General features: G+C 70.1%; 40 protein-coding genes and 1 pseudogene (1 of these 41 cut by a window edge). 22 read left to right on the top strand and 19 right to left on the bottom strand.

Annotation, left to right across the window (positions count from 1 at the left end; genetic code table 11):
• Positions 1 to 31: 31 nt before the first annotated feature.
• From WME96_RS05685 to WME96_RS05675, 3 genes are all read right to left on the bottom strand, one after another.
• Positions 32 to 1,273 carry a pectate lyase family protein gene (locus tag WME96_RS05685; RefSeq protein ID WP_437289151.1) on the bottom strand — a complete coding sequence of 414 codons (1,242 nt, stop codon included), beginning with the start codon at positions 1,271 to 1,273 and terminating at the stop codon, positions 32 to 34.
• A gap of 53 nt (positions 1,274 to 1,326) precedes the next feature.
• On the bottom strand, positions 1,327 to 2,553 hold the full coding sequence (locus WME96_RS05680; RefSeq protein ID WP_437289150.1) for a pectinesterase family protein: 1,227 nt from the start codon (positions 2,551 to 2,553) through the stop codon (positions 1,327 to 1,329).
• Between the two features lie 226 nt (positions 2,554 to 2,779).
• Positions 2,780 to 4,516: a hypothetical protein gene (locus WME96_RS05675; protein WP_437289149.1), complete on the bottom strand. Its 1,737-nt coding sequence runs from the start codon at positions 4,514 to 4,516 to the stop codon at positions 2,780 to 2,782.
• 134 nt (positions 4,517 to 4,650) lie between these two features.
• Here WME96_RS05675 and WME96_RS05670 point away from each other — a divergent pair, with 134 nt between their 5' ends.
• The 7 genes and pseudogenes from WME96_RS05670 to WME96_RS05640 all read left to right on the top strand — a co-directional run.
• Positions 4,651 to 5,286: an RNA polymerase sigma factor gene (locus tag WME96_RS05670; protein WP_437289148.1), complete on the top strand. Its 636-nt coding sequence runs from the start codon at positions 4,651 to 4,653 to the stop codon at positions 5,284 to 5,286.
• On the top strand, positions 5,283 to 6,578 hold the full coding sequence (locus tag WME96_RS05665; protein ID WP_437289147.1) for a FecR domain-containing protein: 1,296 nt from the start codon (positions 5,283 to 5,285) through the stop codon (positions 6,576 to 6,578). Before WME96_RS05670 ends, WME96_RS05665 begins: the two co-directional genes overlap by 4 nt.
• Before the next feature lie 15 nt (positions 6,579 to 6,593).
• Positions 6,594 to 7,601, top strand: a complete 1,008-nt coding sequence (locus WME96_RS05660; protein WP_437289146.1) for a hypothetical protein — start codon at positions 6,594 to 6,596, stop codon at positions 7,599 to 7,601.
• Between the two features lie 210 nt (positions 7,602 to 7,811).
• Entirely contained in the window at positions 7,812 to 9,302 is a 1,491-nt protein-coding gene (locus tag WME96_RS05655; RefSeq protein WP_437289145.1) for a pectate lyase family protein, read from the top strand.
• A gap of 468 nt (positions 9,303 to 9,770) precedes the next feature.
• Positions 9,771 to 10,436: a DUF4360 domain-containing protein gene (locus tag WME96_RS05650; RefSeq protein WP_437289144.1), complete on the top strand. Its 666-nt coding sequence runs from the start codon at positions 9,771 to 9,773 to the stop codon at positions 10,434 to 10,436.
• Positions 10,437 to 10,764: 328 nt separating this feature from the next.
• Positions 10,765 to 11,355, top strand: a complete 591-nt coding sequence (locus WME96_RS05645; protein WP_437289143.1) for a hypothetical protein — start codon at positions 10,765 to 10,767, stop codon at positions 11,353 to 11,355.
• Positions 11,310 to 11,567, top strand: a pseudogene (locus tag WME96_RS05640) (hypothetical protein); the annotation flags it as partial. The gene WME96_RS05645 and the pseudogene WME96_RS05640, both read left to right, overlap by 46 nt.
• Here WME96_RS05640 and WME96_RS05635 read toward each other — a convergent pair.
• From WME96_RS05635 to WME96_RS05625, 3 genes are all read right to left on the bottom strand, one after another.
• Entirely contained in the window at positions 11,525 to 11,956 is a 432-nt protein-coding gene (locus tag WME96_RS05635; RefSeq protein WP_437292278.1) for an SRPBCC family protein, read from the bottom strand. The pseudogene WME96_RS05640 and the gene WME96_RS05635 sit on opposite strands and share 43 nt — an antisense overlap.
• Positions 11,957 to 11,991: 35 nt before the next feature.
• The gene (locus WME96_RS05630) at positions 11,992 to 12,612 is read right to left on the bottom strand and encodes a TetR/AcrR family transcriptional regulator (RefSeq protein ID WP_437289142.1); all 621 of its coding nucleotides are present in this window, start codon (positions 12,610 to 12,612) and stop codon (positions 11,992 to 11,994) included.
• A gap of 159 nt (positions 12,613 to 12,771) precedes the next feature.
• A complete protein-coding gene (locus WME96_RS05625; protein ID WP_437289141.1) occupies positions 12,772 to 13,371 on the bottom strand; it encodes a hypothetical protein in 600 nt (199 codons plus the stop codon).
• Positions 13,372 to 13,744: 373 nt separating this feature from the next.
• Here WME96_RS05625 and WME96_RS05620 point away from each other — a divergent pair, with 373 nt between their 5' ends.
• Positions 13,745 to 17,005, top strand: a complete 3,261-nt coding sequence (locus WME96_RS05620; RefSeq protein WP_437289140.1) for a protein kinase domain-containing protein — start codon at positions 13,745 to 13,747, stop codon at positions 17,003 to 17,005.
• 37 nt (positions 17,006 to 17,042) lie between these two features.
• Here the strand turns inward: WME96_RS05620 and WME96_RS05615 are convergent, their stop codons facing one another.
• Positions 17,043 to 18,428 (bottom strand): hypothetical protein, encoded by a 1,386-nt coding sequence (locus tag WME96_RS05615; protein WP_437289139.1) that lies wholly within the window; start codon positions 18,426 to 18,428, stop codon positions 17,043 to 17,045.
• Positions 18,429 to 18,912: 484 nt separating this feature from the next.
• Complete coding sequence (locus tag WME96_RS05610) at positions 18,913 to 20,781, bottom strand: hypothetical protein (RefSeq protein WP_437289138.1); 1,869 nt, start codon at positions 20,779 to 20,781, stop codon at positions 18,913 to 18,915.
• 158 nt (positions 20,782 to 20,939) lie between these two features.
• On the opposite strand from WME96_RS05610, the gene WME96_RS05605 reads away from it, so the two are divergent.
• On the top strand, positions 20,940 to 22,325 hold the full coding sequence (locus WME96_RS05605) for a sigma 54-interacting transcriptional regulator (RefSeq protein ID WP_437289137.1): 1,386 nt from the start codon (positions 20,940 to 20,942) through the stop codon (positions 22,323 to 22,325).
• Positions 22,326 to 22,366: 41 nt separating this feature from the next.
• Here the strand turns inward: WME96_RS05605 and WME96_RS05600 are convergent, their stop codons facing one another.
• The 4 genes from WME96_RS05600 to WME96_RS05585 all read right to left on the bottom strand — a co-directional run bounded on the left by WME96_RS05600 (position 22,367) and on the right by WME96_RS05585 (position 27,182).
• Entirely contained in the window at positions 22,367 to 22,999 is a 633-nt protein-coding gene (locus WME96_RS05600; RefSeq protein WP_437289136.1) for a hypothetical protein, read from the bottom strand.
• 570 nt (positions 23,000 to 23,569) lie between these two features.
• The gene (locus WME96_RS05595) at positions 23,570 to 24,730 is read right to left on the bottom strand and encodes an epoxide hydrolase family protein (RefSeq protein WP_437289135.1); all 1,161 of its coding nucleotides are present in this window, start codon (positions 24,728 to 24,730) and stop codon (positions 23,570 to 23,572) included.
• A 120-nt stretch (positions 24,731 to 24,850) separates the two neighbouring features.
• Complete coding sequence (locus WME96_RS05590) at positions 24,851 to 25,540, bottom strand: helix-turn-helix domain-containing protein (protein ID WP_437289134.1); 690 nt, start codon at positions 25,538 to 25,540, stop codon at positions 24,851 to 24,853.
• A gap of 100 nt (positions 25,541 to 25,640) precedes the next feature.
• Positions 25,641 to 27,182 (bottom strand): MYXO-CTERM sorting domain-containing protein, encoded by a 1,542-nt coding sequence (locus WME96_RS05585; RefSeq protein ID WP_437289133.1) that lies wholly within the window; start codon positions 27,180 to 27,182, stop codon positions 25,641 to 25,643.
• A 313-nt stretch (positions 27,183 to 27,495) separates the two neighbouring features.
• Between WME96_RS05585 and WME96_RS05580 the strand changes: the two genes are divergently transcribed.
• From WME96_RS05580 to WME96_RS05570, 3 genes are read left to right on the top strand one after another with little or no spacing between them, the layout of a single operon-like run.
• Complete coding sequence (locus WME96_RS05580; RefSeq protein ID WP_437289132.1) at positions 27,496 to 28,998, top strand: phytoene desaturase family protein; 1,503 nt, start codon at positions 27,496 to 27,498, stop codon at positions 28,996 to 28,998.
• 31 nt (positions 28,999 to 29,029) lie between these two features.
• Complete coding sequence (locus tag WME96_RS05575) at positions 29,030 to 29,692, top strand: fused MFS/spermidine synthase (protein ID WP_437289131.1); 663 nt, start codon at positions 29,030 to 29,032, stop codon at positions 29,690 to 29,692.
• Entirely contained in the window at positions 29,689 to 31,230 is a 1,542-nt protein-coding gene (locus WME96_RS05570) for a methyltransferase (protein WP_437289130.1), read from the top strand. Before WME96_RS05575 ends, WME96_RS05570 begins: the two co-directional genes overlap by 4 nt.
• A gap of 206 nt (positions 31,231 to 31,436) precedes the next feature.
• Here the strand turns inward: WME96_RS05570 and WME96_RS05565 are convergent, their stop codons facing one another.
• The gene (locus WME96_RS05565; RefSeq protein WP_437289129.1) at positions 31,437 to 33,992 is read right to left on the bottom strand and encodes an RCC1 domain-containing protein; all 2,556 of its coding nucleotides are present in this window, start codon (positions 33,990 to 33,992) and stop codon (positions 31,437 to 31,439) included.
• A 1,184-nt stretch (positions 33,993 to 35,176) separates the two neighbouring features.
• Between WME96_RS05565 and WME96_RS05560 the strand changes: the two genes are divergently transcribed.
• On the top strand, positions 35,177 to 35,350 hold the full coding sequence (locus tag WME96_RS05560; protein ID WP_437289128.1) for a helix-turn-helix domain-containing protein: 174 nt from the start codon (positions 35,177 to 35,179) through the stop codon (positions 35,348 to 35,350).
• A gap of 281 nt (positions 35,351 to 35,631) precedes the next feature.
• Here the strand turns inward: WME96_RS05560 and WME96_RS05555 are convergent, their stop codons facing one another.
• The 3 genes from WME96_RS05555 to WME96_RS05545 all read right to left on the bottom strand — a co-directional run bounded on the left by WME96_RS05555 (position 35,632) and on the right by WME96_RS05545 (position 44,975).
• Complete coding sequence (locus WME96_RS05555; RefSeq protein ID WP_437289127.1) at positions 35,632 to 35,970, bottom strand: hypothetical protein; 339 nt, start codon at positions 35,968 to 35,970, stop codon at positions 35,632 to 35,634.
• 149 nt (positions 35,971 to 36,119) lie between these two features.
• Positions 36,120 to 43,163, bottom strand: a complete 7,044-nt coding sequence (locus WME96_RS05550; protein ID WP_437289126.1) for a polymorphic toxin-type HINT domain-containing protein — start codon at positions 43,161 to 43,163, stop codon at positions 36,120 to 36,122.
• Between the two features lie 1,239 nt (positions 43,164 to 44,402).
• On the bottom strand, positions 44,403 to 44,975 hold the full coding sequence (locus WME96_RS05545; protein WP_437289125.1) for a hypothetical protein: 573 nt from the start codon (positions 44,973 to 44,975) through the stop codon (positions 44,403 to 44,405).
• Between the two features lie 226 nt (positions 44,976 to 45,201).
• On the opposite strand from WME96_RS05545, the gene WME96_RS05540 reads away from it, so the two are divergent.
• Both WME96_RS05540 and WME96_RS05535 read left to right on the top strand, forming a co-directional pair.
• A complete protein-coding gene (locus tag WME96_RS05540) occupies positions 45,202 to 45,789 on the top strand; it encodes a PH domain-containing protein (protein ID WP_437289124.1) in 588 nt (195 codons plus the stop codon).
• Positions 45,790 to 45,834: 45 nt separating this feature from the next.
• Positions 45,835 to 46,053, top strand: a complete 219-nt coding sequence (locus WME96_RS05535; RefSeq protein WP_437289123.1) for a hypothetical protein — start codon at positions 45,835 to 45,837, stop codon at positions 46,051 to 46,053.
• A 27-nt stretch (positions 46,054 to 46,080) separates the two neighbouring features.
• On the opposite strand, the gene WME96_RS05530 is transcribed toward WME96_RS05535, so the two are convergent.
• Both WME96_RS05530 and WME96_RS05525 read right to left on the bottom strand, forming a co-directional pair.
• Entirely contained in the window at positions 46,081 to 46,434 is a 354-nt protein-coding gene (locus tag WME96_RS05530; protein ID WP_437289122.1) for a DUF2325 domain-containing protein, read from the bottom strand.
• Between the two features lie 519 nt (positions 46,435 to 46,953).
• Positions 46,954 to 47,283 (bottom strand): DUF2325 domain-containing protein, encoded by a 330-nt coding sequence (locus WME96_RS05525; protein ID WP_437289121.1) that lies wholly within the window; start codon positions 47,281 to 47,283, stop codon positions 46,954 to 46,956.
• A 257-nt stretch (positions 47,284 to 47,540) separates the two neighbouring features.
• On the opposite strand from WME96_RS05525, the gene WME96_RS05520 reads away from it, so the two are divergent.
• From WME96_RS05520 to WME96_RS05500, 5 genes are all read left to right on the top strand, one after another.
• The gene (locus tag WME96_RS05520) at positions 47,541 to 48,512 is read left to right on the top strand and encodes a DUF455 family protein (protein ID WP_437289120.1); all 972 of its coding nucleotides are present in this window, start codon (positions 47,541 to 47,543) and stop codon (positions 48,510 to 48,512) included.
• Entirely contained in the window at positions 48,485 to 49,414 is a 930-nt protein-coding gene (locus tag WME96_RS05515) for a hypothetical protein (protein ID WP_437289119.1), read from the top strand. The genes WME96_RS05520 and WME96_RS05515 overlap by 28 nt, the downstream gene beginning before the upstream one ends.
• Before the next feature lie 401 nt (positions 49,415 to 49,815).
• Positions 49,816 to 50,448: a hypothetical protein gene (locus WME96_RS05510; RefSeq protein ID WP_437289118.1), complete on the top strand. Its 633-nt coding sequence runs from the start codon at positions 49,816 to 49,818 to the stop codon at positions 50,446 to 50,448.
• A gap of 219 nt (positions 50,449 to 50,667) precedes the next feature.
• Entirely contained in the window at positions 50,668 to 52,317 is a 1,650-nt protein-coding gene (locus WME96_RS05505; RefSeq protein ID WP_437289117.1) for a DNRLRE domain-containing protein, read from the top strand.
• 190 nt (positions 52,318 to 52,507) lie between these two features.
• Positions 52,508 to 53,530, top strand: a complete 1,023-nt coding sequence (locus WME96_RS05500) for an SMP-30/gluconolactonase/LRE family protein (RefSeq protein ID WP_437289116.1) — start codon at positions 52,508 to 52,510, stop codon at positions 53,528 to 53,530.
• Positions 53,531 to 53,721: 191 nt separating this feature from the next.
• Here WME96_RS05500 and WME96_RS05495 read toward each other — a convergent pair whose 3' ends face one another.
• Positions 53,722 to 55,383, bottom strand: coding sequence for a glycoside hydrolase family 43 protein (locus WME96_RS05495; RefSeq protein WP_437289115.1), 1,662 nt, complete (start codon positions 55,381 to 55,383; stop codon positions 53,722 to 53,724).
• A gap of 483 nt (positions 55,384 to 55,866) precedes the next feature.
• Between WME96_RS05495 and WME96_RS05490 the strand changes: the two genes are divergently transcribed.
• Positions 55,867 to 56,355, top strand: a complete 489-nt coding sequence (locus tag WME96_RS05490) for a hypothetical protein (protein WP_433933855.1) — start codon at positions 55,867 to 55,869, stop codon at positions 56,353 to 56,355.
• 344 nt (positions 56,356 to 56,699) lie between these two features.
• Positions 56,700 to 57,671: the 5' portion of a DUF5924 family protein gene (locus tag WME96_RS05485; RefSeq protein ID WP_437289114.1), read on the top strand. It continues 573 nt past the right edge of the window; 972 of the gene's 1,545 nt are visible here — the first part of the coding sequence; the start codon lies at positions 56,700 to 56,702; its stop codon lies beyond the right edge, outside the window.

Raw genomic sequence — 57,671 nt, 5'->3', positions numbered from 1 at the left:
AGCGTGCCTGCCAGAAATCGGCGCCGGGGGCTCATCGTCCGAGCTCGGGTCTTGGGCCCGCACACCTGGCGAGCAGGGCTTCGAGCTCGTCGGCGGGATCGAGGGAGTACTCGTAGAAGTCGCTCGGATCGAAGAAGGAATACGTGAAGCCGCTCGACTCCTTGGTCCCCGTGGTGGAGCGGTAGATGTTCCCGGTGGCGACCAGCGTGCCGTCGTCATGATAATGGGGACGATTCACCGTATCGAACACGCTGTTCTCGAGCACCATGTTGGTACCGCCGCGCGCGTAGTTGCCGTAGGAGTCGATGCGCTGGAGCCAGTTGTTGTAGAGGTGGGCACGGAGCACGTTGTCCGTGCTGGGATTGCGCTGGTTCAGGTCGCGGAACCAGTTGTGGTGGATGGTCATCTGCGCGGTGAGGTTCTCCGTCCAGCCGATCCCGAACGCCTTGTTGTGGTCGCTCAGGATGCTCCAGGACACGGTCAGGTAAGAGGTGTCCTTGCGGCTGTCGATCATGCCGTCGCCGATGTGGTGAAGATGGCAGTGATCGATCCAGACGTGGTGGGCCGTGTCCATCTGGATCCCGTCGAAGTCCTGCGTCTTTCCTTCCCAGTCTCCCTCGACGAAGGTGTCGCCGATGGTCAGGTTCCGCAGGATCACGTTGTGCACTCCGTCCCCCAGGAAGAACCCGCCCTGGGAGATCTCGGCCGTCGCGCCGACGCCCACGATGGTCTTGTTCGACGCGACCGAGATCTCCTTGCCCTTGGGGGAGATCGTGATCTTTCCCTGCACCCGGATCACGTAGGGCTCGGACGCGCGGGCGTATCGTTCAAGATCCGCCTGGGTCGTCACGGTGACCGTCTCTCCGTCTCGTCCGCCGTATGTCCCGTCCTGGCCGTCGCCGCTCACGCTGGCAAAGCCCTCCAGGGTCAGGGGACAACCCTCGCTGTCGACCGCGCCGTCCGTGCCTCCGGTGCCGCCGCCACCCGTGCCCCCCGAACCGGCGCTCGAGTCGCCGCCAGCCGCTCCCCCCGAGCCGCCCGTGGATCCGCCGCCACCCGTGCCTCCGGGGCGCGGATCTCCACCCGTGGCCGAGCTCCCTGCGGCCGAGCTTCCTCCGCTCGCCGCAGCTCCCGTCGTCGCGCTCGTGCTCCCGTCATCTCCTGCCGTCGAGTCAACATTCCCCGAGGCGCCGGGCTCGGAAGTCCCGCAGGCAAGGGCAAAGCCGAGAGGAGAGACAGCGAGGAGGAAGGAGGCGAAGAGGTTCTGCTTCATGGATCCATGAACTTTCTGTTGTCTCGAGCGACAAGGATCGACGAGGGGCGCTCTCAGTCCGCAAAGGAGGGCGTCCAGGGCGCGAGCATGTTCTCGACCGTGTAGCTTGCAGCCTCGGCCGCGCTGAGCTGCCTGGACTCGCGGGCTCGCTCGCTCGGCCTCGCGCCGGGTCCCGTGGTCATGTGCTCGGCGAAGCGCGCGGTCGCGAGCGTGTTATCGCCCATGCGGACCCAGCCGATGGGCGCGATGTGCGCGCCGAGGTCGGTGCCGAGGTAGGTCGTTGAGCCGTAGGGTCTCCAGTTGCGACCGAGGGCGACCGACCCGGACCTGACCGATCCGGCCGCCGTGGCCTGCCCTCCGAGGAACACGATCCCGAAAGGCACCGATTCATCCGTGCTCGGCGCCGTGACCGCCGACCCGCCAGCGACGTTGTGGATCGTGCAGTCCTCGAAGACGGCCGTCGCGCCTCCGAAGATGAAGTCGACGCTGCCCTCGACGTGGCAGTCCCTGAAGTACTGCGTTCCGTTCTTCACGTAGAGCGTGTCCTGGTAACCGAGGAACCGGCAGTGACGGAACTGCACGCGGCTGCCGGAGACGAGGAGAGCCACGGCCTGCACACCCGGGCCCGTGCTGTTGGCGATGGTGATGTTCTCGGCCGAGACGTCGCTCGCGGAGATATTGACGCTGAAGCTCCCCGAAGTGCCCAGCTCGCCCCCTGCCCCGTTCGGGGTTCTCGCGCTGTCGCCGTAGGTGAGCACGGTCGCCTCGGCCTGACCTGTCTGGCCGCAGAGCGTCACATGGGGACGGTCGACGATGAGCTTCTCGGAGTAGGTCCCGGGGGCGATGCGAATGATGGTGGGCGTCGTGTTGGACCTGGCGACGCTGTTGATCGCGGCCTGGACCGTGGTGAAATCGCCCGATCCATCCCGGTTCACCTCGATGAGCGCCCCGCCCGTCGCGCTGTTGCAGTCGGACGTGACGCTGCCGCCGTCCGAGCCGCCGGCGCCTGAGCCGCCGCCGCCGGTCCCCGAGCTTGCATCGACGGGCGCGCCGGCGCCTCCGCCGGTGCCTGCGCCTCCCGAGCCGCCGGGCGACGCCGTGCCGCCGCTCCCCGTCGTGCCATTCGATGTCGTGCCACTCGATTGCCCGCCGGTGGCCGCGGACGAGCCGCCTCCGGCGGGCGAGGCCGGATCATCGGCGGCCTGCTCGCTCGAACAGGCGAACGAGCAAGAGAGAGCGAGAAGGGAGGCGAGCGCGAGACAGGAGCAAGGACGCAGCATGGGGAAGCTCTCCGGGACGCAAGAAGGGGCGAGCAGGGGGCCTGTCAGGTGCACCTCGGCGGACGGATGGAGGGTCGACTGCCGCCGGATTGGCGGAAGGGCGCGCTGACGGGAAGCACGAAGGAGGGTTGTTCGTGGGGGGTCGGACCCGTCAAAAAAATGAGGGCGCGCGGCGACCCCTGCGCGAGCCGCTCCCCCGGGGGCGGCCCGCTCCCGCCCCGCCTCATCACTCGCGCGCGAGCGGCAGCGCCCAGGGCCCTCCGGCTCCGGACCGAGACATCACCTGGGGCAAGGCGTCGCTCGCCCGCTCGGGCGCGTAGGCGTAGGGGGGCGTGAAGACGTCATCGGCCGGCTCCTCGCCCCCGCCGCCCAGGTGAACGCCGCTCCCGTCGCGGTAGAGGTTCGATCCAGGGACGGCCAGGAGGAGCCCGAGGCTCGTCGAGCCGCTGCAGTCCGAGCGCCGCGTCGCCGCCTCGACGTTCTCGAACACGCTCGCCTCGAGCAGCACCTGCCCCTCACAGGAAGAGCCGACGGCCCAATCAGAGATGTTCGAGAACACATTGTTGAAGAGGTGGACGCGCGCCCGGGATCCGACAGCGAGGGGGGCGCGCGTGCTCACCTCATCGAAGCGACAGTGGTGCATCGTCACCTCGGCGTCGGTGATCGTGGAGGCCCAGCGCTCGCGGCCGCCGCACTCGGCCTCTGTGTCGCCGTCGAAGTGGACATAGGAGAAGGTGACCCCGCTCGTTCCGGCGAGGATGTCGGCGAAGGCGTCGCTGATCCACGTGACGGTCGCGTGGTCGATCCAGATCCTGGAGGGTTGTGTCAGCGTGAACGCATCGCCCGCCTCGAGCAGGCTCGCGTTCAGATCGTAGAGGGCGATGTTGCGGACGATGATGTTCTCGCTCTCGTCGAGATCCATGGTCACACCCGGCAGCGCCGCGCCGCGCCCGAGCCCGACGAGGGTCTTGTTCGAGCCGAAGCGGAGGATACGATCGTCCCGCGTCGCGCCGACGAGCGGAAGCTCGCAGGTCGAATCCCCGGTCAGGACCTGATAGAGCGTCTTCTCGGGATCCTCCGAGCAGGCGCTGGGGCAGACCTCGATGTCCGCGACCTCCGATCCCTTGCGGCGGAAGTCGTGGACGCCTTCGGCGAGCAGGAGCACAGCCGGCTCGTCCGAGCCGGCGAGCCGCGCGAGATCGGCCCAGTCCGAGACGAGCACGGGCGTCGCGCCCGCGCCCCCCGTGGTGCCCTCGCCAAAGCCGATCGGCTCGATCCGTATCACTTTCCGGAGGGCGATTGGCCCCCTCGTCCCGGGCGCGGGCCCGATCCAGCGAGCCGTCGTGTTCGAGGGGAAGCGCGCCTCGGGATCGCAGCCCGGCAGATCTCCAGCGCTCCCGAGCTCGCGCGCCGCCGTCCAGCCGCTGTCGTCATAGCCAGGCGCCGTCCAGTCTCCGTCCGGCGCCGTGCTCAGCTTCCAGTCGCTGCCGCTCCCGTGGCTGCGCTCGAGCTCATCGAGGTGGAGGAGCGCCGCGGGGGTCCCGGCCGCGGCATGGACGCTCACGGCGATCACGTTTTCGCCTGGAAGAAGCGAGAGGGGCACGAAGAGCGGCGTGCGCGCGGACTCGCTCTCGGCGACGAGGTCACCATTGACGTGGACGCGGAAGGTGTCGCGCGCCGTGATGGAGAGACCGGGGCCCTCGAGCGCGCCATAACTCGTGCTGACGAGCGGCGAGCTCGCGAGCTCCTCACCCTCCCCGAAGGCGGCGCCCGGAGGGAGCTCGTTCTCGGGCGGCTCGCCCTCGCAAGCGAGGTCCGTGAGGGTGGGAGAGCTGCCGCCGACACCCGCGTCCCCCGGGAGCCGGGTGGCCGTCTGGATGAGCTGGTCCTCACAGGAAACCCCCCAGGCCAGAGCGGAGAGCGCGGCGACTCCGAGGAGCCAGGTGCTTCGGGAAAGGCGCATGGGAACGAGGCAAAGCTGGGAGGCCACGCCGCAAAGCGCAAGCCCAATGCTCCGCGTCGCCTGCGTCGATCCCGCGCTCTGGCGGCGAATGAATTTTTCTGGCGGCTCGGGATGCCCCCAAGTTACTGGATGGCGTGGCTCACCCCGCGCGCTCCGTCCCCCCGCCCGGACCCACCGTGGCCCGCTTCCCCGCCGAGAGGCGGTCGGATGCGAGTCTGGTCGCCGGCGTGGCCGCCGGAGAGCGTGAGGCACTCGCCATCATCTGGGACAGGTACTCGGGTCTCGTGCGAGGTGTGCTCTACGGCGCCATTGGTCCCGATACGAGCCTCGAGGATCTGGTCCAGGAGGTCTTCCTGGCGCTGATCCAGGGAGCCGCGCGCATCCAGGATGGGCAGGCGCTCCGTGGCTATCTTGCGTCCGTGGCGGCGCGGCAGGCTGCGCTCGAGATCCGGAAGCGCAAGGTACGCCTCTGGGTGGGACTTTCCCCGAGCGGGGAGCTCCCCGAGCGCGCCGTCGAGCGCGTCGACTTCGAGCATCGCGAGGTGCTCCGCGCCCTCCACCGCGTGCTCGGCAAGCTGAGCACGCGCCGGCGCATGGCCTTCGTGCTGCGCCACGTGCAAGGCCTCGAGATGCTCGAGACGGCCGCGGCCCTCGGCGTATCCGAGTCGACGCTGCGCCGGGAGCTCGAGAGCGCGCGCGAGTTCTTGCTCAAGGCGCGCGAGCCAGCCCTCCAGGAGTTCCTGTCTCGGCGTGAAGGACTTTGGCCATGAGCGACCCCGAACGACAGCTCGATCCCCTTGCGGCGCTCCTCCAGCGCGCCGCTCAGCTGAGCGAGCCGGAGCGCGTCGAGGCGCGGGCCGCCTTCCTGCGCCGCGTCGACGAGGAGCAGGCTCGCGCGAGCAAGACGCGGGTGGTCGCGCGCTGGGCAGCGCCGCTCGCCCTCGCCGCGAGCGTGCTGCTCGCCCTCTTTCTCTGGCTACCGGAGCGAGGTCTCGGCTACGTCGTCGAGGGGGCGGAGGACGAGAGCGGTTATGTGCGCGTGCCGGCCGATCACCAGGCCGCCATCACCTTCCCCGATCGGACGCGGATCCGGGCGGCGGCAGGGGCGCGGCTTCGCATCGACGAGACCAGGAATGAGAGCGGCGCCCGCATCTCGGTCGAACGCGGCCGGGTCGAAGCCGAGATCACGCACACCGGACACAGCGATTGGCGCTTCGTGGCGGGTCCGTTCGTCGTCCGCGTGACGGGCACACGCTTCGAGCTCCTCTGGGACGCCGAGCGCGAGCGGCTCGAGGTGATCCTGCACGAGGGCTCGGTCGAGGTGGAGGGCTACGCCGGCTCCGGCGCCGTGAGCGTGCGCGCGGGGCAGCGCTTCGTGGGGGACGCTCAGGCGAGGACGCTGCTCGTCAGCGACACGGCGGCGCACGGCAGCGACACGGCGGCGCACGACAGCGACACGGCGGCGCACGGCGCCGAGCCCGCGCCTCCCGCAGCTCAGGGACAGGCAGCCGAGGTCGCGCCGGCGCCGCCGGAGGCCGCCGCCTCTCCGGAGCCGAGCTCCCCCGAGGCCCCGGCGCCCCTGGTCGCCCCGCCGAGCAACAAGCCGTCCTGGGCCAAGCTCGTTTCCCAGGGCGAGTTCCGGCGCGTCGTCCAGGAGGCCGCGGCGCGGGGAACCCAGGATTGCCTCGCCTCCTGTGACGCCGCCGATCTGAACGCCCTGGCCGACGCCGCTCGTTACGTGGGGCAGAACGAGCTCGCCGAGCAGGCCCTGCTCGCCCTGCGCGCGCGCTACGCGAAGACCGCGGGGAGCCGTGCAGCCTTCTTGCTCGGGCGCCTGCACGAGAGCCGCGGCGCCGCCGCGCGCGCCAGGACCTGGTACGAGACGGCGCTCCGCGAGGCGCCGAGCGGCGCCTTTGCCGCCGAGGCGCTCGCGGGCAAGATGCGCGCGGTCCAGATCCTCGAGGGGCCCGCCGCCGCGCGCGTGGTGGCGCAGGAGTACCTGCGCCTCTATCCGAGCGGGGTCCACGCCAAGACGGCTCGACAGCTCGCCGCTCCGCCCTGATCCATGGTCCAGCCGGTGCGAACGCTCGTCGTCGTGCTCCTGCTGCTCGTCTGCCCTCGAGTGGCCTGGGCGCAGCGTGTGCTTGTCGTGAGGCCGCCGCCGCGCGACTCCACCCTCTTCGAGGCCTTCGGTCGGCTCTGCGCCGAGCTCGAGCTGCAGTCGTTCGAGGTGGTCGTGCTCGGGGGCTCTGCGCGCTCTCCCGGGGCCGAGGAGCTCGAGCGAGAGGCGCAGGAGAGCGAGGCCTTCGCCGCGGTTGCGCTGCGGCGCGACGGCAGCGGCACGGCCGCCGAGGTGTGCATCGTGGACCGCGTGACCGGCAAGACCACCACGCGCAAGCTCCTCATCGACCCTTCGAGCGATGGTCCGATGCTCCTCGCCGTGCGCGCCGTCGACCTCCTGCGCGCGAGCCTCCTCGAGCTCGGCTCGGGCCAGGCTCCCGCTCGGGACGTGCTCGGCGTCGAGCCCCAGCCGCCCGCCCCCGAGGTGCTCCGCTTCTCCCAGGACCCGCCCCGCTTTCACGTGCGCACGGGAGGACTCGTCCTCTTCACGCCGCCGGTCGGCGGCGGCGTCGGCGTGCAGATCGGGGCGCACGTTCGCCTCGACGAGAGCTTCCGTCTCGGCCTGCTCCTGGGCGGTCCCCTCTTTGGCGCCGAGTTCCGCGCAGGAGGCGGGGCTGCCCGGGTGCGCCAGGAGCTCGCGCTCCTCCGGGCGAGCTGGAACCTCGGGCAAGCGGCCGCCGGTCCTCACTGGGAATGGGGGCCGCTCCTTGGCATCGGCGCCTATCACCTCCAGGCCACCGGCGACGTCGAGCTGCCGCTCGTGGGGCGCAGCGAAGACTTCTTCAGCCTTGCCGCCGACGCGGGGCTGAGCGTCCAGTACTTCTTTCATCCGAGCGTGAACCTCGGTCTCGAGCTCACCTGTCTCACGCTCCTGCCGCGTCCCATCATCGCCGTCGAGGCGGAGCGCTCCCCTCCCCTCGTCGCTCAGGCCCTGGGCGCGCTCAGCCTGGGGGCCTCGTTCTGAGGGAGCGTGGCGAGGGGCTGCTCGAACGGCGCCGCCAGCGCCCCGCTCCCTGACCCCCGTGCCCCCTCGCCTGGACGGCGCGCTCGGGATCCGATTTCTGACAGGTGGAGGGCGGCGCGGACAACCATCACGGCGATGATCGTTTCTGACTCGTCCGTTCGCGGTATCCCCTTGCACTCGAGCCGGAGCGCGACCCCGGCTGGTCTCCTCGTGCTCGCGGCGCTCGTCGCGCTCGCGTGCGGTGACAGCGGTGGCAGCGGTGGCAGCTTATCGGGATCAGGCGCGGCTGGAGGGCCCGCGGACGGCGGCGCCGGACCCGGGAGCGGTGGTGGCGGCTCGGGCTCGGTCACCAGCGCCGCCTCGGGCGCTGGTGCCTCGGGGTCCGGCGGGGCGATGGTCGTCGGCAGCGGAGGCTCCTCGGGCGGCGGCGCCCCTGACGATGAGCACGCTGCCGTTGCGGGTGCCGGCAGCGGCGGGGCTCCACCGAGCGGCGAAGTGCTCGCGTTTCCGGGCGCTCAGGGGTTCGGGCGACACGCGACAGGCGGGCGCGGCGGCGACGTCGTGCACGTCACGAACCTGAACGACTCCGGGCCGGGTTCGCTGCGCGACGCGATCAGCCAGCCGAACCGCACGGTCGTGTTCGACGTGGGCGGCGTGATCAAGATCTCGTCCCGCCTGGTGTTCAAGAGCCACCAGACGATCGCTGGTCAAACCGCCCCGGGTGGCGGTATCACGATCTACGGCAACGGCACCTCGTTCTCCGGAGCGTCGAACACCATCGTACGATTCATCCGCTTCCGCATGGGCGCCGGGGGCGATTCGGGCAAGGACACCGTGACCATGGCGAACGGGCACGATGTGATCTGGGACCACTGCTCGCTCAGCTGGGGGCGCGACGGCACGTTCGACCTCAACCAGGAGAGCGGCGCCGAGCTCTACAACTTGACGCTTCAGGACTCGATCGTCGCGCAGGGGCTCCAGCCTCACAGCACCGGCGGTCTCGTGAACACCGCCGGCACGTCGATCATCCGCTCGCTCTACATCGACAACAACTCGCGCAACCCGAAGGCGCGCGGCACGCTGCAGTTCATCAACAACGTGGTCTACAACTGGGTCGTGTCCGGCTACATCCTGGGCGACACGAGCGGCCGTTCGGACGGCTTGATGCTGGGCAACTACCTGATCACCGGCCCGGAGACGGGAGGCGGCACCCTGGACAGCCCCACGCCCGCCTACAACCTTCACGCCGACGGCAATTACTATGACAGCGACAAGGACGGCACGCTCGACGGCAGGCTCCTCGGCAAGGGCGACTTCGGCTCGGTCACCTGGCTGGACGCGCCTTCCGTCGATTTCCCTGCCGTCCCCGCCATGACCGCACAGGAGGCGTACGCCTACGTCAGCGCGCACGCCGGCGCATCGATCCATCGCGACGACGCGGACCGCTATGTGCTCGATGAGCTGGCCTCGCTCGGCAAGCGGGGGGCCACCATCCGCGACGAGTCGAGCCTTGGCTTCGCGGACGGTGTCGGCACCCTGCCCGGGGGCCGCGCTCCGAGCGACGCCGATCAGGACGGCATGCCGGACGCGTGGGAGAGCGCACGAGAGCTCGACCCGTCGAACGCGGACGACCGAAACGGAGACCGCGACGGCGACGGCTACACGAACCTCGAGGAGTACCTGAGCTCCCTCGTGCCGTGAGCGCAGGCGGCTGGGGATCCCGCAGCGCGTCCCGACCGGCTGTCATGCCGCGTGGGTGCCCGCGGCCGCGCTGAACTGCAATCGGCCACCCAGCGGCAAGAGCACGTCGGCTTCCAGATGCCGGTTCCACCGGCGCACCCCAGAACGCCAGGAGCGCGACCACGGATGATTTCGTCGCGGCAGGAAATGCCACGCTTCGGTACAGGGCGAACCCGCTCGTGACCGCATCATCACGCGGCGGACAGGCGAACGGGCTGACCACGCCCTGATCAAATAATCTGAAGGGCTGGTCCCCGTCGCGCCATCAAGTCCATGAGCTGCCCGGATCCGGGAGGCGAGGGACGGACGGCCGCGCGACGCACCGCGACGGCACAATCTCCCACGGTCCGCGGGCGACGTGTGTCGCACGAACCGAGAGCTCAGAGCTGCATGTCGCACCGGCCTGTCCGGTCACCATGAGAGGACGTTATGGGACGATTCCAACTTACCAACGAGCTTTTGAACCGTCGTGTTCTGTCGTGTCTTGCGATGCTGATTTGTTCCTCGCTGTGCGTCGCGTGCGCCGACACCTCCGACGAAGTCGAGATGGTGGAAGGCCAGCCGGCCGCCCTCGGCGACGGCGACGGCGACGTGCCTGACCCGAGCCAGGTCTCGGTCAAGGCAACGGCCTCCGGCTGCGGAACCATGAATACGCAGGTGGGGGCTCTCAACAAGGAATACGCGTTCACGTTCGATGAGGCTCGCGGGGGCCGCGACGACTTTGGCACGTACGACGTCGCTTGCGACGTCGAGGTCACCTATAACTTTCCAGCGGGCTACACGTTCGACGCGCCGTCCCTGGACGTGTTCGGCGACGTGTACACCGAAGACGCAGCCGTCGTCACGGTTCAAGCAAGCCAATCACTGGCCGGCACGGCCAGCGCCTCCAAGACGTTCGAGAACATCGACACGGACGTCGAAGGGGTGTTCGAGCTGCTCTCCATCCCTGCCGGGGGACAAGCGGGCAGCGCCCCGTGCGGCGCCACCTCGGCCACGGTCAACGTGCAACTCCGCGCCACGATCGGCGGCACGGGAAGAGCATCCGTCGAGTTCAACTACATCGATGGGCTGATCCCCTGGCGACGCTGCCAATGAGCCGACCCAGGGCCTGCCGTCGCGCGATGTCGGACCGAGCCGCCAGGCCGAGCGGGTTGCCTGCGACCGTGACGCGCTCGAGCGCCGGGAGGTGATCCAGGAGAGCGCCGCCCTCCGCCTGGACCCCACGCACCTTCGCGCCTCGCTGCCGGAACCGTGCTGGGCCACCCCCGAGGGCGTGCATCTAGCTTGATCGCCCCGTGCGTGAGTGAGATCCTCGACGCCTGCTTATCACCAGCCCGGCTGGCCTCACCCCGCATCGGAGGTCCGGCCGGCCCACGGCGCGTTCGCCAACGTCAGCGAGGGTATCATGAAAGGAACCGGCACCTTGGCCGCAGCGATCCTGAAGCTCGAGCCGCCCTCCTCGCGGTGTGGGGACACCCGCGCGGGAGGCAGCTGGCGCGGACGCGCGGTGTTGCGCGCGGTCGCCGCCGGGACGGGCCTCCTCGCGCTCGCCGCGCTCATCGCCGGATGCCCGTTGTGCAACGGCACGGACGTCGGTTGCGAGGATGGCGCCCATATCTCGGGGCCTATCGGGCTCTCCGTGAACGCGTCGGCGCACATCGAGGTCCGGGCCTGCTGGAACGGGCGCTGCGGGGAAGCGACGCTCAGCTCGGCTCCGGGTACCAACAACGCGAACGCCGTCGTCGACGGCGGGCGGTTTGGCTTCTCGCTCTTCGACCTCGACCCGACCAACGCGCAGTGGGAGCTCTCGATCGGTTTCTCGGCGGACGTCGACACGGAGCTCAAGGACGGCGACGTCTATTCGGTCAGCGTCATCGACGCCGACACGGAGCGCGAGCTCGTGAGCTTCGAGCGCGACGTCGTGTACGGTGAACTCCAGCCCAACGGCGAGGGCCCCGCCTGCACGTCATGCGACACTGCGGACATCAAGCTTCCTCCGCCCGCTGCGCAGTGATCACGAGTCGCACCGCCGATCCGCTCGCACACTGGCTCAGAGGGCACCCAGGCATCGCCTTTGTAACGCGGGACCGCACCGAGACGTACGCGCAGGGCATCCGTGATGGAGCGCCGAAAGCCGTGCAGGTGGTGGGCCGGTGGCACCTGCTCGAGAACGTCGGCACCCTTCACGATGGCTCGCGCTCCAGGTTCTCGCGCAGCTTGCGCAGTCCGTCGCGCGCTCGGCCGCGCATCACGCGGCGCAGGAGGGGGACCACGAGCCAGCGAAACCACCACCGCGGATTGCGGCTGACCATGCGCCACTCGACGCGCGTCTCGTCGTCGGAGAGCGCCGCGAAGTCCACGCTCATGCGGGGCAAGAGGAAGCCCTCCCCTTCGGTCATCAGACGCTCCCCGACGCGCGCCTCCTTCACCTCGATGTCGATCGTGCCGGTGCGACCGAAGGGCATGCGCACGGTCTCCCGGTAGCGCTTGCCGACCTGCCCGTGCTCCAGCGTGTCGAGCTCGCGCATGGCCGCGACGCCCGGGAACCAGGTCGGGAAGTTCTCCATGTTGGACACGTACGCGAACGTCTCGCGCAGGGGCCGGCCGATATCCACCGAGCCCTGCGCCAGGAGCTCCGGCTGCGCGCCGCTCACGACCGCCTCCTCGGCGCCGTCCTGGTCGCCACCGGCCTGAGCAGGCTCTGCTCCACGCTCCGACGCATCGCACGGACGTAGCGCGGCCGGGACCAGCTCCGCTCCTCGATGAGCTCCTGCCAGTTCCCGATCGAAAGAATGGTGGCCAGGAAGTCCGCCGCATCCGACGCCGACCATCCGTCGGCCAGCGCGCCTTCGGCCTGAAGCCGCGCCACGAAGCCCGCGCAGACGCCCGTGAAGCCGCGCATGCGGTCGCGCCACGCGAGCTCCGCGTCCTCGTCCGCGGCCCGCGCCGCCTGCATGGCCCGCGCCACGTCGGTGATGTGGGCGACGTAGTCCGCCCACGCACCGATGAACTCGGAGAGGATCGCGCGCGCGTCGGGGGCGCGCTCGCACTTCCGAACCATGTCGGCGAACCCGTGCACCTCGTCGACGTGACGCACCAGCGCGACCAGGAGCTGGGTCCTGGTCTCGAAGTGCAGATAGACCGCCTGGCGCGACACCCCGGCCGCCGACGCGATCTCCGCCATCGAGACGCCGCGACGCCCCGGCTCGGTCACCAGCCGGCGCGCGGCCTCGAGGATCACGGCGCGGGTCTCCCCGTCCTTGCTTGACATGGTGTCAACATGAGGCGTAGTTTACACTGTGTCAAGTACGACGGGCGCGCCGGCATCGCGGTGCGCGCGGGCGACCGCGGAGGGCTCGGTGGACTCCGCCGCCGGAGGCCAGGTGAAGCGGGATGAGCGGCCTGGTCAGCGTCGCCCCGCTCGCTGCGCTCAACCGAGCGACTGCAAGATCGAGCTGAACCCGTGCTGGCCGGGGCGGCTGCCCTGCGGGGACAGCCAGGCTTCGTAGGTGTCGCCGCCCGGCGAACGGAGCTGGATGAACTCGAGGCTCACGAGAGGGTTGAAGGGGTTGCCGGGGGGAGAACCGATGTCCTGGCCGGGGTACGCCGCGTCTCGGCTGAAGGCGCGGGTGCCCTGATCGAGGGCGGCGAGGTGCTTGTAGTTGCCGCGTTTGCCGAAGTCGCTGTACTCGCGAGAGACGAGGACGCGGCCCCTGTTGGTGAGGCCGACGTGGACGTTGGGAACGTAGGTGGAGACGCCGATCACGGCGGCAGATGCGGCGTTGAGGGCTCCGCCGGCGATGCGGCGGGCCGCGCCGGCGGGCGCCTGGTACTCGACTCCACTCCAGTTGCCGATGATGCGCTCGTCGGGCTGGAGCTCGTAATAATGAGCGTAGAAGTCGCTGAATTGCTGCTCGATCTGCTCCGGGGTCATGCTGGCGGCCTCGGCCAGGGCCTTCTTGCGGGCGTACATCGAGTACGCGAAGCCGGCCGCCATCAACACGAGCGGGAGCAAATAAACCATCTGCATGACCATCTTCTCCTGGAGGACCCACGCTCCACTCGGGAGCCACCGAAGGCGATGGTTACGCGGCGGCGCACGCCAGGTCAAGCAGGGCGCGCCTCGATGGATCACCCAGCGATTGAATCACCATCGACACGCAGCGGAAAGACGAAAGCGGGTGGGATGCATACGCCCTTCCGTGTGCCGGGATCTCTGTTGCTGACTCGCGCAGCCCGACTGCCAGACGCCGCGCTCGTCCGCGGGCTCAGTAGGATACAGCGATACGGTAGGATGCCCTCCGCTCGTCGACGCAGGCGGTGGGCGTGGGGGGACGTCGCGGCGTGAAAGCGTGGACCGTGGCAGGAGCGCCAAGGTATCCTTCCGCCGAGGGAATCGCGCGATGTCCGTCAAGGTGGTCGAGGGGGCGATCTTCGCCGGTCGTTATCGGCTGGTTCGCCGCCTCGCCGCCGGCGCCATGGGCGCGGTGTACGAGGCGCGTCACCTCGGGACCGGTCGCCGGTCGGCGCTCAAGGTGATGCTCTCCCACATCATCGAGCGCCCCGAGCTCCGGAGGCGGTTCGAGCTCGAGGCGCGGGTGACCGCGCACGTCGAGAGCCCGTTCATCGTGGAGGTCTTCGACGCCGGGGTCGACGACGCGACCGGGGTGCCGTTCCTCGTCATGGAGCTGCTCCGCGGCGAGGAGCTCGGCCGGTGCCTGCGGCGCGTGGGGCGGTTCTCGCCCGAGGAGACGCTCGCGTGCCTGCACCAGACGGCGCTCGCGCTCGACGAGACGCACCGGGCGGGGATCATCCATCGCGATCTCAAGCCGGCAAACCTCTTCCTCAGCGTGCGCGCGGACGGCGAGCGCCGCGTCAAGATTCTCGATTTCGGCGTGGCGAAGCTCGTCGCCGAGAGCACCGCCGGCGGGGGCGCGACCCAGACCGTGGGGACGCCGCTCTACATGGCGCCGGAGCAGTTCCGGGGCCGGCGCGTCTCGGCGGCGACAGACATCTACGCGCTCGGGATGATGGCCTATACCTTCCTCGTCGGCGAGGCATACTGGGCCGGCGAGAGAGGGGAAGATGACAACCTCGTGGCCTTCGCGCTCAGCGCGGCGTACGGCCCGGTGGAGCCGGCGAGCGCGCGCGCGGCCAGGAGAGGCGTCCTCCTGCCCGGCGGCTTCGATGCATGGTTCGCGCGGGCGACCGCCGTCGATCCGGACCGGCGATTCGCCACGGCGACCGCGGCGGCGCGCGCGCTCGGCGACGCGCTCGGGATCGCCGACATGGCTCGCCTCGACCTGCCCCATCCGGCCCTCGTCGGCAGCGCGGACGAGTCCCTGGCGGAGACGATGGCGGCCGCGGAAGCGGACGGCGTCCTCGAGGACGGCGGGGCGCGACCCGGACCCCCGGAGCGCGATCCGGGAGAGACCGAGTCGGCGTTCCCCGAGGGCTCGACGGCGACACGTACGGCGCCGGAGGTCGAGCCTGCGGCGCCCGTCGGAGCGGGAGGACAGTCGGCGCCAGGGACCTCGGCGCCCCCGCTGCGCGCGGAGCCGCCGCCCGGCCGGCCTCGAAAGGTGGGAATCGGGCCGCTGGCGCTGACGGGCGGCGTGCTCCTCGCGGTCGCCGGCGCATGGGTCCTCGAACGGCAGATCTCCGCGCGCGCCGCGCCTCCTCCCCCGTCGGCCGCGCCCTCTCCCGCCTCGCCCCTGCGACTGCCGTCTTCGGTGCTGGCGTGTCCGCCCTTCGACGCGTCGGGCGTCGATGCGCCCTCCGGTTGGCTGGGCGCTGCCGCCGCATCCCTCTTCTGCGAGCGAGCGCGCGTCCTGCTGGGAGGCTCCTCCGGGCGGACGCTCATCCCTGCCGAGCTCCTGGCGCTCCCGGCGCAGCCCGTGGACCGGTTCCCCGAGGATCCCTACGCCGCCCCCGGCGCACGCGCGAAGGCGATCGCGGAAGCACACCGGCGAGCGGCCGCGTACGTCGACGGCGCGGTCGCCCGGGAGGGCTCCGGCTTCCGGATCACGGTCACCCTCCGCCGCCCCGACGGGGCCGAGATCGACAGCGCCGCGGGCGCCGGGCGAGCCCTCTACGAGGCCGTACGGGACGCGATGGATCCGCTCGCCGAGCGGGGCTCGCTCGCGGCGGCGCCCTCCCTCGACGCCACCATGGCCGACCTCTGGCGCGCTCGCGACGTCGGCGGCGCCCTCGCGCTGTTCGACCTCACCGCGGCCATGAGCAACAACGCGGGCGGTCTCCCGGACGCGTGCTCCCGCGTCGCGGCGAGGAGCGCCGACCTCGGGGAGATGGGGCCCGCCGAGGCGCGCCGCTGCGCCTACACGCTCGGCCTTCCGCTTCCGGAGGTGGCGCTGCCGCCGCGCGGCGATCCCGCGTCGTCGGGCGAGCTCGCCGCGCGCGCCCGCGTCGAGCACGTGGCGCTGCGCAAGGACGATCCGGCCACGATCGCCGAGCTCGAGGGCCGCTTCGCGCGCGAGGCGACGCCGCTCGGGCGCTCGACGCTCGCCACGACGCTCTCGTGCCTCCTTCAATCGTCCGAGCCGAGGCGGGCCGCGGAGATGGCCCTGCTCGCGGTGCAGGCGGAGCCGAGGAACCCGATCGGCGAGGGCTGCGCGCCCTGGCTCCAGCTCCTCGCGGTGACGTATGGCACCGCGAGCGCAGGGGCGACGCTGCGCGGGATGCAGGCCTGGGTTCCCTGGAACAGCTATGGCTGGCTGTTCCAGGCGAAGGGCACGGGCGACAGCGCCCTCGCGCTCGCGTACGCCCGGCGCGCCTATGCCCTCTCGCCGCTCGACACGTCCGTGGCCGGCGCCCTCGCGGACACGCTGCTCGCCTCCGGCGCGCGCGAGGAGGCGCGGGGCATCGCTGTCGCGCTCGCGACCGGGGGTCATCCGGTCCACCGCGTGGGGAGCGACCTGCTCCTCGTGCGCATCGAGGCGAGCGAGGCTCGGTTCGGCGCCGCGCTCGCGCGCGCGCGGCGGGCCATGGTCGTCTCGGCGGACGACGCCGGCTGGCTGCGGGTGCAGCGCCTCGAGATCGCCTGGCGCGCGCTGCAGCTCGCGCTCGTCCTCGGCCGCGCGCAGGAGCTCGCCGATCTGATCGTGGAGCGGTTCCTCGATCCCGAGCCCCCGCCGCTCGACGGCGCGTACCTCGACGTCCCGCTCCGGCTCCCCGCCATCTGCGCGCACGCCTCGCCCGCTGTCTCCCGCCGCTGCTTCACGCGGATCCGGGAGCTCCGGGGGCGCCTGTCGTACAGCGCGCTCCCGGACGCGGACGCCTTCACCGAGGGCGCCGAGCGTTACGCGAAGGGAGATTTCGCGGGCGCGGCGCGGGCATTCCGGCCCCTGCTCCGGACGCCGGGGCCGTTCGTCGAGGTGCTGGCCGAGCCGATGGTGGAGACGTTCGAGCGCACGGGGGAGAACGAGCTCGTCGCGCGGCTGGAGGCGGCGATCGCCGATCGCTCCTCGGAGCTCAACGGGGCGAGCCTCGCGCTGGTGCGCGCCGCGCGCCGCGCCGCTCGGCGGGGGGAGGACGTCCGGGCGCGGGAGCTCGCGAAGCAGGTGCTGGACGCGTGGTCGGTGGCGGACGAGACGGTGCCCGCGGTGGCGGAGGTGCGGCGGCTTGTCGAGGCGCCGGCGCGGTGAGCCGGGGGTCGTGGGCGTCGGTCAGTCAGTCAGTCAGTCAGTCGCAGGCCATCGCGCACACGGTCTTGATCTGGTCGACGCAGAGCCCGTCCCAGGCCGTGCTGCAGCAGTAAGGGTCCCCGGCGCAGATGAGCTTCACGCAGCCGGAGGACGTGAGGGGCGGGACGTCGCAGCCCGAGTCCAGCCTCTCGCCTTCCGCACAGAGCGCGTGGTCGCAGCGCCCGACGGTGCACTTCAGGCTGTTCGCCACGCTCAGGACCTCGTTGACGCAGAGGCCGTCCCACTCCGTGTCGCAGCAGTAGGGATCCACGGCGCAGACGCTCGTCACGACAGAGCTACACCCATCGGGGAGCGGCGCGCCGGGCGAGCACTCGTCGTGCGGGGAGCACACGATCGCGGAGGCCGCCGGATCGCTGGAGATATCGTGGGGATCGTTGAGAAAGACGGTGACGCCCTCCCATACACGAGCGCCGCCCTCGCACTTCGCGTAGACCTCCTCTGGCATCGCGTCCCACCCGTGCGCGCAGACGTCGAGACAGGCGGCGTGTCCGCCGATCGCGTCGCAGCTCGCGTCGCTCGGATCTGCGCACAGCCGATCGGCGAGGTATGCTTTCCCCGTTCGCCAGAGCTCGCTGTGGCAGACGTATCCGAGGTCCTCGCTCGATCCGGAGAAGATGTCGCCGTAAAACGCGCCTTCGGGATAGGTGAACACCTCGCGCTCCCCGGCGGGATAGGTGAAGGTGTCGCTGGATCCCGCGATGATGGGCTTGGCCGGGAGGGCCCTCCCAGGGAGCGGCGCCACCATGAGGCTGAAGTAGGTATGCCCGGGTCGGCCGCTCGGGCCGACGCCCACGTCGTCCGGGCACTCGAACTCGATGGCCTGGCTCGAGGCGAACTGGTCCACGAAGCCTGCGTAGGGTCGAGACCCAGGGTAGCCCGGGACGAGCCGGTCCTTTTCACAGCCGTGGATGCCCTTGCACACGCGCACCACGCTCGCGCCGTTGCGCCGCAGCGCCACCGCCTCGCCCCGCCTGCAGATCCCCACGAAATCGGCTTGCCAGCCGCAGCTATCCGTCGGGCCCGCCGCGCCGGGGGCACAGGGATCGAGGCTCGTGATCTTCGTCCCATCGCGGAGCGTGCCCTGGACCCGGACGCTGGGCGAAGGCTCGAACTCGCCCCGGGGGACGTGGATCGAGATGGGCACCTGCCTGTCGAGCTTGTTCATCCGCGCGAGGACACAGGCGGAGACGAGCTCGAGGCAACGCTGCGTGGGCGGGGCGTCTCCCCAGTTCCCCAGCGACGCGGGCGCCGCGCTGCCGCAAAGGCCGAACTCACCCCTCCACTCGAACGGCGGGGCGGCCGGGCTGACGGCGGCCGTCACGATCTGCGTCGCGTCGAGCGCGCAGGAGACGATGTCCTCCATGAGCCGCTCGGCGCTCGGCGCCGTCCCCGTGGAGAAGAGGCCGGCGACGCCTGGCAGATCTAATATCGCGTCGAGCCCCGCATCGTCGAGCGTCGACCGCTGCAGCGCCGCCAGGAGCGCCCTGTTGATCCTGGCCGCGTCCGGATCCAGCCCGTTCTGGGGCATCTCGAACCTCGGATTGCGCAGCGCCTGCCGCGTCGAGGTGGTGACTTCTACTTCCAGCACATCGTCAGACCAGCACCCCAGGGCGAGGGCGGCGGGCACGAGGGCGAACGAGGCGAGGGCGTGTCGAAAGCTCATGCCCACGCCCCTACAAGACCCGTGCCGCCCCCGTCGAGCGCCCATCGCGGCTCGCGGCCTGCGGGGCGCAGGTTGCAGGGTTGCACCCCTGTTGCGCCGAGCGCCCGATCGCGCCGCGGTGGCGGCGATGCGGCGGCGGGTCGAGGCGCGCGGCGCCGCGCGGTGAGCGGAGCGCTGCTCGGGATCAGCGGCAGGTCTGGCGGCCCACGGTCTGGACTTCGCGCACGCAGAGGCTGTCCCACGCGGTGGTGCAGCAGTAAGGATCCACGTCGCAGATGCTCGTCGCGAGCGAGCTGCAGTCGGCGGAGAGCGCTGCTCCGGTCGCGCACTCGTCGTGGGAGCACGTGGCGAGCGCGCACACGCTCGGGACTTCGTTCACGCAGATGCTGTCCCAGGCGCTCGCGCAGCAGTAGGGATCCGTCGCGCAGATCCTGGCCACGCAGCCAGGCGAGGAGAGGGTTGGCGCGTCGCAGCCGGGGGTGAGCGCGCCGCCTGCCGTGGAGAGCGTGTGGCCGCAGGTGCCTTCGACGCACTGCAGGCTCCTCGCCACGGTCTTCACCGCGGTGACGCACCGGTCGTCCCAGCGGCTACTGCAGCAGTGGGGCTCCTCGGCGCAGACGCTCTCCACGACGGGGCTGCATTCCTCGTCGAGCGCGGCCCCCGTGGTGCACTCGCTGTGGGCACACCCGTTCGCCAGCAAGCAGAGCTTGCTGTCGCTCGAGAGGGCGCAAGGGTCGCTGAGAAAGACGGTGATCCCGTGCTGCCACGGAGGACGGACACGTTGCTCCCCTTCGCAGTCGAGGTACGCCGAGCCGGGAGCCTCGCCTTCGCCGAAGCAGAGCTGGGTGTAAGCGGGCGCGGTGTCCGCGTCGCCGTTCGGCGCGGCTCGACAAGGATAGGGCTCGTGCAGGAAACACCCCTCGTCGCTGGGGCCTGCGCAGAGTCGATCGGTGAGGTGTGCCTTCCCGTGGCTCCAGATATCGCTGTAGCAGGCGTATCGATCCTTCGGCCCGCGGAAGATGTCGCCGAAGAACGAGCCCTCGCGGTACGTGAAGACCTCCTCCTCCCTGGCGGGATATTTGGCAGGGGTGCCGGGAGAGGGGTGCACGTCGAGCTCCGGCGGCGGCTTCTTGGGGTCCGGCGACGCGAGCATGACGCTGAACAGGCCACCCGGTGGGCAAGGAAAGGAGATCTTCTCTTTCTCGGCGAAGCCTGCCACGAAGCCTGCATAGTAAGGTAGGGCCCGGGAGCTCGCGACGTCCGGTTGTTCGTGATTGCAACCGTAAATGCCTTTGCACACACGCACCATGGCCTGATCCTCGAACAGGGGCTCACGCTCCAGCGTCACGGAGAATTTGGGCTCGCACCTGCCCACATAGGCCGCCTCCCAGCCGCAGTCGCGCTCCTCCCTGCCGTCGGTGCCGCCGGCCTTGCACGCCTCGAAGCTGGCGATCGGCGCCCGGTCGCGGAGCTCGCGCTCGACCTGGACCCTGTCCCGGAGCACGAAGAGGCTGGCATCCTGGCCGCGGATCGAGATGGGGACCTGCCTCTTCAGGGCGTTCATCCGCGCAAGGACACAGCTCGAGACCGCTTCGAGGCAGCCTTGTGTGGGTGGTTCTTGCCCCCAGCTACCGAGCGGGGACCTCTCGCCGCAAAGGCCGAGCTTGCCCCGCCAGGCGAGTTTTTCGTCGTGGATCGTGGCCTCCACGTCCTCCTCGGGATCGAGCGCGCACGAGACGATCACCTCCATGAGCTCGTCGGCGTCGCCTGCGCCTGCATCGAGGAAGAGCTCGGCCATGCGGGGGGCGGTCGACAGGATCGTTTCGAGCGCCGTGGTGCTGAGCTTGTGGTCCATCAGCGCCGCCAGCAGCGCGTCGTTCCGGGAGAGCGCGCTGGGCTCGAGCCCATTCTGCGGCATCTCGAACTCCGGGCGCCTCAGGGCCTGCCGCGTCGAGGCGGTCACTTCGTCATCCATCCTATCTCCGGTCATGCACCCCATGGTGACGGCGGCGGGCACGAGGGCGAACAAGGCGAAGGTGCGTCCAGGGCTCATGCCTGGCGCCCTTACAAGACCCATGCCCGCCCCGGTCGACCCCCCTTCGGGGCTCTCGGTCTGCGCGGCGCGGGTTGCAGGATCGCACCCCTGTTGCGCCCAGCGCCCGGTCACGCCTCGGCGACGCCAGCCCGGAGGTGGTGTATGTACAAAATGCGATGATCGACGGTCCGGATACCGGGACGCTCTCCTCCACCGAGGAGGTCAAGGAGCTCGGCGACGCTCACCACCGCCCGCACCTGTTCATCGTCCTCGAGGCGCACCGCCCGCTCGCCCCTCCCCTGCGTTTGTCGCTCGCGGGGCTCGACGAGGTCGTCATCGGCCGCGGGGCCGGCCGGGAGATCCAGGCGATGGCCGGCGCTCGCCGGCTCGCGGTTCGCACCGACGATCGCCGCATGTCCTCGACCCACGCGCGCCTCGGCAAGCTGCTCCAGCGCTGGGTCGTCGACGACCTCAACTCCAAGAACGGCACGCTGGTCGACGGCGCGCGGACGACCCGGGCCGAGCTCGAGGACGGCGACCTGATCGAGCTCGGGCAGACATTTTTCCTCTACCGGGAGGCCATTCCCTGCGATCCGGACGATCCTCGCGTGCTCGACCTGGCTTCCGCGCAAGCGGAGGTCCCGGGCCTCGCGACCGTGCTCCCTCAGCTCCGTCGCGTGTTCGACAGGATCGTCCCGATCGCGCGCTCGACGGTGTCGGTGATCCTCGAAGGCGAGACCGGCACCGGCAAGGAGGTGATGGCGCGCGCCCTCCACACGCTCTCGGGGCGGACCGGCGAGTTCATCGCCGTCAATTGCGGCGCGATCCCGAAGGATCTCGTGGAGGCCGAGCTCTTCGGCCACAAGAAGGGGGCTTTCTCGGGCGCGACCGAGGATCGCCTCGGCCTCGTCCGCAGCGCCGACCGGGGCACGCTGTTCCTCGACGAGATCGGCGATCTGCCGGCGCCCGCGCAGGCGGCCTTGCTCCGGACCCTGCAGGAGCGCGAGGTCCGCCCGATCGGCGGCGCGCGCTCGGTCGCGGTCGATCTCCGGGTGATCGCCGCCACCCACCGATCCCTCGAGCGGATGGTCGAGGGCGGCGCGTTTCGCGCCGATCTCTGGAATCGCCTCGCCGGCCACCAGGTCGAGCTGCCGCCGCTCCGCGCGCGCCGCGAGGACCTCGGCCTTCTCACCGGCGCGATCCTCGCCCGCCTCCCGCCGGAGCACGCCGCGCGGGTCCGGCTCCACCCGCGCGCGGCGAGGGCCATGCTCCGCCATGAGTGGCCGGGGAACGTGCGGGAGCTGGAGAAGTGCCTCGGGACAGCGGTCGTGCTCGCGGGGGACGAAGGGCAGGTGGGGCTGGAGCACCTTCCCCCTGCGGTGCAGCGCGCGCTGGAAGGGCTGAAGGCAGGGGACGCCGCGCGGCAGGAGGAGCTCGTCCGGCTGCTCGGCGTGCACAAGGGGAATGTCTCCGCCGTGGCGAGCGAGATGGGCAAGGCGCGGATGCAGATCCAGCGCTGGCTGAAGCGGTACGGGATCGACGCGGAGCGGTTCCGGAGATAGCCGCGGTCCCCAGCCATCGGAGCGCGCGTGACTCCGGACGCTCAGAAGCAGACGTCGCCCATGTCGGGGCAACAATCTCCGTGGTATTCACAGGAGCGGTCGCATTGGCATGCGGCCTCTGTGTTGTACTGGCCGCAGCGATTCAGGCAGCTATTGGCACGAACGAGCGACGGCTTTTCGTAGATCTTGACGAGGCATGCTCCGTTCCAGATGTTGTCGCCTCCGGCGCTGTGGTCGAGCTTGACTTCCGCGCGGCAATCGGTGGGATCGCCCGGGCTGAGCCAGCCCGCGAAGCTGCAATTGCCGTTGCCCGATGTCTTGACGACCGATACCGAGCTTCGCTCGTAGCCATCGCTGCATCGTCCGCTGCGACTGATGCCTGGAACCGTGGTCGGATCCGGATGCTCATCCGTGGTGCTCCAGGTGGGAACGATCTCGTACGAGGCATACTCGGACCACGCTCCCCGGATCTTCAGCTCCTGTCGGGCGTACAGACGAGTGGACAGACTTTCCTGCGCGACGCCGATGCCTTCGGCTTCGCCATCGACTTCGACTTCGACGTCACCTTCTGGGGCCTTGTCATCCATCGGAGCGCATCCGATGAGCGTGGCTGCCGCCATGACGGCGGCCCACAGAGGCCATGCGCACCGAGTCCCGTGACTTGCTTCGATCATGTCGTCTCTCCTTGTGGTGTTGTGTAGCTCTCGCACTGAAAAGAAATGATTGCGAAAAAACCGGCCGCGTACGACGATTACATGGCGCTGCGCGCAGGACGTCAGCGCCCGAGCTCTGCAAGGGCTGCTTGCCGATCTACAGAACCAAGACGAACGACGCCGATGGGTCGGCGCCACGGCAGCGGGCGCTCTTCGGCGCCCCGGTTCATCGCGTCGTCGCGACGCAAGACCGTTTAGCAACCGCCGCGCCAGGCTAGAGATCGGCCATTTCCCCGCGGTGCGCCGCCGCGCGCTGCGACAGCGCGGGGGCGGTCGCCTCCGGCGGGTGCAACACCGCAGGGCCACGGGGGCGCGCCGCGCCAGAGCACCGAGGGACGCCCCGCTCGCCCCTGGCCTGCTCCGGCGCATTACTTCGTGGTCGCCACGCTCGTGGAGGTCCTCCGCCGCGGCGGACCGGCCTGGGTGCAACCGGGTGCAACCGGGTGCAACACCGCCGCTCCCCGCGCGGCGCTCGGCCGGGCCGCGACCGCGACCGGGGCGAGCCTCGACCCGCCCGGCTCCCGCGAGAGGCTAGGACAGCGAACCGAAGAACTCCCGCACATCGACGGCCAGCGCCATGGGCGTCTCCGTCGCCAGGAAATGCCCGCCGCGCGCCAGCTCGGTCCAGCGCACGATGTGGTGGTCGCGTTCGGCCAGCCGGCGCACCGCCACGTCCTGCGTCAGCGACACGGCCACGGCCATGGGCACGGTGCCGCGCGCCCTGGGCGCCCAGGCGGACGGGTCGTTGAAGGCTTCATAGTACAGGTTGGCCGAGGTCCCGCTGGTGCCGGTGAACCAGTACAGGCTCACGTTGTCCAGCAGCGTGTCCAGGCCCACCGCGTCCTCCGGCAGCGCGGCCGCGGGATCGGTCCATTCCTTGAACTTCTCGACGATCCAGGCCAGCTGGCCCACCGGCGAGTCGTGCAGCCCGTAGCTGAGCGTCTGCGGCCGCGTGCCCTGGATGTGCGCGAAGCCCATCATCCGGTCGCGGAAGTTCTGCAGCCGCTCGAGGCGCTGCTGCTCCGAGGCCGTCAGGCCTTCCAGCTCGGCGGGGTCGCCGGATGGAAACGTCACCAGCGCATTGCAGTGCAGGCCTCTGACATGCTCGCTGTCGGTGCGGCCCAGCTCCACCGCGATGAACGCGCCCACGTCGCCGCCTTGCACGCCATAGCGTGTGTAGCCCAGGCGCTGCATCAGCGCCGCCAACGCACGGGCACAGCGGCCGTGGTTCCAGCCGGCGTCGGCCAGCGGCATCGAGAACCCGTGACCCGGGATCGACGGGATCACCAGGTGGAAAGCCTGCGAGGGGTCGCCGCCGTGGCGGCGCGGGTCGGACAGCGCGTCCACCACGCGGTCGAACTCGGCAAAGCTGCCGGGCCAGCCGTGCAGCAACAACAGGGGCTGCGCGTCCGGCTCGGGCGAGCGCAGGTGCACGAAGTGGATCGTCTGGCCATCGATCCGGGTGGTGAACTGCGGGCGGCTGTTCAGGTGGGCCTCGCAGCGTCGCCAGTCGTACTGGTGCTGCCAGTGCGCGGCCAGCCGCTGCAGGTAGGCCACCGGCACGCCCCTCACCCAGTCGCCGCCCGGCAATTGCGCCGGCCAGCGCGTGCGCGCCAGGCGTTCGCGCAGGTCGTCGATGTCGGCTTGCGGAATGTCGATGCGGAAGGGGCGGATCTCGGCGTCGCAGTGCATGGGAGTCCTCGGGTTGGTCGATATCGCCGGTGCGAGCCGGCGGCGCCACCGTATCCACCGGGGTGAACCCGGTCTTGGAAGAAAACGACAGGCCCGGGACTCGACGGACCGTCTGGGCCCTCAGCGCCTGGGCCCGGGCCGGGCCGCAGCCCGCACCACTTCGCCGGGCGTCCTGCCCATGATCCGCTTCAGCGAATTGCCCAGGTGCGCCTGGTCTGCATAGCCGCAGATGGCAGCCACGTCGGCCGGCGCGTCGCCACGCATCAGCCGCTGCAGCGCCGCCTGCGCACGGTGGATCTGTGACAGCTGCTTCGCCGTGAGACCGGTGGCGCTCAGGAACCGGCGCTGCACCGAGCGCAGGCTGGTGCCGGCGGGATCGCCTTGCAGCACGCGGAACACCACCGGGTCCGCGACCAGCAGGCCGGCCCCGATGAGGCGTGCCACCAGATCGTCGGCGTTCTCGAGGTCGGGCACCTCGAAGGCTTGCGGCCCCAGCAGGAACGAGCGCGGGTTCGCCAGCGGGCGCAGCACGCCCTGGTCCAGCATGCCCATCGCCGGCACCCCCGGCATGAACACGCCTGGCCGGAAGGCGATGCTCAGGTACTCGTCGCCGGTCTCGTAGCCCAGCGTCACCGGGTGCGTGATCAGACCGGTATGCAGCACCTGCAGCCGGCCGCGGCGCTTCATGAACACCAGATCCCAGCAGCCGTCGGGCAGGGACTCGTCCTGCGCGTCGTCGCCATAGGCGACGTGCGTGATCCGCTGCACCAGCGCATGGTCGCTGCCGCGGATGGAGAGCGTGGTCCTCATGGGCAGCTTCCCTCCTTCATGCTGTGCCCCGGCGCGGCGTATGGCGACCCTGGCTGCGGTCCACCGCGAGCCCGGGTGGAGCGTGGTCGCCCCTCTCCACCTAGCTGGCGTTGCTCCGCGATGAAGAGGCCTGTCGTCGCCGGAGGGCGAGCGCGGCGAGGACCGCCGTCAGCAGGCCAAGGGTGTCATCCCCGCCGACGCCCGCGACGCGGCAGCCGCAGCCCTCGCCGTCACTGGAGGCGTCGCCGCCCCCGCCGGCCGCGCCGGCGCCGCTGCCTGCGCCCTCGCCCGCACCGCCTGTGCCGCCCGCCTCACCCCCGCCCGCGGCTCCGGTGCCGCTGCCCATCCCGCCCGAGCCGGTGGTGCCCCCGCCCGCGCCCCCTTCGCCGGAGGGCCCCGGCGGTGGCACTGTCGCGCAGTCGCCCAGCGAATGTTCGAGCGCGCCGAGCGTGAAGCTCCCGCTGCCCGGCCGCCCGCGCGCGCAGTAGTCGTCGGTCACGTCGGCCTCGGCGGGCGCCTCGCCGACGAGCGACGCCACATCCCCTTTGAGGTGCAGGTCGCCGAGATCTGGATTCTCGTACCACGTTTGAAACGTCGCGAGCCCTACCTCGGCCAGATTATCACTCTCCTGATGCGTGCCCCCGTCGCGGTCGCGGATCTTGCCCGTGAGCACGTTGCCGCGCGCGACGCCGCTGGTCGTCGCGAAGCGGAAGTCGATCCCGCTCGTCGCGATCAGCGTGTTGAAAAGAAGCCGCGTGTCCGCCGCGCGGTTCAAATAGATCCCGACGTCCGAGCAGCTCGCGATGATGTTGTTCCGCATCGCTCCGCCGGTGTGCTCGACCTCGCAGGGCACGTCGGGGTCGTAGGCCGGGGCGCAGTACTGCGCCCCCGTGCCGCCGCCGCCGAACGACAGCCCGATGCGCACACCGTCCGGCGAGCCGCTGGTGGTGCAGACGACGAGGTTGCGCTCGAAGAGCCCGTCCGAGCCGCCGCTCTTCATGAACGCGGCGTAGCTGACAGCGTCGCCGCCGTCTTTCTGGAAGTCGTGCAGGTAGCTGTCGCGCACGCTCCAGCGCTTGCCGCCGTCGATGTTGATCTTGGTGACGGGATTGCTGGTCCTGCGCGGGTGGGTGTCGAACAGCTCCGATCGCTCGATCAGCCCGTCGTCGGGGGCCGTCCAGACACCGTCCACCTGCGCGGCGTTGACCTTGAGCTGGGCGTTGAAGTCCCGCACCTTCGAGCGGCGGAGGGTGAAGCGGCTCGCAGCGCCGACCACGTGGAAGGCGTGCTCGCAGTCCGAGTCGTCGGCGCAGACGCCGCGGATGTCGAGGTCTTCGAAGTGCCAGTTCGGGCCGCTGACCTTGAAGCCCTCGAGGCCCGACAGCTCGATGATCGCGCCGAGCGGCTCGGCGGCGCGCACGACGATCGGCGCGGCCTCGGTGCCTGCGGCCGCGCAGGAGACGCCGTCGAACGCGTAGGTGCCCGAGGCGAGGACGATCTCGTCGCCCGCCTTGGCCGCGCCGATCGCGGCGACGAGCTCGTCGGTGGTGCCGACCGGCACGACGGCCGCCGCGGCGGGGGCGGCGAGGAGGAGAGAGGTGAGCAGGGCAAGCGGAGCGATGGGCGCGCGGCGTGGCGACATGGCTGCCAGAATGCGCCGGTGCGCCCGTCCGTCAAGACGGCTTGTGCGACGTGTGACGGGCGTGCGCGACCTTCTCCCCAGACGGGCTGGACTCATCAAGCTCACGTCGCCGAGCGCGACATGGGAGAGCGTCGAGCTGGCGGTGTTGAAGCGCATCACGCCTTCCTTGTCGGTCGCGCTGAGCACCCCGCCGTTGTTCCAGGAGGGGTTGGAGATCGTCGCCGTGCCCGGCCGATCACGGCCGAGCCCGCGGCCCGTCGCCGCTGCGGAATTTCATTCCCGTCCACCCCGCGATCGGGTACCGCCTTCTCCCATGCCGGCTGCCCCGGGGACTCGCGCCTTGGATGCCGTGGTGATCGGGGCGGGACCGAACGGGCTCGCCGCGGCCGTCGCGCTGGCCGGGGCCGGCCTCCAGGTGCGCGTGATCGAGGCGCGCGCCACCGTGGGCGGCGGCGCGCGCACGGCCGAGCTCACCGGGCCCGGCTTCCGCCACGACGTCTGCTCCGCCATCCACCCGACCGCGGTGATCTCGCCCTTCTTGCGGACGCTGCCGCTCGAGGAGCACGGCGTCGCGTGGATCTACCCCGAGGCGGCGCTCGCGCACCCGCTGCCCGACGGGCGGGCCGGCGTGCTCTACCCCGATCTCGATCGCATGGCCGAGACGCTGGGCGAGGAGGACGCGGCCGCCTGGCGCGACCTGCTCTCGCCGCTGCTCGCGGGCGAAGGCGCCCTGTTCGAGGAGCTGCTCGGCCCGCTGCGCATCCCGCCGCGCCACCCGCTCCTGCTCGCGCGCTTCGGCCTCTCGGCCATCCGCTCGGCCGACGGGCTCGCGCGCGACACGTTCCGCGGCGACGCCGCGCGCGGGCTGTTCGGCGGCTGCGCGGCGCACTCGTTCCTGCCGCTCGAGGCGCTGTTCTCGGCCTCCTTCGGCATCGTGCTCGCCCTCGCCGCGCACGCGGTGGGCTGGCCGGTGGTGCGCACCGGCTCGCAGGCGCTCATGGACGCGCTGGCCGCGATCCTGCGCGCGCGCGGCGGCGAGATCGAGACGGGCCGCACCGTGGCGTCGCTCGACGAGCTCCCCGAGGCGCGCGCCTACCTGTTCGACACGACGCCGGCCGCGATGGCCCGCATCGCCGGCGACCGGCTCCCGCCGGGCTACCGCCGCCGCCTCGAGCGCTTCCGCCACGGCCCCGGCGTCTTCAAGGTCGACTACGCCCTCGACGGCCCCATCCCGTGGAAGGCGCCCGCCGCCGCGCGCGCGGCCACGGTGCACGTGGGCGGCACGCTCGACGAGCTGGTGGCCTCCGAGCGCGCGCTCGCCGGCGACGCGCCCGCGGAGCGCCCCTTCTGCCTCGTCGCGCAGCAGAGCCTGTTCGACGACACGCGCGCCCCCGCCGGCAAGCACACCGCCTGGGTCTACTGCCACGTGCCGCCCGGCTGCGAGGTCGACATGACCGCGCGCATCGAGGCGCAGATGGAGCGCTTCGCCCCGGGGTTCCGCGATCTCGTGCGCGCCCGCGCCGCCCGCGCCCCCGCCGACTGGCAGCGTTACAACGAGAACTACGTCGGCGGCGACATCGCCGGCGGCGCCAACGACTGGCTCCAGATCTTCGCGCGCCCCGTCGCGAGCCTCAGCCCTTACTCCACGCCCAACCCCTCGCTCTACCTCTGCTCGAGCTCGACGCCGCCCGGCGGCGGCGTCCACGGCATGTGCGGTTATCACGCCGCCGCGGCCGCGCTCGGGCGCGTGTTCCAGCGGCCCGCGCCCGCCCTGTCCATGCCCGCGCCCCGCGCCCAGCTCCCGCCGCGCGGGTAGATCCCCCCGGATTCCCTCGAGGGACGCCAGCATGCCCGCGCAGCCCCTCGCGACCAAGCTCGCCCCGCCGGCCGCCGAGCAGCAGGAGGCGCGAGCCCTGGAGCCCTGGCTCTTCCCTGTGTTCTTCCTCTCGGGCTCGGCGGCGCTGGTGTATCAGGTCGTCTGGCAGCGCGCGCTCCACGCGATCTACGGCGTCGACGTCCTGTCGGTCACGATCGTCGTCACCGCGTTCATGCTGGGTCTCGGCCTCGGGAGCCTCGCGGGTGGGGCGCTCTCGCGCCGGCACCCGCGCGCTGCGGTGATGCTGTTCGCGCTCGCCGAGCTCGGGATCGGCCTCTACGGCGCCTTCAGCCTCCGCCTCTTCGCCCTGATTGCAGACATCACGCACGGCATTGGCCATGTCGCCGCCGGCGGGGTGGCCTTCCTGCTCGTGGTGCTCCCGGTCATGTTGATGGGCGCCACGCTTCCCCTCCTGGTCGGGCACGCCACGTCGCGGTCGCACAACGTCGGTCGCTCGCTGGGCAACCTCTACTTCATCAACACGCTGGGCGCGGCGTTCGGCGCCTTCCTGGCGGCGCGCTACCTGCTGGGCGGGCTGGGCCTCCGGGCCACCGCGCAGGTCGCCGCGGCGCTCAACGTCCTCGTCGGCGTGCTCGTGATGGTGCTGCGCCGGCGGCGTCGCGGCGCGCCATGAGGCTCCTCGTTGCCGTCCTCGTCGCCACGCTCGGCGGCTGTCTCGCGCTCTCGCACGAGGTCCTCTGGGTCCGGGTCTACAGCTTTGCGACCGAAGGCGCGCCGGACGCCTTCGGCTTTCTGCTCGCGACCTACCTCGCCGGTCTGGCCGTCGGCTCGCTCCTCGCCGGTCGCTACTGCCGGAGCGCGGCGGCGGAGCGCTCCGGGCAGCTCTACCGGGTGGGCGGGGTGATCTTCGCCGGGGCTCTCGCGGCCTTCCTCGTGGCCCCCGCCGTCGCGCACCTCGTCGGCCACGGCGTGGAGCCGGCCTCGACGCTGCCTGTCTTCGCGCTCGCCAGCGCCTGCCTCGGCGCGGGGTTTCCGCTCCTGTGCCACTTCGGGATCCGCGCGGACGAGCTGGCCGGCGCGCGGCTGTCCTACGTCTACGTCGGCAACATCGTGGGCTCGACGCTGGGCAGCCTGGTCACCGGCCTCGTGCTGCTGGACGTCTTGCCCCTGCGCGAGCTCAACGTGGCCCTCGCGATCGCGGGCGCCGCGCTCGGCGCGACGCTCATGCTCTCGGCGTCGAGGACGGCGCGCTCGCGCGTGTTCATCGGCGCACTCCTGGCCGCCGCCGTCGCGTCCTTCGTGGGGTCCGCGAAAGCGCTCTACGGTGACCTCTACGAGAAGCTCCTTTACGGGGAGGAGTACCGCGAACACGGTGGCTTCGCCCACGTCATCGAACGTCGCGAAGGCGTCGTGACGATCTCCCGGTCGGGCACCGTGTACGGCGGCGGATCCTACGAGGGCATCGCCAACGTCAGCCCGCTGCCGGAAGAGGACGAGAACCGGGTGCTGCGAGCCTACGTGGTGTCCGCGTTCCACCCCCGGCCGCGCGACATCCTCATGATCGGCCTCGGGTCCGGCTCCTGGCTTCAGGTGCTGGCGAACGATCCCGACGTGGAGCACCTCACCGTGGTCGAGATCAACCCCGGGTTCGTCGAGGCGGCGCGGCGCGCGTCCGTCGTCGCGAGCGCGCTGGACAACCCCAAGGTGGAGCTCCTCATCGACGATGGCCGGCGCTACCTGGGGCGGACCTCGCGGCGCTTCGACGTCATCGTCGAGAACACGATCGTGCACTGGCGCTCGTACGCCTCGATGTTGCTCTCGCGGGAGATGCTGGAGCTGTCCCGCCGGCACCTGAAGCCGGGCGGCGCGCTCTACTACAACACCACCATGTCCACCGCGGCTCAGAAGACCGGGGCGACCGTGTTCCCCCACGCCCGCCGCTACCAGAACATGCTGATCGCGAGCGACGATCCGATCGCCATCGACCACGCGCGCTTCGAGACGAAGCTCGACGCCTGGCACATCGACGGCCTCCCCGTGCTGCCCGCCGGCAGCCGCGCCGCGCAGCTCGATCTGCTGAAAGAGCAGGACTGGCGCGGCGGGCCCACCTGGGAAAGCCGGGAGTCGATCCTGCGGCGGACGCAGGATGACCCGATCATCACCGACGACAACATGGCGACGGAATGGTGGGCGTTCGACACGTATCCTTAGCGCGACTTGCGCAAGGCGCCCCCCGCTGTCGGTTCTGTCGAGCCGACACAGCCGGCCTACTCCGATCCCGGAGCGCCCTGACACAGCCGCTACGACGTTGATCGAGCAGGCGCAACGCACCTGCAGGCGCACGGAGAAACGAGGGCGGCCCGGCGAGCCGGGCCAACCCCATGGCCTCAGAGGCCCCCCTGAGCGAGGGGCCGCGCCTAGAGTTGCTGCGGCGGCAAGGTCTGGCCGTACTGGTTACGGCCCCAGCAGTACACGGTACCATCAAACGTCCGCCCGCACGTATGGCGGCCGCCGGCGCGGATCATGAAGAAGTTACCCGGCGGGTCCGTGCCCTCGCCATAGTCGTTTGAGCCCCAGCAATCCACCGTGTAGTCCGTCCTCAACCCGCAGGTGTGCCTGTCGCCCGCGGTGACGTGGAAGAAGGAGCCTGACGGCTCCGTGGACTGGCCGAACGTGTTGCTTCCCCAGCAATCCACCGTGTAGTCAGTCTTCACACCGCAGCTATGCGTGGCGCCCGCGCTGACCTGGAAGAAGGAGCCGGCCGGATCCGCGGCCTGGCCCTCCATGCTGTTCCCCCAGCAGTCCACCGCGCCTCCCACCTTCACGCCGCAGGTGTGATAACCTCCTGCGCTGACCTGGAAGAAGCTTCCCGACGGGACGTCGGTCTGGCCGTATCCGTTGTCTCCCCAGCAGTCCGCCGTGTCGTCGGTCCTCATGCCGCAGGCGTGGGAGTACCCCGCGTCGATGTCGGTGAAGGTTCCAGAAGGCTCGGTGGACTGGCCATGATCGTCCTTCCCCCAGCAGAGCACCCCGCCGAGCGACTTCAAGGCGCAGGTATAGCCGATGCCGCCGGTCATCTCGATGAAGTCGCCAGGGGGCTCCGAGGATTGGTTCAGGTCGTTGCGCCCCCAGCAATCGAGGGTGCCATCCGCCCTGATACCGCAGCTGTGCTCGTGGCCCGTACCGACGGCCGTGTACATTTTGCTCGGCGGCGCGGACTGCCCCGAGAAGTTGTACCCCCAGCAATACACGCGTCCATCCTCCGCGAGCCCGCAGGTGTGGCTGTTGCCCGCGTTGATCTGGGAGAACTTGAGGGCAGGCGGCGAGGACTGGCCATAATCGTTCCGCCCCCAGCAATACACCGAGCCATCCGCCTTCAGCCCGCAGCTGTGGTCATCGCCCACGCTGACCTGCGTGAAGGTGCCCGTCGGGTCCGCTGCCTCACCATGGGAGCCGGTCCCCCAGCAGTCCACTTGGCCGTTCGTCTTCAGCCCGCACGTGTGGTCGGTGCCGGCGCTGACCTGCGCGAAGCCGGCCGCCTGGTCCGTGGCCCGGCCGCCGGTGTTGTTGCCCCAGCAGTCGACCGTGCTGTCCGTCTTCACGCCGCAGCTATGCCAGTAGCCCGCGCTGACCTGCCTGAAGGTACCCGTCGTCGGATCCGTGGCCTGGCCTGCGGTGTTATTTCCCCAGCAGTGGACCGTGCCGTTCGTCCTCACACCGCAGTTATGAATCCCCCCCGTGCTGACCTGCTTGTAGGTGCCCGAGGGGTCTGAACCCTGGCCGTCAAGGTCAAGTCCCCAGCAGTTCACCGTGCCGTTCGTCTTCACGCCGCACGTGTGATTCCTGCCCGTGGCGATCTGCCTGTAGGTTCCGGTCGGCTCCGTGGACTGGGCATGATCGTCGCTCCCCCAGCAGCTCACCGTGCCGTCCGGCCTCAGCGCGCAGGTGTGCTGGTCGCCCGCCGAGACCGCGACCTCGATGCGACCGAAGATCTCCGAGCTGCCCGGAGCGGAATACTCCGTCCCCCCGCAGATGATCTTGCCATCTGTCTTCAGCCCGCAGTGGAACTGGGTACCCTGGTAGAACTGAGTGAAAGGCCCCGGGGGCACGGTGGTGAGCTCCCAGCCGCTGTTCCCCCAGCACTCGGCCGTGCCGTTCGTCTTCACGCCGCAGGTGCTAAGCATTCCTGTGGAGATATGGGTGAAGGTGTCCGACGGATTCGAGGGCTGGGCGGCGGCGCTGGTGCCCCAGCAGAGGACCGTGCCGTTGGTCCTGATCCCGCACGTGTTCTCGAGGTCCGCGGAGAGCAGGACAAAAGTGTCCGTGGGCAACACCTCGTTGTGCTCGTCCAGCTCCAGGTTGTGGAAGTACCACCCCCAGCAATTGACCGTGCCGTCCGGCCTCAGCCCGCATGAATGAGCGTAACCTGCGACGACCTGGACATAGGTGCCCGACGGATCCGTGGCCTGTCCGCTCGAGTTCAACCCCCAGCAATGGATCGTCCCGTCCGTCCTCAGCCCGCAGGTGTGATCGCCGCCCGCGCTGACCTGGAGGAATGTACCGCTCGGATCGGTGTCCGCGCCAAATGAACTGTCCCCCCAGCAATCGATCGTGCCGTTCGTCCTTAGCCCGCAGGAGTGAAACCGGCCCGCGCTGACCTGGAGGAATGTACCGCTCGGATCTGCGTTTGCGTCCCCGTTCACGCCGTCATGGTATTTCCCCCAGCAATTCACCGTGCCGTCCGGGTGCACCGCGCAGGCGTGCTTCTCCTTCAGGCTCAAGACAGGCTCGTTGGTCACGGCGTGCATCGGTGCGTCGTCATCGCGCAGCTCCTGCGCGATCGCCGCGACCTCGGCGTCGTCCACGTCCTGTTCGCTGGCCAGCTCTCCCGCGCACCCGAGCAGGGACAGCGCGACGGAGTTCAACGCGAGCCAGGAGCCGATCCTCCGGCCCCCCGCCTTCCGCAGGCTCATGGACAAAGGTCTTCTATTCTTCATCATCATCTTGACATGAATCCTTATTGTGCTCTCTACGATTCAGCGCGGTGAACGCGGCCTCTGGCCGCCATGCTGGGTGCGAGGGTCGCGGGCTCACCGCCGGCGCGCCTCGAGACGAGCTGCCCGCTCCGCGCGAACGGAGCCGAGCCAGCTTGGACGCGCGGCGCCAGCCCGCCTTCCATGTAGCTCCTGCGAGTAAAGCAATTTGCACACCAGCTCAGGAAGGGAGCGAACCGAGCGGAATTACCGAACTGTTCCTCTGTCAGCGTAGACCCGGCCCGCGGCGTTGTTTTCCTCGGGACCGACGTTGGGCACGAGGTCATGCCCCGTGGTCTCTCCCGGTCGCCGGACGGGCCCGCTGCGTCCCGCTCGACCCGGAGCACGGGACCATGAGCGACGTCGACCTCGCCTTCTCGGGCGTGCCAGCGTGTCAGCGTGCCAGCGTGCCAGCGTGCCAGCGTGTCAGCGTGTCAGCGTGCTACCAACACGGGGCGACGGCCAGGCCGCGAGCACGGTCGTGGCGCGCAGCGCGGGGCAGGCCGGCTCGCGCGCGCTTCCGGCGAGCCGCTCGGACGTCATTCGAGGGCCGCGATCCCATTGACCCGCTGCTGCGAGGTGGCGCGCGTTGCGCGCTTTTCCGAAGGGGAGACATCCATGCATCGAGCCGTCGCTTCTCAGGTTCATCGTTTCGTCGCTCCCTCCGAGCCCTCCGCCGAAGAGGCCATGGAGCGCGTGATCGAAGGCGACGAGCGCGGCGCGAGGAGGGGTGCAGCCTCGACGAGGTCGCGGCGCGGCTCGGGTGTACCGAGATGGCGGCCCGCCTCTGCGCCCACCGGGCGCGGGCGAGCATCCGCCGCCACCTCGGCGAGGCGTGGGGGGTCGCTGGGTGAAGGAGGGGAGACCGGGAGCGGTGAGGATCTCGCGGGGTGGGAGATCAGGAGAGCTGGACCGGCTCAATGGCGAGATGGACGGCGTGGGCGAAAAGGCCGCATGGCCAGGCGGGAGGTACCCGGTAGCCGGTGGGCCGGTGAAGGTCGCCGGGCTTTTATGAGCGCATAGGGCGTAGCTGGACCGGTGCCTCGCCTCCAGGATGCCGAGTGGTGCCCGGCGGGCCGGCACCGCCCCGCATCCCGCGTCGTCGACCCCGGCGAAAGGCGCAAGTGGCGTCACTGCCCGCCGACGAGGTCATCGAGGAGGTGCTGCGCCGCGAAGGGGGGAACGTGGCGCGCACGACTCGCGCGCTGGCCGTGCACCGGACGCAGCTCCGCCGCTGGCTCGGGCGGCGCACGGCGACCGATGAGGTCGCCGGCGACGACGACGACGCGGAGGGGTGATCCCTGAGGGAGCCGCCGGGGGCGCCGCCCTGCCGGCGCCGGGCGGCGCGCTCTCAGCTATGTTCGGGGTGAGGCGCGACGGGCAGAGCGCGAAGTTCGGGGGAGCGTCGAAGGGTTCCACAACACGAGCACGGTCATGGTGGCGCGGGGGGAGTCGGACCAGAAGACGGGGCCGGCCAGCCGGTAAGGGTCCGAGAGCGTCGTTGAGTGGAGGGGACGCTTGCTCGAACGCCGACCCGGGGATTCGCGAGTCGCTTGCGTTCGAGCAAACGCTTATTCGGTCATGCGCTCTTGGCCTCTACACCCGCGGCGATCCGTGCCAGATGGCGAACAAGGGCGAACGCGAGCTCGATGGCCATGTCCTCACGCAGTCGCCACTCGACCTGACCCTCCACGACTCGGCACGTGATGTACTCGGGATCGGGCACCCAAGAAGCAATGATTCTGTCATTCGCGCCCGGCCGGTGATTCACGGCGATCCTCCCGGCTTCGACGGGCTCACACATCCGTGGCGCATCAGGATCGCGAATGTACGCGTTCTGCGCGACCAGCACGTGAAGGAGACTGACGAGAGAGAACGCGACACCTCGACTCAAGACAAGCTCAGTCTTGTTCCCCATGTCTACGAACGCCATGCTCCCCGGCGCATCGAAAAGCGATCCTTGAACCCAGCCAGGCCCTGTGTCCGAGGTGGTCGAATTAAAGCAACCTATCAGACTTTTGGGCTCCGTCTCTTGAAGGAGGAACGTTCCTCCACACCTCTCATTATTCATTTGCACCTCATAACCGCATCCTCGACTGGACCGGCGAGACCGGAGTCTCGCAGCAGCTTATTGAGCTGGTTGAGCCCCTTCGCTCCCGCGTCGATCGGGTTGACGTTCTGAAGGTTCGCAGCTCTCGCTACCGCAAGCGTACGGTTATGGAGGGTGGCCCAGGTCCCGTCTCCCATTCTCATCGCCCTCAGAGTAAGACCATCGGGGAGCCTGTTCAGCCTGCGCGCCTCGGCGATCGCTTCCGCGAGGCTCCTACCTTTCCACGGCCCATGGGTGAACGTGGGGTCGTAGCTGTCCTGCGAGTACCAGATATCATACGGGTCAACGTTATGAACCAGAACAGGTGTTTGGCCGGCGACAACGAAGAATGTATGATCGCCGGCCACGCTCAGGTTGAACGTCGGAGTATCCCTGGACTCGACAGAGATGCTTGCAATCTCGACCTGGCGCCCGACTTCATCTTGAAGCAGATCGCCGGTCCTAAGCTCCTCGGCTGCCACCCAGCCCCGCGTGGTCCAGAAGGGGTGACGCCCCGTCGAGAGAATGCTTCCGCCATTCTCACCGGCGACTTCGATATGGAAGATTCGGTAAGTCGCCGTTTCGTGGACCTCGGTGACCTCCTGGATTCGAGATCCTTCGTTGTCCTCCGGGTCATCAGCCACCACCAGGTCGCCGGGCTGCACTTCCTCGATGGCTTTTGTCGAGCCGTCCGCCATCAGGACTTGGGTCCCAGGCGCGAAGCACATGCGGCCTCCCGCCCTTACGGTGGAGGACGCCGCCTCCCCCGCACCGCGGATCACACGCGTGAACTGCGCGCCCCACCGGGTCACCTGGTTGCCGTAGCGCCGCGCTCCCTCGCCGATCGCGCCAGCGACACCCGTGACCGCCCGCCATGAGGTCGCCCCGAAGCTCGCCACGCGGGCGCTCACGCCGGCGAACACGCCGGCCTCGGCCGCCATGCCGTACGTGGCGACCGTCAGTGCGACGTACGAGACGCCGAGCGAGACATTGATCGCGGTGTCGCCGTTCTCCTGCAGCCAGGCGTCGACGCCGTAATCGATGAGCAACCGCGCGACCCTGTCGCCGCCGGCGTACCCCGTCCCGGTGAATTGCGGCCCCGCCGGCGTGGCGCTGCGGAACGAATCCGGCGTCATGTCGGGCAAGCTCGCGCGCGGCTGGGACAGCGGCAGCGGACTGCCGCCCGCGTAGGCCCCGAACGAGAGCTGGACCGGGCTGACGTAGCCGCACAACCAGGCGGGCGGGACCGGTCCCCACGGGTCGCCCGGTGAGTAGCCGGTCGGGTCGGTGAGCGTCGCCGGGTTGTTGTGCACGTAGCTGTAGCGGTGCCTCGCCTGGTCGAAGTACGGGTCGCTCACCAGCGGGTCGGGGCTGAGGAAGCGACGCTGGACCGGGTCGTAGGCCCTGCCGCCCATCTGGATGAGTCCCGCAGGGGCCTGCTCGACGCCCGCGAAGCCGAGCGTCAGCGCCCCCCACGAGCCCGCCCACGCGCTCCCGTCGGCCTCGATACGGCGACCGAACGGCTCGTAGTGGAACCGCTCCGGCGCTGCGCCCGGGGCGAGCGTCTCGTCGAATCGCACGGCGGTGCTGCCGAGCGCGTCGGGTACCACGTAGCTCACGCGGCGGCCGCTGGCGTTGATGATGATGTCGGCCACCGGTCCATCAGGCCCGTGCACGTGATGGATATGGGTCTGGCTCGACCCGGCCTTGTGCCGCTCGTACAGGCCGCCGGCGTAGATGCGCTCCAGAATGCCGAGCGGATCGGCCTCGCGGAAGCGCTCGCCGGACGCCGTGTACTGGTAGTACCATGTGGTTCCACTCCGCGTCACCTGCCGCGGCAAGTCGAACGCGTTGTACACGACGCTGCGATTGCCAGCCCGTGTCTGGCGCCCGCGGTGGTCGTAGTCGTACGTCACGCCGCCAGTCGAGTGATCCAGCTTCTGCGGACCAGCGGCGCCTCGATCGACGAACTCCTCGAGGACGGTCGCGCCGCTCAGCACCTTCTCGAGGTTGCCGATCCGATCGTACACGAAGCTCCGCGAGAGCGACGTCGCGCCGCTCGTGTTGGTCCACTGCCGCAGCCGGTGCAGCTCGTCGTACCCGAACGTCTCGACGCGGCCCACGACGTGATCCTCGCGCCGCTCGACGTTGCCGTTCGCGTCGGGCGTGTACTCGATGTCCATCAGGTAGTCGCTCGGGCTGCGGTAGGCCTGCAGGCGAGTCGGCTGCCCCATCGCGTCGTACTGGGCCGCGTAGTAGGCGACCCCGTCGCCGAACTCGCCGGCGCTGAGCGCTCCGTTGGCCGCGCGCTCGGTGATCGTCCAGAGCGGCTCCGGATTTGCCGGATCCGTCACGTCCTCCACCCGCTCCACGTACGCGCCGTCATACACGTTCGCGATCGTGAGGCGTTGCCCGTTGGCCTCCGGGTAGATGGTCTTGATGACCCGACCGTATTCGTCTCGCTCCACGTCAAGATCGAACCATTCGCTCCCGTCCCCTTTCCACCACCTGCCGCCGCTGACCCGCCCTACCTCGTCGTAGCTATACACCACCCGCATGCCGTCGGGGCTGAACTCCTTCCAGAGCTTGCCGGTGCCATTCAGGGCGTCCCAGCTGAGGGTCATGGTGCCGGCGACCGTATCCATCGTGTGGATGCGACCGAGCACATCGCGGTTGAAGATCGTCGCGTCCACCGTGCCCGTGCCGCGCTCGGCGCGGCGGATCTCACCGAAGCCGTTGTAGAACAGCCGCGTCGTGCCGGCGTTCGGCTCCTCCTCGCGGACCCTGCGGCCGAGCTGGTCATAGAAGAGCTCGGTCGCGTTGTCGTCGGCGTCGCGGGTGATCCCCGGAAGATCGAACGGCTTGTACACGATCCGCGACGACAGGACCTCCACCCCATCGACGACGGCGTACGTCTCGACGAGGCGGCCGTCAACGTCCACGATCTGGCGCTTCGCGGCGCCCTTGGCGTCGTGGTGGGTCGCCTCGAACAGCCCGGAGTACGTCGTCTCGACCTCGGTGCCGCCCGGACGGTCGACGCGGCGCGGGCGTCCGAGCGTGTCATACCAGTGCTGCGTCACAGGGGCAGCTCCCACGCCGTCGCCCCAGTTCGATAGGCCGTGCAGGTACCCGAGCACGTTATACGTCATCGTCATCTGCTTGACGTTTCCGTCCATGCCACGGACGGTGCGCATCGTCGGCCGCCCCAGCTTGTCGAGCACCGTCGAGCGGACGTCCCCGGACGCGGTCGTCGCCGTCACCGAGAGACGCCCCTCGTTCTGCTCGGCGTACGCGAGCGCGACGCTGTCGCCTCCCTCGAGCGCCTTCCCGCGCGGGCGCCCGAGATCATCGTACTGGTACAAGGTCTCGACCCCGTCGGGGTCGGCCTCGGCGAGCAGCAACCCGTAGGCCGGATGGTGAACGAACGTGGTCGTGTGCGCGAGTCCGTTCCACTCCCGCGACGGGAAGATCTGCTCATCGGTCGAGTCGTGCCAGTCGACGCCGATGAACCGCGGCTCGACGACCCCCGGCGCGGTCCGCGTCACGCCCGTCACCTGGCCGTAGCTGCCGTACGCGGGATCGCGTTCGTACGTGATCGTCTGCTTGATGTCGTTGTCCGTGCTGGTCGGCTCGATCCATTGCGTGGTCAGCCGTCCCTGCGCGTCGTGCTGGAACCGCACGTGCCGGTAGGACGGCGCGTTGTGCAGGCTCGGTGTCCACGACCGGAAGCGATAGTCCTTCGGCAGATCGACCAGCCACCAGGTCGTGTTCGCCGTCTCGTAGCCGAGCGTGAACTCGCTGCGGACCCCATCCTCGGTCGTCGCGACCTGCGCGATCACATTGCCGTAGTCGTCGAACGTCGGATCGACCTTGCGCATGCGAGGCGCGAACTTGGGGGTCACGACGCCGCCAAGATAGTCCACAACGCCGGCTTTCGTCGGATCCCAGACCACATCGACGTCTACTTCCCACTCGAGCTCGGTGGTTATCTCCTTGTTGACGACGTAGGTCTCGTCGCCATTGAGAGCACGATACGACAAGCTGTGATTGGTCTTGACGACGCGCGCGAGCGCCGTCGGGTCCGGGAACTGCTGGCCGTACAGCTCGACGTCGAGGATGAGCGTGGTGGTGAGCGTCGACGAGGGGATGAACGCGAACGGATATCGGGTACCTACGCGATCCGTGTTCCTGAAGCGAACCTCGCTCTCGACCGCCAGCTCGGGCTCCCACGACCGGATCATCTGGAACCCGAGGAAGCCACGGCCCAGCGCATCGATGTACGGGTAGAAGTACGAGTACCGCGTCCGCCGCTCCGACGGGAAGGCCCACATCGTCGGCTTGTAGGTGGCGTGCTCGGCCACCACGGTGATGCCGCGCTTCATGCAGACGACGGGATAGGAGGACGAGCAGTCCGCCGCCGCCACCGGAGGGCTGGCGCTCTCAAGCACGTCGGACACCTCGCCCGTCGGCGTATCGTTCCGGTAGACGATGTCCTCGCGATTCAGGAACGCGCCGTCCGTATCGCGGACGCTGGTCAGCAGATCGACGTCAAACGTCGCGATCCCGACGTTCTGCCACTCGTTGAACTGGGGCCAGATCACGACCTTGCTGTCGGCGCCGCTCTCGATGCCTGCGATGTCGACGCGACCGTCGCCATCGAAGTCGCCGGTGACGACCTTCGCGAGATCTCGGTTGTGGGTCAGCGTCTTCGACGGCGCGTACACCGGCGCCGACGAGTTCGCCAGGGTCTTCGACAGCTGGATCGAGATCGTGTCCGCGTTCTTGTCGTGGAGGACGACGTCCTCGCGCCCGTCGCCGTCGATGTCGGCCCGTATCGGGGTGATGTGGCTCGGATACCAGGGGTCGGTCGCAGCCAGCCACCGGAGCTCGCGCACCCCGTCTCCGTCGGGATCCATGTCCGTCGGCTTCGGCCCGGTGGTTCCATCATTCCATGGGTCATCGCCGAAAGGGAGCGTCTCGGCTGTCCCGTCGGCGCGCAGTCCCACGATCCACGAGTCATACTCCAGCGTGCACGAGGCGCAGTCGTGGTAGCGCAGGTAGCGGACGAAATGCCGCCCGTCGCGGACCGTCGTGTGGAACCAGGTGTGATACGCGAACTTCTGATGCGGTGGGAGCTCGAGCGGCAGATTCATCGGCGGACCGAACGTGCCGCCGAGGTTCAGGTAGATCTCGAATCTTGTCGGCTGATATACATTCTCGACGGATGCGTCCCACGGTTTGACGATGTCCGGGAGCATGTCTCCGTTGAGGTCAGCGAAGAACAGGTGATCACAGGCCCCGAATATGTCTCCAAAGCGGCACGTCGGGTCCATGATGGCGTCAGGGGCTGCCGTCGCGGCGTTCGCCGGGAGCACGCCCGGGACGAGCTCGAAGTCCAGGGCGTCCTTGTTCCACCGCCAGATCTCGTAATGGTAGAGCGCCTGGAACTCCGCCGCGGTGTCCGCCTCTTCGATATCCTCCTCGGTCCCGTGCAGCACCAGCACGGCGATCTCGCTCGCGCCGTCTCCGTCGATGTCGACGGGCTGCGACTTTCCCATGAAGCCGATGTTCGACACGTCCAAGGAGCCAGAGAGCGGCAGCTCGCCGTCTCCGATGTGGATGCGGTGCTGGCCCGTGGCATCCTGGTACACGACGTCATCATCGCCGTCGCCGTCGACGTCCGCTACCAGCATCGGCGACGCAGGGTCCAGCGGAACACCAGGGAACGACGTCACCTTGTCTTCGAACCGCTCCCCGCCGAGCTCACTCCACCTCGAGTAGTCGAACTCGCGCGCATACGAGCAGCCGCCCGCCGCCCCGCAGCGCGCCACCGTCGTCAGCCGCGAGTAGCCGGTGTCGGGGCTGGTCTCGTAACCCAGGGAGTAGGTCCATACCGTGGCCTTGGCGTTGGGGTTCGGCGCCTTCATCACGATCGTGTCGAGCAGCTCGTCCCAGAGAAACGCCTCGCCGCTCACGCGGCGCGCGATCGGATCGGGGCGTGCCTTGTAGTTGAACACGATCTCGCGCTGCGCCGCAGCGCCGCTCGTATGAAAGGTGTACTCGATCGACTGGATGAGGGGAGGCGACGTGTCCTTGTACGTGTAGCGGGCGATGTTCCCTGAGCGATCGCGCTCCTCGACGAGCGGGAAGCTGTGCGCCTTGTCGTCGCCGTCATCGGAATCCCTTCCGTAGTACCGGATCCGGTGATCCTTCAGGTACACCGTCCAGTTGACGTCCGAGTCGTTGTGGCGCACGATCTTGGCGATCATGTCGTTCTCGGTGCGGAACTCGAACGCTCCGATCTTCACCATCAGCGCGCCGTCGAGGCAGAGCCGGTCACCTTCGGCGGCGATCCCGTCGGTCGCGACGACCGCGTCGCACGGGTGGATCGTCGAGAGCCCGCCGACATTCCATCCAACGCCGAGCGGGCCGTTGCCCGAGCGGCTCGAGTACCCGAGAGAGAGCTGCGGCGTCACGTCGCCGCGCCCCGGGGGAACCTGGAGCGGCAACGCGTAGTGGTACGCGCCATCCGCCCCGACCTCGCCAGAGCCCGGCAGGTAGTCGCGCGCGGTCGCCGGCAAGATGTGCGCGGCGGGCGCGAGGTCGGTGAAGACGTGCGCGGGGTCGGGCGGGACGTAGGTCTGCTGCTGCGCGACCTGCTCGACCTGCTCGACCTGCGGAATCTTGCTGTCGCCATGACAACCCGCGAAGCTGGCCATCGCGACGCATGAAACCACGAGAGCTGCCGCGGCGCGCGCGCCCACGAGGGCCTCACGCCTCGATGCCATGGAGCGCGTCGAGGATCGCGTCGCGCGCGGCTCGACTCCGGCAGCCTCCCGCGAGGCCATGGAAGGCTCGGGCGGTCGAATTTTCGATCTTGGTTTGTTACTCATCACAAGTCTCTCCTCATCAAGGCAAATGCTCATAAAAAGCAAAGCCAAGCGAACGGCCGCGCACGTGGCCAGTCCACGAACTCTCGCCTCGCTGCGAGGGAGACCCCGCGCAGGCAGATCCCGTCGCACGCCGGCTCGCTCTCACACGGGCCGGCGCGATCTACGCCCAGGGCAGAGCAGCCTACGTGCCAGCGCTCGAAGTTGTGTCGATCGAGAAGGTCCAGCCGGCGGCTCCTCGCGGACCGTCCCTCAGGACGGTACGTGGACGGTCCTCGATCCGCCCGCGGACGGTCCGCCCCCGTGCGCAGGCTGGCGGAGCTACCTCTCGCGCCCCTGTCTCGTAACGACGCTGAGGGATCCCCTTCTGACGCACGAGCTACCCGCTCGGCGCTGCGCGTCCCCCCCTTTCCGTGCGCGGAGGTCCCTCCATTCTCGCGGTCATGCTCACTCCGGTCGGCTGGCACGTGCCACGTGGCACCGCTCGGCTGGCACGTGGCACGTGCCACGTGGCACCGCTACGAGCGGGCGTGCCATCACGCCATCGACGAGCCAGCGGCTCTGGCGCCTCGCGCCGAGCACGCCGTCGCCCATGGTGGTAGCTGCTCCGCTGACCGCGTTCCGAAGCGTCCTTGGGGAAGACCACATGTCCAGGATGGGACCGGCCCCGTCCCTCTCCCTCGTTTGACGCTCGATCATGCGGTTCGCGCGATCTCCATGATGCCGGGACATCTCGAGGCTTCTTCGCGTCAAGATATCGCGAAGGTCATTCACCGGATACTCGCGCTCGCGACCTTTCCGGCGCGCATCATTGCCAACAATCCATTGCCGCATGGGTGGTGCTCGACGAGAACAAGACGGATGACCCGCGCGCCTTGGCACTCTCACCCGATGTCGCGCGCGCTTCGGGCCTATTTGGCTATGTGCCCACCGATGGAGCGTGTCTTCATGGGGCCGAGCGATCCCCTGCCGGGGCGCAATGGGGCGCATGGCTTTCGAAACCACCTGCGCCCCGCCGGCATCCGTCGCCCTGAGCCGTTCGAGACCACGGGCTCGAGGCTGAATATCCGCTTGCACGATGCCCGCGCGACCCTTCGGCGCCGCCCCGTCGGGTCAGGCGCCGACCCCGACCGATGATGCCGCGGGCCGCTCGACAGCGGCCGACGCGGCGGCGGAGGGTGGCCCGTTGGGCCCGCGGTGGGCCACGTCGGAGCCCCCTCGGCCGCGAAACGGACGTAAGATGCCGATATTACTATAATTTTCTGCGTTCGCGCCTCTCCGACCGGGACTTCCTGGCGGGCTTCCCGACGCGCGAAGCTGCCCGACGAGCGGGCGGGCGCTTTCCGCGGCCGCGCGCGCCTTCCGGCCGGCTCACGACCACGTCACCTCGAACTCGCACGCCTTGGCGCCGCGGAAGCGGCAGCGCGTGTGCAAGGTGCGGCTCTCCTTGACGCCGATGCGCGCCATGATCCGCTCCTGCCACGCCGGGACGCCCACCGCGCAGGTGACCGGCCCGGGGCCGCGGTCCGGGAGGCGCGACGCGGTGAGGCGGACCGAGAAGCGCCGCGCGGCGACCGAGGTCGCCTCCATCGTGCCCTCGTCGAAGTAGCGCTCCCAGAGCGACGAGGACCGCTGCAGCACGGTCTCGGGGGACGCGGCCTTGAGCAGCACCGTGAAGAACCGCTGCAGGTCCTCCTCGGCGATGGCGTGGGCCACCGCCCGGAAGCACTGCGGATGACCGTCCCCGTACAGCGCCACGTAGCGGTCGACGAGGCTGTTCCAGAGGCTCACCGGGTACCAGATGTGCGGCAGGACGATGCCGCCCACGCGCGCGGCGTCCTCCGGGCTCAGGCACTCCAGCCACCGGGCCACGCCGGCGGCGCCGTGCTGCGCGGTCACGAAGCTCTTGAACCCCCCCAGCGCGTTGCCCTTGACGTTGCTCATCGAGATCACTCCACCGGGCGCCAGACGGAGGCGCGTCGCGTGCCGGGTGGGGCCGATCCTGACGAGGGTCACCGGCGAATGCAATCGCGGCCATCGGGAGCTCCGCAGCGACCCCCGGCGCGGTCCGCCTCGGCGCGCAAACGTAATTCAAACCACATCCTAGCCGACCTGGCGGCGCGAGCGGCGGGCGTGCTTCCCGGCGGCGCCCCGTACTACAATCGCCCGCGTGAAACCGTGCCCCTTCTGCGCGGAGCAGATCCAGGACGCCGCGATCAAGTGCCGTTACTGCGGCAGCATGCTCGACGAGCGAGCGACCGTGGCCGCCGCGGCCTCCGCTGCGCCGCTCGCCCCGGCGGGCAGCGCGCTCGCCTCCGCCGGCGGCGCGCTCGCGCCCTCGCCGGGCGGGGCGCGGCTCATCTTCGAGGGGACGCCGAGCTGGAAGGCGTGGTTCTGGTCGTACGTGGCGGCGGGCGTGCTCTCGCTCGTGCTGGTGGGCCTCGTGTGGCTCGGCGTCCTGCACTGGAAGCGCAAGAGCCTCCATTACAAGATCACCGACCGCACCATCGACTACGAGGCCGGCCTGCTCACCCGGCGGGTCGAGACGTTGCAGCTCTGGCGGGTGCACGACATCGATCTCCGCCAGTCGTTCATGGAGCGGCTGCTCGACATCGCCGAGATCCGCGTGTTCACGCGCGACGCGAGCGATCCCGAGCTCGTCATCCGGGGGCTGCCGGCCTCGCGCGAGCTGTTCGAGGCGATCAAGAACGCGGCGGAGCTCGCGCGGCAGCAGCGCGTGCTCGGGGTCGTGCAGTGAGCGCGCGCCGGTGCGCGGCGGCGCGGGTCTGATCGGAGCCAGAACATGTCCACGAGTCGATCCCCGTACGACAATCTCCCGGACGTGCGCGACGGCCTGACCCGCGCCGAGCGCATCATCCTCTGGCAGCTCTCCGAGCTCGAGCGGGAGTTCAACGGCCGGAACGTGCCCACGGCCACGCTCTACGGCCGTGTCGTCGAGCACATCAACCTCTCGGTCCCCGAGTTCCAGCGCCTGATGCAGCGGCTCGTCGGCGTGCGCTGAAGGCGGCTCGGCGCCCGCCGCGGCGGCTCAGGCTGCCCGCTGCTCGAGCGCGAGCGCGGCGCGCTGCTCGAGCGCGGCCCGCAGCGCCGAGACCGAGGCGCTGCGCAGGTACACGACGGGCGCGCCGTCCGCCGCGAGGCTCTGCATCTGGTCGCGCAGGGCGTGCGACACCATCGTCACCATGATGACGATGAGCGCGACCTTCCCCGCGCCGTGGCGCGCCCCCGGGGGCACGCGGGTCTCGTAATGGCGCATCGACCAGCCGTGCTGCTCGACCAGATCGCGGTAGCGGCTGGACATGCCCCCGCTGCCCCCGATGACAAGCACCGTCTGTTCCTCGCGCTTCCTGTCTGCCGCCTGAGAACGACGCTCCGCCTTCATGCGATCTCCCTCGAAGGGGGCTTGAGCAAGGCGCGAGCCACGCTCCGCGACGCGCGATCTCCCGTGGAAACATCGAGTTTGCGCTCTATTCCCGGCCCGATCCTGGGCAATTTGTCCTCGGGGCGCGAAGGTCCTTGTCACCGTGACATGGAGAGCGCGGGCGCCGCGACGGCGCGCGTCTTGGTGGCAGGCTCCGGCGCCCCGCGGCCCCCGGACAGGCAGCGACCCCTGAGGAATCCCCTCATTGAGCAGCCCTTTTCAGCGGAGAAATTGAACAGGGAGGCGGGGAGACGGGGAGTGATTCGAAGATTTTCCTCCCCGCCTCCCTGTGAACTTTCCGAAGAGTTCGAGGGGATTGCTCAGGGGCGACCCGGGACAGGCGCGCTCGCGCTGGTCAGGAGGAAGGCGGGAGGAGAGGCGTTGGCTGGAGGCGGCTGGGGCTGCTGGCGGCCGCTCGGGGCCGCTGTCGTCCGTCGGCGTCGGGGCGATCCTCCCCGGCCGCGGAAGGTTGACCCGATGTCAGCCGGCGCGCTGCTCGAGGGCGGCCCGCAGCGCGGAGACCGAGGCGCTGCGCAGGTACACGACGGGCGCGCCCTCCGCCGCGAGGCTCTGCATCTGATCGCGCAGCGCGTGCGACACCATCGTCACCATGATCACGACCAGCGCGATCCTACCCACGCCGCGGCGCGCGCCCGGCGGCACGCGGTTCTCGTAGTGGCGCAGCGACCAGCCGTGCTTCTCGGCCACATCGCGGTAGCGGCTGGACATGCCCCCGCTGCCCCCGATGACAAGCACCGTCTGCTCCTCGCCCTTCCTGTCGACCGCCTGGGAACGCCGCTCCGCCTTCATGCGATCCCCTCAGAGCAAGCCGTAAGCCACCCTCCTCGGCCGGTCTTCTCCCGCGCAAATCGCCACGTTCTGGTTTATTCCCCGGCAAAATGTCGTCTCGGCGCGGAGGCCTTTGTCAACGTGACAGGGCGGCCGCGAGCGCTCGGCGGCGCGGGCGAGCGCTGGCCCGGCGCGGCGGTCGCGGGCCGCGCTGCGCGGGCGCGCGCGGGCCCGTCCGAGCTGTGGTAGGAGAGCAGCGCCGCCTGCCCTGCCGCGCCATGTCGTCTCTCTCTGCACCGTCCAGCGACGCGCCTCCGCCGGGCACCGTCGAGCGCTGGGCCTGGGATTACGTCCTCTCGACCGACCTCGAGCACAAGCTCGCTCCGCCGCCCGTACCGTCCGCCTGGGAGTCGGACACGGCGCCGCCCCCGCCGCGCCGCCTCGAGCGCCCCGGCCGGCCCGCCGCGCTGCGCATCTCGGCGCGCGCCCAGAAGAGCCCCGGGCCCGAGGCGCTGCGCAACCCCGCGCGCCGCGCGCAGCTCTTCCATGCCTTCCTGCACCACGAGCTCCAGGCCGCGGAGCTCATGGCGTGGGCGCTGCTCGCCTTCCCGGACACGCCGCGCGCCTTCCGCGGCGGCCTCGTCCGCATCGCCCTCGACGAGGTCCGCCACATGCAGCTCTACGCCCGCTATCTCGCCGCGATCGGCCACCGCTTCGGCGATTTCCCCGTCCGCGACTGGTTCTGGTCGCGGGTGCCTTCCGCCGCGTCGCCCGCGCAGTTCGTGGCCGTGATGGGGATGGGTCTCGAGGGTGGCAACCTCGACCACACCGCGCGCTTCGCCGAGCGCTTCCGCGCCATCGGCGACGACGAGGGCGCCGCGCTCACCGAGCGGGTCTGCGCCGAGGAGATCCCGCACGTGCGCTTCGGTGTCCGCTGGTTCCGCCGCTTCACGCAGGCGGGCGCGGGCGCCGGGCGCGGGTCGCCGCCGGGGCCGGGCGAAGCTGCGCCGCCGGGGGTGGGCGCTGCCGCGCCGCCCGGGCCGGGCGAAGGCGCGCCGCCGGGGGTGGGCGCTGCCGTGCCGGCCGGGCCGATCGACTTCGAGACCTGGGTCCGCCACATCCCGGCGCCCCTCTCGCCGCTGCTCATGCGGGGCGAGCCGATGAACCGCCGCGACCGCAGCCGGTCGGGCCTCACCGAGTCCTTCCTCGACGCGCTGGCCTCATGGACCGAGCGAGCGCCTGGGTCCTGAACTTCGACGCCGACGAGGAGCTGGCGCGCCCTGCGGGCTACACCCCGCGCGCCGCGGTCGCCGCCCGGGCGCTCGAGCTCGCCGGTCGGGTCGCCGCCCTGCTGCGCCCTGGCGACGTCGTGCTCAGCCCCGCCCTCCCCTCCCCGCTCGTGCCGCCGGCGCCGCCCGGGACCCCGCTCATCGGCCGCGCGTGGTGCCCCACGCCCCGCGCCCTGCGCCTCCTCGGCCGCGCCGGTGTCGCCGCGGCGGAGGCGCCGCCGCTCGACGTGCTCCGCCGCGTCAACCACCGGAGGTTCTGCGCGGACCTCGGCCAGACGCTCCCCGGCGCGCGCTACGTCGCCACGCTCCCCGAGCTCGAGGCCGCGATCGCGGCGCCCACGCCGTCGGGCCACTGGCTGCTCAAGCGCCCGTTCGGGTTCGCGGGGCGCGGCCGCCGCCGGGTCGCCCGCGGCGCCCTGCCGCCCGACGCGCGCCCCTGGGCCGTCGCGTCGCTCGCCGTCGCCTCCCCGGGCGGCGGCCTTCAGGTCGAGCCCTGGGTCGAGCGCCGCGGCGACTTCTCGCTGCACGGCCACGTCGCGCGCGGCGGCGCGGTGCGCCTCGGCGCCCCGTGCGTGCAGCGCTGCGACGGCAACGGCGCCTACCTGGGGGCCGCCCTCGCCGGCGAGGGCGATCTCGACGGCGGCGAGCGCCGTCGGCTCGTCGAGGCCGCGCTCGAGGCCGGGGAGGCGCTCGCCGGCGCGGGCTATTTCGGCCCCTTCGGGATCGACGCCTTCCGCTGGGAGGACGAGCGCGGCGCCCTGCGCTGGAACCCGCGGTGCGAGATCAACGCGCGCTACACGATGGCGTGGGCCACCGGCATGGGCAGCGCGCGGCCCGACCTCGATGGCCCGGCGCGCGACTGACACGCAGCGCGGAGGTCTCGCTCCCCTCGCGACACGGACTTGTTGCACAAGAGGCCGCTCGCTTCCTCTATAGCGGAGCTCCGACGACGACGAGATAGGCCGCCGAGACACCAGGATCGCCTGGAACTGAATTCCTGAGCTGCCCTGGCGTCGTCGCGGTCGTCTTCATCCCGTTCGCTGCACCAAGACGCGACCGATCACCGCGCCAGTCGTCGGTCGCCCGGGTTCGTCCCCGATCTCAGGAGAAAATTGAACCACAGAGGCACAGAGGGCACAGAGGAAGAGAGAAGAAAATAAGAAAAAAAAAACTCTTCTCTATCTCTCTTCTCTCCCTCTGTGCCCTCTGTGCCTCTGTGGTTCAATTCTCTCTTCTTCAACATTGCTCGAGAGGAGGAATCGACATGAGTCTACCGGCGACGACACGCGCGATCGATGGAAGGCGCAGCGCGGCGTCGATCGTGAGCGCCGCCGCCCTCGCCGCGCTGCTCGCGGCCTGCGGGCCGGACGCCCCGGGCGCGGAGCCAGGCTCGTGCGGCGGCGCGACGTGCGGCCCGGACCAGTACTGCGTCTACCCGCCCGGCGATTGCGGCGAGGGAGGCCTTGTCCCGGGCAACTACGGCGTGTGCCAGCAGCGCCCCACGTCGTGCGACACGGCCACGCCGACGGCGGTCTGCGCCTGCGACGGGCAGGTCTACCCGAACGCCTGCGAGGCCGCGCGCGCCGGCGTGAGCATCGGCGGCGGCGAGGAGTGCGCCGGCGCCGCGCCGCCGGGGACATCCGCCTGCGGCAGCTACTTCTGCAGCTCGGCCGACACGTACTGCCAGATCGTCGAAGACCCGCACAATGAGCTCTTCAAGATGCCGGCGCGGAGGACCTGCAAGCAGATACCGTCCTCGTGCCTTGCGGAGCCGTCCTGCGACTGCGTGAGCGCCGCGGCCCGCGTCCCCGGCAAAGGCGGGTGCTCCAGCGCGCCGGCCTGCACGCAGGACACGACAGGCAGCTTCGCCGTCCAGTGCACGGGCGATCTCTACTGACGCGGCACGCCGCGTGATCCGCCAGGATCAACGCCGTGACGTTCCCGTGAAGCCCGGGGAAGCAACAGAATCATCACAGAAACGTAGAACCTTGTTCAACGGCTCTTCCCTTACGTTGCGCGCGCAACGCTCACCTCGACGGCAACCCCAGAAGAAGGAAGGCACCCATTCATGCAGACTTCGCGCGCGCGAGCTGAATCCCCCCTCCCCCAGCGGCTCATGACGAGCTGGTCCCGGCTGTCGAAGGCCGTCCTCTGCGCCGCGCTCCCGGCGCTCGCGGTCGTCAACGCCTGCGCGGCGGACGACGACATCGAGGAGGTCCTGGAGGCCCGGCAGGCGCTGACCACGGTCTCCTTCCAGCAGGGCTCTCTCCCGAGCTCGTCGTACGCCGGCTCCACGGACGCGACGATCAAGGAGGGCTCCGCGACAACGAACTTCGGCGCGGCGACCACGTGCGAGGCCGACGGCGACGACGGCTCCGGCGTCGACAAGTACTGCCTGCTGAAATGGACCGTCTCCGGCATCCCCGCGGGGAGCACCGTCCAGTCGGCGTCGATCACCCTCCAGGTCACGGACGGCTCCTCGAGCACGTACGACCTCCACGAGGTGAAGCGCTCGTGGAGCGAATCCGCGGTCACCTGGAACAACGCGACCGGCTCGACGGCGTGGGCCACGGCGGGCGCCAAGGGCGCGACCGACCGCGGCAGCCTCGTGGGCAGCGTCACCGGCGGCACCGGATCGAGGACGATCACGCTGAACGCGGCCGGCGTGGCGCTCGTCCAGGCGTGGGTCGACGGGACGTCGAACGAGGGCGTCATCATCGCGAGCACCTCGAACACCGACGGCATCGACTTCGCCTCGTCGGAGCACGCCACGGCCGCCCAGCGGCCCAAGCTCACGATCACCTACGGCGCGTCGACCGGCACCGGCAGCTCGACCGACCCGGGGCTCCTCGTCGCCTTCATCGGCGACCAGGGGAACAACGGCAACGCGGACGCGGTCCTCAACCTCATCAAGGACGAGGGCGCCGACGCGACCATCCACAACGGCGACTTCGATTACGCCAGCAACCCGACCGCCTGGGAGAACCGGATCAACGACATCCTCGGCTCGAGCTACCCCTACTTCGCCGTCATCGGCAACCACGACGCCGCGGCGTGGGGCGGGGCGAGCGGGTATGCCAGCTACATCCAGGCCCGCCACGCGCGCGTGCCGGCCATGAACTGCACGGGCGAGCTCGGCGTCAAGGCGACGTGCAACTACCGCGGGCTGTTCATCGTGCAGTCCTGTATCGGCACGGGCGAGCTCCGCTCGACCTGCGCCGCCAACGCGTCCGATCAGGTGAGCTTCATCCACGACTCGCTCGCCAACGACAGCTCGATCTGGTCCGTGTGCGCCTGGCACAAGAACCAGCACGACATGCAGGTCGGCGGGAAGTCGAACGAGGTGGGCTGGAGCGCGTACCAGGAGTGCATGAGCGCCGGCGCCATCGTCGCGACGGGGCACGAGCACTCCTACTCGCGCACGCTGACCCTCACCGACGTGGGCAACGCGTCGACCGGCCATGGCAAGACCGGCGCCTTCAACCTCGTCGAGCTCGCCCCGAACCGGAGCTTCGTGTTCGTGTCGGGCCTCGGCGGCGTGGGCCTCCGCGATTACGATGCGGCCAGCCACGACGACGACACGTGGTGGGCGTCGTACTACGCGAGCAACAAGTGGGTGAAGAACGGAACGTTGATGTCGGGCACCTCCGACTACGGCGCCCTGTTCATCCGCTTCAACGTGAACGGGGACCCGAAGCGCGCGACCGCGTACTTCAAGGACGTGGACGGCCGCCTCGCGGACGAGTTCACGATCCAGGTCCAGTAAGGCAAGGCGCGCTCGCTCGCGCCGGCAGGCCCGCCCCTCGCGGAGCGCCTGCCTCCCTTCCCCGCCCCGCGCGGCGCGCCGGCACCACCGCGACGCCTGCGCGCAGCTCACCGAGGCGCTGCGCGGTTGACGCTGGCGCGCGAACCCCTGTAAGTACGGCCGCGAAGGGGCGACAAAGGTAAGGGAAATCATGAACTTGTATCGACATCACCTCGCGCTGGCCACCCTCTGCATCACCTCGCTGCTCGGAGCGTGCGGGGACGACGACGCCGGCGATCCCGGTACCGGCACGACATCGAGCGGGGCGACCACGTCCTCGGGCGCGGGCGGTGAGGGCGGCGAGGCGGCCACCACCTCCGCGGGCACGGGCGGCGAGGGCGGCACGGGCGGCGAGGGCGGCGCCGGCGGCGCCGGCGGCGGACCGGCCTACGACTTCCGGCAGGTGGACGGGTTCTCCACACCGGAGAGCTGCTTCTGGGATCCGGAGGACCGGGTCTGGTACGTGTCGAACATCGGGGGAGAGGGCGAGGCGGGCTGGATCAGCCGGCTCGACGAGGACGGGACGGTCCTCGACGCGACGTGGTTCGAGGGGCTCGTCGATCCGAAGGGCATCTGGGTCTTCGACGGCGTCCTCTACGTGGCCGACGTCGACAAGGTCGTCGGCATCTCCCTCTCGGACGCCACCGCCACCGAGTACCCGATGGAAGGGAGCCAGTTCGTCAACGACGTCGCCGTCGACGAGGCCACGGGTCAGGTCTACGCCTCCGACTCGCTCGCGCAGGTCGTCTATCGGTTCGACGCCGGCGACCCCGAGAGCGCCGAGGTCTTCCTGGAGTTCGAGGAGGTCGCCGGCCCGAACGGCATCCTCGTCGACGGCGGATCGCTCATCATGGTGGGCACCGGAGAGCTCAGCACGGAGGGCGAGCTCGGGTCGGTCCTCTCCATCGACATCGAGGGCACGGCCGTCGCGCGCATCGGCGACATCGCAGGCAAGTTCGATGGTGTCGAGAAGGACGGAGACGCCTTCTGGGTGTCCGAGTGGACCTCGAGCAAGATCTACCGGGTCGAGGCCGACGGCGCCTGGGCGCTCGCGTACGACCTGGCCGCGGATCACGCCCTCGGCTCGACCGCGGACATCGGCTTCGATCCGGAGCGCCGCGTCCTCTGCATCCCCGACCTGGCCAGCAGCGTCGCGTTCCTCACCGTGGAGTAGCTCGCTCTCGGTCCCATCAGCTGATCACCCCTCTGGACGGGACGCGGCATCCCAGGCCGCTTCTTCACGCCTTCCCGCCTGGAGCCTGCGGGCTGGCCACAGCTCACCATCGAGGCTTCGGGCGGAGGGCGTCGAGCCCTCCGCGCCTGAAGGCGTTGTACCCACGCTCGAGCGCGTGGGTGGGAGAAGCCCTATCGCTGGGCGCCGGACCGGCGCCGACGCCCAAGAACGAGCGCAGAAGCGGCCAGCCAGAGAGCGGCGGCGAGCCCGCCGTTCCCGGTGGTCGCGCCCGTCCGGCAAGAGCACGAGCCGCCTGAATCGTCGCCTGTCGCGCCGTTCCCACCGGCAGCTTGCGTGCTGTCCGCGTGACCGCCAGCGCCGGGCGAGCCACCGCTGCCTGGGCCACCGGAGGGGTCGGCGCTGCCGCCGCTGCCCGAGCCAGCGGTGCCGGTCGTCACGTCGGAGCCTCCGCTGCCCGAGGTCGTGCCCCCGGCGCTGGCGCTGCCGCCGACACCGCCTCCGCCGCCACCGTCGCCCCCGTCACCCGGCATGGTGGGTCCGGTGAACCGCCACCAGTTGAACTTGAAGAGGTCGCCGCCTCCGTCACCGACGAACTTCAGGAACAGGTCGTGTTTCCCGCTGCCCCCGCTGACCGTACAGGTCTTGGTGGTCCAGGACGACGCGCCCGAGACGTCACACGTCCCGAGCAGCGTGCCGTTCTCGCTGTCGAGGTGGAGCTCGATCTTCGCGTTGCCGGCAGCAGACGATACCCGAGCTTCGAAGGAGGTCACGCCGTCCAGGAACTCGACGTCCTTCACCTTGATGTAGTCGCCATTGCTGATGGACGTGACGTTCATGCCGGCGCCGGTGTCGGTGCACACCTCGGTCTTGAGCCCGGACGAGAAGGCGATGGTCTCGGCCTCGACTTGCCTGAACGGATCCAGCGTGTCGACGGCGGACGGCCCCTGCGTCGTCATGTTGATCCTCGGAATGCTGCCGTCGGCCCCGTACGTGAACTCCTCCACGCAGACCGAGCGCTTGAAGTCACCGCCGCCCGGCAATGCGCTGTTGTGATAGAAGAAGTACGAGTGCCCCTTGTAGTCGACGATGCCGGCGTGGTTGGTGAAGGTCCGGCCAGCGCCCATGATGTCGCCGCGGACGGTCCAGGGCCCGGTCGGGCTGTTGCTGGTCGCGTAGCTGATCTTCTCGGTCCCGGAGATGGCGGCGTAGACGAGGTAGTACAGCGACCCGCGCTTGTAGACCCACGGCCCCTCGGTGAAGCCGCTCAACGACACGTTCGTGATGCTCCCCGAGGTGCTGATCATGTCCGAGTTCAGCTTCACGTACCGGAGGGTGGCGTTCCCCCAGTACATGTAGGCCTGTCCATCGTCGTCGACGAACACCGTCGGGTCGATGTTGCCGGATCCGGTCGCGGCCAGCTCCTTTCCCAGCGGGTCCATGAACGGGCCTGCCACGTTGTCCGACACGCCGACGCCGATCCTCGCGCCGGTGGCGTTGTTCAGCGGCACGTAGAGGTAGTACTTGCCGTTCCTGGCGATCCCCTGCGGCGCCCACGCGTCGCCGGTCCCCCACCTGAAAGTCCTGTAGCTCGCGACCGAGCCGTGGTCCCTCCAGTTGACCATGTCCGTCGTGGAGTACAGCCTCCAGTCGTTCATGGTGTAGAAGTTGTTCACCGACACGTCCTCATCGTGTGACGTGTAGAGGTACAGCACGCCTTCGTGCACCATGGGAGCGGGGTCGGCCGTGTAGAAGGTCTGCACGATCGGGTTGTCCGCCCGAGCGGGGGAGGGGATCGCGGCGACGATGGCCACCGCCATCGCCGACAGGGTCATTCTTCTTGCTCGGTACCACGTTGTGTTAAGGCGCACGTTGAATCCTCTCGCGAGCGGAATTGCTGGCGCCCCGCACCCCCGGTGCTGACTCGACGAGGCGCCGTCAGATGAGAGGATGGCCCGCGCAAAGGCACGCAGGACGCCCCCCCAGGGCAAAGAACAAGTATACCCCTTTCGAAATGTGAACGATCACATTCCTGGTGTCAAACCCAATCGACCGGACCGAGCGGGATCCTCCAGCCCGGTAAGGAGGACAACGCTGGCGGGCTCCTCCGGAGCGCCGCGTCACCGGGGGGCGCACGCGCCAGACCGCGGCGATCGCCGGCCCGATGCGCTCGATGCCGGTCTGCGCGCGGACGGCTGGCGCTCGATGCCGCAGGCGGCCGGCGCCCTGGGTATCGCCTCTCGTGCGCGGCGACTCTCGCGCGCGCTCCGGCCAAGAGCTCGCCCCATCATCGGCTGATTTGGATTGACGCCGCGAATGTGAACGATCACATTTGGGAGCTGCAATGGGGTGTTGAGCTTTCCCTTCACCGGATCAGGAGACGCCAGATGTCGATAAGCATGAAGCTGATGGGGGCCATGGTCATGAGCGTCAGCATTGGCTTTGCCGGCGGCTTTGCGGGCGCAGCACGGGCCGCGGGCGGGGCGGCGGACGTCCCCGCGTCGGTCGCCGAGGGGAAGGATTTCGGCTGCGGCGCAAAAGGACAGAAGGCCTGTCCGATGCAGGGCTGGATGAAGACGGTGATGCAGTCGGCGACCACGAGCGGCGACGGCGCGAAGATCGCGTCGGCGCTGGACTATGTGGCGTCGAAGCCGCCGCCCGGGATGCCGAAGTGGGTCGCGATCTCGAAGGAAGGCGCGGAGAAGGCCAAGAAGGGCGATATCGACGGCGCCAAGGCGAGCTGCAAGACCTGCCATGATCTGTACAAGGCGGAGTACAAGGCGAAGCTCCGTGACGCCGCCTTCTGAGGCGCCGCGCCCTGCTCTCGCCTTCTCCGCTCCTCGCGCGAGGCGCGCGCTCTCCTTCCAGCCCCCCGCCCTACCCCTCGGGTCGATTCACGTCGCCGCGTTCAGGGGATAGCCCGCGCAAAGCCGTTCCGACCTGTCAAGAGCTTGCCGCCAACCAATAGGCGCTCGCGGGACTGCGCGTGAGCAGCGGCGGCGGCGAGGTCCCGGCCGTCGAGCCGGCATCTCCGCTGCGGGCTGGGCCTGGAGACGGGCGCCCGGGCGAGGCCGGGCTGCGGGACGCAGTGGCCCCCCGGTCGCCCGCCGCTCGAAGGCGGGCCGCCGGTCGGGTAGGCTGCGCCCCGGACATGAAACAGCCCGCGCCGCGCTCCCCTGACGCCTCCGCCCCCGAGGCCCACGCGAACGCGCCCTCGCGGCCGTCGCCGCCGTCCTCCAGCGCCCCCACCGCGGTCCAGCCGAAGGCGCGCGTGCCCGACGCCTTCGGGGAGGCGCCGACCATCGTGTACATGCCGGGCGACGAGCCCGGCCCAGCGCCGGGCGCTGCCCCGCCCCGCGCCGCCGGCGCGCCGCACGGAGGCGCCGCGGCGCCCGGCGACCGGGAGCGCGGCGCCATCGACGATGTCACCCTGCGCATGCCGCCGAGGGCCGGCGCCCCGGGCGCGGAGCCCGAGGATCGCACGCTCAAGATGCCCGCCCGCCAGGCGAGAGGCGCGGAACCCGAGGACCGCACGCTCAAGATGCCCGCGCGGCAGGCGCGCGCCGCCGAGGAAGACGACGCGCCGACCGTCAAGGCCGAGCCGAAGGCGTCCTTCGTCGAGCTGGACGCCGAGGCGGCGGAGGCGGAAGGCCGGCCGCAGGACTTCAAGTCGGCCGCCCGCGCCTTCTTCAAGCGCCACCACAAGAAGCTCTGGTGGCTGCACACCGCCTATGCGCTCAGCCTCGGCGCCTTCGTGGTGACCTTCGCGCAGAAGGGGTTCCAGCACGCCCGCTTCCTCGCGATCTCGGTCAGCGTCGCCTGGCTGCTCGTGCTCCTCTTCTTCCGGCTCTTCGGCACAGGCGCCCGCCAGGACTTCGCGACCGCGTGGCGCGGCGCCCGGCTGCGCTTCCTCGTGATGACGTATGTCCTGAAGAACCTCTATCAGGGCATGCTCTTCTTCCTCCTCCCGTTCTACTGGAAGAGCGCCAGCCTCGACGCCCCGAACCGCTGGTTCGTCCTCCTCCTCGGCGCCTGCGCCGTGCTCTCGACGCTCGATCTCGTCTTCGACCGCGTGCTCATGCGCTGGAAGACGCTCGCGTCGGTGTTCTACGGGGTGACGCTG

The organism is Sorangium sp. So ce406, from assembly GCF_051474675.1.
In the GTDB taxonomy this organism is placed as follows: domain Bacteria; phylum Myxococcota_A; class Polyangia; order Polyangiales; family Polyangiaceae; genus Sorangium; species Sorangium cellulosum_G.
This window is presented reverse-complemented; position numbering and strand designations above follow the sequence as displayed.

Coding starts and splice junctions, on each gene's coding strand:
- WME96_RS05680 (WP_437289150.1), bottom strand. CDS start 2,553: ATGCTGCGTCCTTGCTCCTGTCTCGCGCTCGCCTCCCTTCTCGCTCTC.
- WME96_RS05505 (WP_437289117.1), top strand. CDS start 50,668: ATGACGAGCTGGTCCCGGCTGTCGAAGGCCGTCCTCTGCGCCGCGCTC.
- WME96_RS05515 (WP_437289119.1), top strand. CDS start 48,485: ATGGACCGAGCGAGCGCCTGGGTCCTGAACTTCGACGCCGACGAGGAG.
- WME96_RS05675 (WP_437289149.1), bottom strand. CDS start 4,516: ATGCGCCTTTCCCGAAGCACCTGGCTCCTCGGAGTCGCCGCGCTCTCC.
- WME96_RS05525 (WP_437289121.1), bottom strand. CDS start 47,283: ATGAAGGCGGAGCGGCGTTCCCAGGCGGTCGACAGGAAGGGCGAGGAG.
- WME96_RS05535 (WP_437289123.1), top strand. CDS start 45,835: ATGTCCACGAGTCGATCCCCGTACGACAATCTCCCGGACGTGCGCGAC.
- WME96_RS05530 (WP_437289122.1), bottom strand. CDS start 46,434: ATGAAGGCGGAGCGTCGTTCTCAGGCGGCAGACAGGAAGCGCGAGGAA.
- WME96_RS05520 (WP_437289120.1), top strand. CDS start 47,541: ATGTCGTCTCTCTCTGCACCGTCCAGCGACGCGCCTCCGCCGGGCACC.
- WME96_RS05495 (WP_437289115.1), bottom strand. CDS start 55,383: ATGACCCTGTCGGCGATGGCGGTGGCCATCGTCGCCGCGATCCCCTCC.
- WME96_RS05570 (WP_437289130.1), top strand. CDS start 29,689: ATGAGGCTCCTCGTTGCCGTCCTCGTCGCCACGCTCGGCGGCTGTCTC.
- WME96_RS05610 (WP_437289138.1), bottom strand. CDS start 20,781: ATGAGCCCTGGACGCACCTTCGCCTTGTTCGCCCTCGTGCCCGCCGCC.
- WME96_RS05590 (WP_437289134.1), bottom strand. CDS start 25,540: ATGAGGACCACGCTCTCCATCCGCGGCAGCGACCATGCGCTGGTGCAG.
- WME96_RS05545 (WP_437289125.1), bottom strand. CDS start 44,975: ATGAGCAACGTCAAGGGCAACGCGCTGGGGGGGTTCAAGAGCTTCGTG.
- WME96_RS05615 (WP_437289139.1), bottom strand. CDS start 18,428: ATGGAGGACATCGTCTCCTGCGCGCTCGACGCGACGCAGATCGTGACG.
- WME96_RS05510 (WP_437289118.1), top strand. CDS start 49,816: ATGAGTCTACCGGCGACGACACGCGCGATCGATGGAAGGCGCAGCGCG.
- WME96_RS05585 (WP_437289133.1), bottom strand. CDS start 27,182: ATGTCGCCACGCCGCGCGCCCATCGCTCCGCTTGCCCTGCTCACCTCT.
- WME96_RS05625 (WP_437289141.1), bottom strand. CDS start 13,371: ATGCAGATGGTTTATTTGCTCCCGCTCGTGTTGATGGCGGCCGGCTTC.
- WME96_RS05665 (WP_437289147.1), top strand. CDS start 5,283: ATGAGCGACCCCGAACGACAGCTCGATCCCCTTGCGGCGCTCCTCCAG.
- WME96_RS05595 (WP_437289135.1), bottom strand. CDS start 24,730: ATGCACTGCGACGCCGAGATCCGCCCCTTCCGCATCGACATTCCGCAA.
- WME96_RS05600 (WP_437289136.1), bottom strand. CDS start 22,999: ATGATCGAAGCAAGTCACGGGACTCGGTGCGCATGGCCTCTGTGGGCC.
- WME96_RS05630 (WP_437289142.1), bottom strand. CDS start 12,612: ATGTCAAGCAAGGACGGGGAGACCCGCGCCGTGATCCTCGAGGCCGCG.
- WME96_RS05575 (WP_437289131.1), top strand. CDS start 29,030: ATGCCCGCGCAGCCCCTCGCGACCAAGCTCGCCCCGCCGGCCGCCGAG.
- WME96_RS05580 (WP_437289132.1), top strand. CDS start 27,496: ATGCCGGCTGCCCCGGGGACTCGCGCCTTGGATGCCGTGGTGATCGGG.
- WME96_RS05555 (WP_437289127.1), bottom strand. CDS start 35,970: ATGGGGAACAAGACTGAGCTTGTCTTGAGTCGAGGTGTCGCGTTCTCT.
- WME96_RS05620 (WP_437289140.1), top strand. CDS start 13,745: ATGTCCGTCAAGGTGGTCGAGGGGGCGATCTTCGCCGGTCGTTATCGG.
- WME96_RS05605 (WP_437289137.1), top strand. CDS start 20,940: ATGATCGACGGTCCGGATACCGGGACGCTCTCCTCCACCGAGGAGGTC.
- WME96_RS05685 (WP_437289151.1), bottom strand. CDS start 1,273: ATGAAGCAGAACCTCTTCGCCTCCTTCCTCCTCGCTGTCTCTCCTCTC.
- WME96_RS05650 (WP_437289144.1), top strand. CDS start 9,771: ATGGGACGATTCCAACTTACCAACGAGCTTTTGAACCGTCGTGTTCTG.
- WME96_RS05500 (WP_437289116.1), top strand. CDS start 52,508: ATGAACTTGTATCGACATCACCTCGCGCTGGCCACCCTCTGCATCACC.
- WME96_RS05565 (WP_437289129.1), bottom strand. CDS start 33,992: ATGAGCCTGCGGAAGGCGGGGGGCCGGAGGATCGGCTCCTGGCTCGCG.